This window comes from Kitasatospora sp. NPDC048407 (assembly GCF_043200475.1).
In the GTDB taxonomy this organism is placed as follows: domain Bacteria; phylum Actinomycetota; class Actinomycetes; order Streptomycetales; family Streptomycetaceae; genus Kitasatospora.
Map to the genome: position 1 here is coordinate 1 of NZ_JBICXW010000002.1, position 56559 is coordinate 56559.

50 protein-coding genes, 2 rRNA genes and 4 pseudogenes (1 of these 56 only partly in view) are annotated in these 56559 nt (G+C 70.5%); 30 read left to right on the top strand and 26 right to left on the bottom strand.

The annotated features are described in order from the left end of the window. Positions 1–1028 (top strand): 23S ribosomal RNA (locus ACGFWJ_RS05295); the annotation flags it as partial. 78 nt (positions 1029–1106) lie between these two features. Continuing rightward, positions 1107–1223, top strand: a 5S ribosomal RNA gene (gene rrf, locus ACGFWJ_RS05300). 65 nt (positions 1224–1288) lie between these two features. On the opposite strand, the gene ACGFWJ_RS05305 is transcribed toward rrf, so the two are convergent. From ACGFWJ_RS05305 to ACGFWJ_RS05330, 6 genes and pseudogenes are all read right to left on the bottom strand, one after another. Next, entirely contained in the window at positions 1289–1696 is a 408-nt protein-coding gene (locus ACGFWJ_RS05305; RefSeq protein ID WP_392945487.1) for a hypothetical protein, read from the bottom strand. Between the two features lie 56 nt (positions 1697–1752). After that, positions 1753–1917 carry a hypothetical protein gene (locus ACGFWJ_RS05310; protein ID WP_392946515.1) on the bottom strand — a complete coding sequence of 55 codons (165 nt, stop codon included), beginning with the start codon at positions 1915–1917 and terminating at the stop codon, positions 1753–1755. 25 nt (positions 1918–1942) lie between these two features. Then, positions 1943–2214: pseudogene (locus ACGFWJ_RS05315) on the bottom strand (MFS transporter); the annotation flags it as partial. Positions 2215–2344: 130 nt separating this feature from the next. Beyond that, a complete protein-coding gene (locus tag ACGFWJ_RS05320; RefSeq protein ID WP_392945488.1) occupies positions 2345–3856 on the bottom strand; it encodes a DUF2207 family protein in 1512 nt (503 codons plus the stop codon). After that, the gene (locus ACGFWJ_RS05325) at positions 3853–4419 is read right to left on the bottom strand and encodes a LemA family protein (RefSeq protein WP_392945490.1); all 567 of its coding nucleotides are present in this window, start codon (positions 4417–4419) and stop codon (positions 3853–3855) included. Before ACGFWJ_RS05325 ends, ACGFWJ_RS05320 begins: the two co-directional genes overlap by 4 nt. A gap of 179 nt (positions 4420–4598) precedes the next feature. Then, on the bottom strand, positions 4599–6719 hold the full coding sequence (locus ACGFWJ_RS05330) for an alkaline phosphatase family protein (RefSeq protein WP_392945492.1): 2121 nt from the start codon (positions 6717–6719) through the stop codon (positions 4599–4601). A gap of 347 nt (positions 6720–7066) precedes the next feature. Here ACGFWJ_RS05330 and ACGFWJ_RS05335 point away from each other — a divergent pair, with 347 nt between their 5' ends. Next, positions 7067–8296, top strand: coding sequence for a C40 family peptidase (locus tag ACGFWJ_RS05335; protein WP_392945494.1), 1230 nt, complete (start codon positions 7067–7069; stop codon positions 8294–8296). A 52-nt stretch (positions 8297–8348) separates the two neighbouring features. Here ACGFWJ_RS05335 and ACGFWJ_RS05340 read toward each other — a convergent pair whose 3' ends face one another. Genes ACGFWJ_RS05340 through ACGFWJ_RS05350 form a run of 3 tightly spaced genes read right to left on the bottom strand, consistent with a single transcriptional unit; the run spans position 8349 to position 13806 of the window. Continuing rightward, a complete protein-coding gene (locus tag ACGFWJ_RS05340) occupies positions 8349–10190 on the bottom strand; it encodes an alpha-keto acid decarboxylase family protein (protein WP_387864385.1) in 1842 nt (613 codons plus the stop codon). Further along, positions 10187–12280, bottom strand: a complete 2094-nt coding sequence (locus ACGFWJ_RS05345; RefSeq protein ID WP_392945496.1) for a flavin monoamine oxidase family protein — start codon at positions 12278–12280, stop codon at positions 10187–10189. The genes ACGFWJ_RS05340 and ACGFWJ_RS05345 overlap by 4 nt, the downstream gene beginning before the upstream one ends. 26 nt (positions 12281–12306) lie before the next feature. Beyond that, on the bottom strand, positions 12307–13806 hold the full coding sequence (locus ACGFWJ_RS05350; protein WP_392945498.1) for a Dyp-type peroxidase: 1500 nt from the start codon (positions 13804–13806) through the stop codon (positions 12307–12309). A 389-nt stretch (positions 13807–14195) separates the two neighbouring features. Between ACGFWJ_RS05350 and ACGFWJ_RS05355 the strand changes: the two are divergent. After that, positions 14196–14852, top strand: a pseudogene (locus ACGFWJ_RS05355) (histidine kinase dimerization/phospho-acceptor domain-containing protein); the annotation flags it as partial. Between the two features lie 202 nt (positions 14853–15054). Further along, positions 15055–15480: a sensor histidine kinase gene (locus tag ACGFWJ_RS05360; protein ID WP_392945500.1), complete on the top strand. Its 426-nt coding sequence runs from the start codon at positions 15055–15057 to the stop codon at positions 15478–15480. On the opposite strand, the gene ACGFWJ_RS05365 is transcribed toward ACGFWJ_RS05360, so the two are convergent. Next, a complete protein-coding gene (locus ACGFWJ_RS05365) occupies positions 15464–16633 on the bottom strand; it encodes an alpha/beta hydrolase family protein (RefSeq protein ID WP_392945502.1) in 1170 nt (389 codons plus the stop codon). The two genes, ACGFWJ_RS05360 and ACGFWJ_RS05365, sit on opposite strands and share 17 nt — an antisense overlap. A gap of 222 nt (positions 16634–16855) precedes the next feature. Here ACGFWJ_RS05365 and ACGFWJ_RS05370 point away from each other — a divergent pair, with 222 nt between their 5' ends. The 3 genes from ACGFWJ_RS05370 to ACGFWJ_RS05380 all read left to right on the top strand — a co-directional run bounded on the left by ACGFWJ_RS05370 (position 16856) and on the right by ACGFWJ_RS05380 (position 19119). After that, positions 16856–17209, top strand: a complete 354-nt coding sequence (locus tag ACGFWJ_RS05370; RefSeq protein ID WP_392945504.1) for a YciI family protein — start codon at positions 16856–16858, stop codon at positions 17207–17209. Further along, positions 17206–18465 (top strand): RNA polymerase sigma factor, encoded by a 1260-nt coding sequence (locus ACGFWJ_RS05375; protein ID WP_392945505.1) that lies wholly within the window; start codon positions 17206–17208, stop codon positions 18463–18465. The genes ACGFWJ_RS05370 and ACGFWJ_RS05375 overlap by 4 nt, the downstream gene beginning before the upstream one ends. An 87-nt stretch (positions 18466–18552) precedes the next feature. Next, a complete protein-coding gene (locus ACGFWJ_RS05380) occupies positions 18553–19119 on the top strand; it encodes a dihydrofolate reductase family protein (protein ID WP_392945507.1) in 567 nt (188 codons plus the stop codon). A gap of 10 nt (positions 19120–19129) precedes the next feature. On the opposite strand, the gene ACGFWJ_RS05385 is transcribed toward ACGFWJ_RS05380, so the two are convergent. The 4 genes from ACGFWJ_RS05385 to ACGFWJ_RS05400 form a co-directional block, all read right to left on the bottom strand. Further along, on the bottom strand, positions 19130–20266 hold the full coding sequence (locus ACGFWJ_RS05385; protein ID WP_392945509.1) for an alpha/beta hydrolase family protein: 1137 nt from the start codon (positions 20264–20266) through the stop codon (positions 19130–19132). Positions 20267–20396: 130 nt separating this feature from the next. Further along, positions 20397–20669: a hypothetical protein gene (locus ACGFWJ_RS05390; RefSeq protein ID WP_392945511.1), complete on the bottom strand. Its 273-nt coding sequence runs from the start codon at positions 20667–20669 to the stop codon at positions 20397–20399. A 147-nt stretch (positions 20670–20816) separates the two neighbouring features. Further along, the gene (locus tag ACGFWJ_RS05395) at positions 20817–22499 is read right to left on the bottom strand and encodes a hypothetical protein (RefSeq protein WP_392945512.1); all 1683 of its coding nucleotides are present in this window, start codon (positions 22497–22499) and stop codon (positions 20817–20819) included. Between the two features lie 116 nt (positions 22500–22615). Then, a complete protein-coding gene (locus ACGFWJ_RS05400) occupies positions 22616–23014 on the bottom strand; it encodes a hypothetical protein (RefSeq protein WP_392945513.1) in 399 nt (132 codons plus the stop codon). 412 nt (positions 23015–23426) lie between these two features. Here ACGFWJ_RS05400 and ACGFWJ_RS05405 point away from each other — a divergent pair, with 412 nt between their 5' ends. Together ACGFWJ_RS05405 and ACGFWJ_RS05410 are read left to right on the top strand one after the other, a co-directional pair. Then, positions 23427–23882 carry a hypothetical protein gene (locus tag ACGFWJ_RS05405; RefSeq protein WP_392945515.1) on the top strand — a complete coding sequence of 152 codons (456 nt, stop codon included), beginning with the start codon at positions 23427–23429 and terminating at the stop codon, positions 23880–23882. Continuing rightward, on the top strand, positions 23855–24124 hold the full coding sequence (locus tag ACGFWJ_RS05410) for a hypothetical protein (RefSeq protein ID WP_392945517.1): 270 nt from the start codon (positions 23855–23857) through the stop codon (positions 24122–24124). Before ACGFWJ_RS05405 ends, ACGFWJ_RS05410 begins: the two co-directional genes overlap by 28 nt. A gap of 9 nt (positions 24125–24133) precedes the next feature. Here the strand turns inward: ACGFWJ_RS05410 and ACGFWJ_RS05415 are convergent, their stop codons facing one another. Together ACGFWJ_RS05415 and ACGFWJ_RS05420 are read right to left on the bottom strand one after the other, a co-directional pair. Further along, positions 24134–25537, bottom strand: a complete 1404-nt coding sequence (locus ACGFWJ_RS05415) for an NF041680 family putative transposase (RefSeq protein ID WP_392945519.1) — start codon at positions 25535–25537, stop codon at positions 24134–24136. 226 nt (positions 25538–25763) lie between these two features. Continuing rightward, positions 25764–26111, bottom strand: a complete 348-nt coding sequence (locus ACGFWJ_RS05420) for an ArsR/SmtB family transcription factor (RefSeq protein WP_392945521.1) — start codon at positions 26109–26111, stop codon at positions 25764–25766. 141 nt (positions 26112–26252) lie between these two features. Between ACGFWJ_RS05420 and ACGFWJ_RS05425 the strand changes: the two genes are divergently transcribed. Further along, complete coding sequence (locus tag ACGFWJ_RS05425; RefSeq protein ID WP_392945523.1) at positions 26253–27833, top strand: MFS transporter; 1581 nt, start codon at positions 26253–26255, stop codon at positions 27831–27833. Between the two features lie 75 nt (positions 27834–27908). Here ACGFWJ_RS05425 and ACGFWJ_RS05430 read toward each other — a convergent pair whose 3' ends face one another. Then, a complete protein-coding gene (locus ACGFWJ_RS05430; protein ID WP_392945525.1) occupies positions 27909–28169 on the bottom strand; it encodes a hypothetical protein in 261 nt (86 codons plus the stop codon). Between the two features lie 261 nt (positions 28170–28430). Between ACGFWJ_RS05430 and ACGFWJ_RS05435 the strand changes: the two genes are divergently transcribed. The 5 genes from ACGFWJ_RS05435 (at position 28431) to ACGFWJ_RS05455 (ending at position 33988) form a co-directional block, all read left to right on the top strand. Further along, on the top strand, positions 28431–29111 hold the full coding sequence (locus ACGFWJ_RS05435) for a Crp/Fnr family transcriptional regulator (RefSeq protein WP_392945527.1): 681 nt from the start codon (positions 28431–28433) through the stop codon (positions 29109–29111). A gap of 168 nt (positions 29112–29279) precedes the next feature. Next, positions 29280–30320, top strand: a complete 1041-nt coding sequence (locus ACGFWJ_RS05440) for a hypothetical protein (protein WP_392946484.1) — start codon at positions 29280–29282, stop codon at positions 30318–30320. Further along, the gene (locus tag ACGFWJ_RS05445; RefSeq protein WP_392945528.1) at positions 30317–32476 is read left to right on the top strand and encodes a hypothetical protein; all 2160 of its coding nucleotides are present in this window, start codon (positions 30317–30319) and stop codon (positions 32474–32476) included. The genes ACGFWJ_RS05440 and ACGFWJ_RS05445 overlap by 4 nt, the downstream gene beginning before the upstream one ends. After that, a complete protein-coding gene (locus ACGFWJ_RS05450) occupies positions 32466–33422 on the top strand; it encodes a hypothetical protein (protein WP_392945530.1) in 957 nt (318 codons plus the stop codon). The genes ACGFWJ_RS05445 and ACGFWJ_RS05450 overlap by 11 nt, the downstream gene beginning before the upstream one ends. Positions 33423–33526: 104 nt before the next feature. Beyond that, complete coding sequence (locus tag ACGFWJ_RS05455) at positions 33527–33988, top strand: Pycsar system effector family protein (protein WP_392945532.1); 462 nt, start codon at positions 33527–33529, stop codon at positions 33986–33988. 54 nt (positions 33989–34042) lie between these two features. Here ACGFWJ_RS05455 and ACGFWJ_RS05460 read toward each other — a convergent pair whose 3' ends face one another. Together ACGFWJ_RS05460 and ACGFWJ_RS05465 are read right to left on the bottom strand one after the other, a co-directional pair. Next, positions 34043–34684, bottom strand: a complete 642-nt coding sequence (locus ACGFWJ_RS05460; RefSeq protein WP_392945534.1) for a carbonic anhydrase — start codon at positions 34682–34684, stop codon at positions 34043–34045. 228 nt (positions 34685–34912) lie between these two features. After that, complete coding sequence (locus tag ACGFWJ_RS05465) at positions 34913–35194, bottom strand: hypothetical protein (protein ID WP_392945536.1); 282 nt, start codon at positions 35192–35194, stop codon at positions 34913–34915. A gap of 338 nt (positions 35195–35532) precedes the next feature. Here ACGFWJ_RS05465 and ACGFWJ_RS05470 point away from each other — a divergent pair, with 338 nt between their 5' ends. Genes ACGFWJ_RS05470 through ACGFWJ_RS05485 form a run of 4 tightly spaced genes read left to right on the top strand, consistent with a single transcriptional unit; the run spans position 35533 to position 37764 of the window. Beyond that, positions 35533–36162 carry a hypothetical protein gene (locus tag ACGFWJ_RS05470; RefSeq protein WP_392946486.1) on the top strand — a complete coding sequence of 210 codons (630 nt, stop codon included), beginning with the start codon at positions 35533–35535 and terminating at the stop codon, positions 36160–36162. Beyond that, positions 36159–36809 (top strand): hypothetical protein, encoded by a 651-nt coding sequence (locus ACGFWJ_RS05475; protein WP_392945538.1) that lies wholly within the window; start codon positions 36159–36161, stop codon positions 36807–36809. The genes ACGFWJ_RS05470 and ACGFWJ_RS05475 overlap by 4 nt, the downstream gene beginning before the upstream one ends. 40 nt (positions 36810–36849) lie before the next feature. After that, the gene (locus ACGFWJ_RS05480) at positions 36850–37209 is read left to right on the top strand and encodes a hypothetical protein (protein ID WP_392945540.1); all 360 of its coding nucleotides are present in this window, start codon (positions 36850–36852) and stop codon (positions 37207–37209) included. A gap of 57 nt (positions 37210–37266) precedes the next feature. After that, positions 37267–37764: a hypothetical protein gene (locus ACGFWJ_RS05485; protein ID WP_392945542.1), complete on the top strand. Its 498-nt coding sequence runs from the start codon at positions 37267–37269 to the stop codon at positions 37762–37764. 47 nt (positions 37765–37811) lie between these two features. Here the strand turns inward: ACGFWJ_RS05485 and ACGFWJ_RS05490 are convergent, their stop codons facing one another. Further along, entirely contained in the window at positions 37812–38492 is a 681-nt protein-coding gene (locus ACGFWJ_RS05490; protein ID WP_392945544.1) for a YoaK family protein, read from the bottom strand. 473 nt (positions 38493–38965) lie between these two features. Between ACGFWJ_RS05490 and ACGFWJ_RS05495 the strand changes: the two are divergent. Continuing rightward, a pseudogene (locus ACGFWJ_RS05495) lies at positions 38966–39355 on the top strand (ATP-binding protein); the annotation flags it as partial. A 33-nt stretch (positions 39356–39388) separates the two neighbouring features. Here the strand turns inward: ACGFWJ_RS05495 and ACGFWJ_RS05500 are convergent. Together ACGFWJ_RS05500 and ACGFWJ_RS05505 are read right to left on the bottom strand one after the other, a co-directional pair. Next, positions 39389–39757 (bottom strand): hypothetical protein, encoded by a 369-nt coding sequence (locus ACGFWJ_RS05500; protein WP_392945546.1) that lies wholly within the window; start codon positions 39755–39757, stop codon positions 39389–39391. A gap of 760 nt (positions 39758–40517) precedes the next feature. Continuing rightward, positions 40518–41378 (bottom strand): universal stress protein, encoded by an 861-nt coding sequence (locus ACGFWJ_RS05505; protein WP_392945548.1) that lies wholly within the window; start codon positions 41376–41378, stop codon positions 40518–40520. A 464-nt stretch (positions 41379–41842) separates the two neighbouring features. On the opposite strand from ACGFWJ_RS05505, the pseudogene ACGFWJ_RS05510 reads away from it, so the two are divergent. From ACGFWJ_RS05510 to ACGFWJ_RS05540, 7 genes and pseudogenes are all read left to right on the top strand, one after another. Next, positions 41843–41923, top strand: a pseudogene (locus ACGFWJ_RS05510) (BBE domain-containing protein); the annotation flags it as partial. A gap of 123 nt (positions 41924–42046) precedes the next feature. Then, the gene (locus ACGFWJ_RS05515) at positions 42047–43801 is read left to right on the top strand and encodes a trypsin-like peptidase domain-containing protein (RefSeq protein WP_392945550.1); all 1755 of its coding nucleotides are present in this window, start codon (positions 42047–42049) and stop codon (positions 43799–43801) included. Then, positions 43798–46209, top strand: a complete 2412-nt coding sequence (locus tag ACGFWJ_RS05520; RefSeq protein WP_392945552.1) for a tetratricopeptide repeat protein — start codon at positions 43798–43800, stop codon at positions 46207–46209. Before ACGFWJ_RS05515 ends, ACGFWJ_RS05520 begins: the two co-directional genes overlap by 4 nt. Positions 46210–46263: 54 nt before the next feature. Further along, positions 46264–47754, top strand: a complete 1491-nt coding sequence (locus ACGFWJ_RS05525; protein WP_392945554.1) for a VWA domain-containing protein — start codon at positions 46264–46266, stop codon at positions 47752–47754. After that, positions 47751–48893 (top strand): hypothetical protein, encoded by a 1143-nt coding sequence (locus ACGFWJ_RS05530; RefSeq protein WP_392945556.1) that lies wholly within the window; start codon positions 47751–47753, stop codon positions 48891–48893. Before ACGFWJ_RS05525 ends, ACGFWJ_RS05530 begins: the two co-directional genes overlap by 4 nt. Continuing rightward, entirely contained in the window at positions 48890–50263 is a 1374-nt protein-coding gene (locus tag ACGFWJ_RS05535; RefSeq protein WP_392945558.1) for an ABC transporter substrate-binding protein, read from the top strand. Before ACGFWJ_RS05530 ends, ACGFWJ_RS05535 begins: the two co-directional genes overlap by 4 nt. Next, positions 50260–50634, top strand: a complete 375-nt coding sequence (locus tag ACGFWJ_RS05540) for a CU044_2847 family protein (RefSeq protein WP_392945560.1) — start codon at positions 50260–50262, stop codon at positions 50632–50634. Before ACGFWJ_RS05535 ends, ACGFWJ_RS05540 begins: the two co-directional genes overlap by 4 nt. Positions 50635–50916: 282 nt before the next feature. Here the strand turns inward: ACGFWJ_RS05540 and ACGFWJ_RS05545 are convergent, their stop codons facing one another. Then, positions 50917–51867 (bottom strand): helix-turn-helix transcriptional regulator, encoded by a 951-nt coding sequence (locus tag ACGFWJ_RS05545; RefSeq protein ID WP_392945562.1) that lies wholly within the window; start codon positions 51865–51867, stop codon positions 50917–50919. Between the two features lie 76 nt (positions 51868–51943). Between ACGFWJ_RS05545 and ACGFWJ_RS05550 the strand changes: the two genes are divergently transcribed. Beyond that, positions 51944–54277: an excinuclease ABC subunit UvrA gene (locus ACGFWJ_RS05550; RefSeq protein WP_392945564.1), complete on the top strand. Its 2334-nt coding sequence runs from the start codon at positions 51944–51946 to the stop codon at positions 54275–54277. Between the two features lie 47 nt (positions 54278–54324). Here ACGFWJ_RS05550 and ACGFWJ_RS05555 read toward each other — a convergent pair whose 3' ends face one another. Continuing rightward, complete coding sequence (locus ACGFWJ_RS05555; RefSeq protein WP_392945566.1) at positions 54325–55149, bottom strand: tetratricopeptide repeat protein; 825 nt, start codon at positions 55147–55149, stop codon at positions 54325–54327. Further along, positions 55133–55771, bottom strand: a complete 639-nt coding sequence (locus ACGFWJ_RS05560) for a hypothetical protein (protein WP_392945568.1) — start codon at positions 55769–55771, stop codon at positions 55133–55135. The genes ACGFWJ_RS05555 and ACGFWJ_RS05560 overlap by 17 nt, the downstream gene beginning before the upstream one ends. Positions 55772–55975: 204 nt before the next feature. Between ACGFWJ_RS05560 and ACGFWJ_RS05565 the strand changes: the two genes are divergently transcribed. Continuing rightward, positions 55976–56260, top strand: a complete 285-nt coding sequence (locus ACGFWJ_RS05565; RefSeq protein ID WP_392945570.1) for a hypothetical protein — start codon at positions 55976–55978, stop codon at positions 56258–56260. 165 nt (positions 56261–56425) lie between these two features. On the opposite strand, the gene ACGFWJ_RS05570 is transcribed toward ACGFWJ_RS05565, so the two are convergent. Next, positions 56426–56559, bottom strand: partial view of a hypothetical protein gene (locus tag ACGFWJ_RS05570; protein ID WP_392945572.1) — the 3' portion only. Its footprint extends 1267 nt past the window's final position; 134 of the gene's 1401 nt are visible here — the last part of the coding sequence; its start codon lies beyond the right edge, outside the window; its stop codon occupies positions 56426–56428.

Genomic DNA, 56559 nt, shown 5'->3' on the forward strand with positions numbered 1-56559 from the left:
GGCGAAGCTGAGAACTTAAGCGCCAGTAAACGGCGGTGGTAACTATAACCATCCTAAGGTAGCGAAATTCCTTGTCGGGTAAGTTCCGACCTGCACGAATGGCGTAACGACTTCTCGACTGTCTCAACCATAGGCCCGGTGAAATTGCATTACGAGTAAAGATGCTCGTTTCGCGCAGCAGGACGGAAAGACCCCGGGACCTTTACTATAGCTTGATATTGGTGTTCGGTTCGGCTTGTGTAGGATAGGTGGGAGACTTTGAAGCCGTGACGCCAGTCATGGTGGAGTCGCCGTTGAAATACCACTCTGGTCGTGCTGGATGTCTAACCTGGGTCCGTGATCCGGATCAGGGACAGTGTCTGGTGGGTAGTTTAACTGGGGCGGTTGCCTCCTAAAGAGTAACGGAGGCGCCCAAAGGTTCCCTCAGCCTGGTTGGCAATCAGGTGTTGAGTGTAAGTGCACAAGGGAGCTTGACTGTGAGACTGACGGGTCGAGCAGGTACGAAAGTAGGGACTAGTGATCCGGCGGTGGCTTGTGGAAGCGCCGTCGCTCAACGGATAAAAGGTACCCCGGGGATAACAGGCTGATCTTCCCCAAGAGTCCATATCGACGGGATGGTTTGGCACCTCGATGTCGGCTCGTCGCATCCTGGGGCTGGAGTAGGTCCCAAGGGTTGGGCTGTTCGCCCATTAAAGCGGTACGCGAGCTGGGTTTAGAACGTCGTGAGACAGTTCGGTCCCTATCCGCTGTGCGCGTAGGAGTGTTGAGAAGGGCTGTCCCTAGTACGAGAGGACCGGGACGGACGAACCTCTGGTGTGCCAGTTGTCCTGCCAAGGGCATGGCTGGTTGGCTACGTTCGGGAGGGATAACCGCTGAAAGCATCTAAGCGGGAAGCCTGCTTCGAGATGAGCACTCCCACCTCCTTGAGAGGGTAAGGCTCCCAGTAGACGACTGGGTTGATAGGCCGGATATGGAAGCCCTGTGAGGGGTGGAGTTGACCGGTACTAATAGGCCGAGGGCTTGTCCTCAGTTGCTCGCGTCCACTGTGTTGTTCTGAAACAACGACCCCCGCCGATACGGGTGGGTGGTGCACAGTTTCATAGTGTTTCGGTGGTCATAGCGTGAGGGAAACGCCCGGTTACATTCCGAACCCGGAAGCTAAGCCTCACAGCGCCGATGGTACTGCAGGGGGGACCCTGTGGGAGAGTAGGACGCCGCCGAACAATCATTCAGAAAAGCCCCTGTCCGGGAAACCGGGCAGGGGCTTTTCGTGTTTGGCCTCGATCTTTTAGCGCACCGACATGATGCCGGGCTGGTCCCGCAGATGCGGGGGGACCAGGAAGCGCGGCCGGTTGTACCAGACGATCGCGATTCCCGTCAGGCTGGTGGTGACGACGCCGACGAGGAGGATCAGCAGTACGACGACCAGAGCTGCGGACGGCGGAGGTGGGGTCGTGCCTCCTATGACACCCGCGGCGCTGAGGTATCCGCCCAGGCCGATCATGGCGCCGAGGAAGCACCCGCACGCCCCGAGCATCAGCAGGGCACGTTCTCCTCCGGCCAGTACGTTCGCCGCAAGTGACCGCGCCAGGAACGTGGAGGGAGTCTGGCCTCGCCAGCTCCGGATCCCCTGCCGGACGAGCGCCGTCCCGAACCAGATGAGGCACAGGGCGAGAACTGTTGTGAGGACAACCATCGTTCGGGCCTACCAATCGAAGAAGTCTGCGACGGCGTCAATGATCTCATCGGCTGTCAGATCAACGCCTCGGGAAAGCTCGAGGTTGGCGAGGGTGTTGGCAAGGCCGTGCCGACCTCGGGCGCGCGGACGGCTTCGACGGTCTCCCAGTCCTCGGCGCTGAGTTGGGCGAGGGCGGCGGAGAGGATGCCGTCCTGTTCCTTGAGGATGTGGTTGCGCAACTGGGCGAGGGCGTCGAGGAGTTGCCGCCGTGCCGCGGCGTTCCGGGGGTATCAGGCGTTGACGACGGGGGCGCCGATGGCGAAAGCGGTGTCGCCGGTGCCGAGGAGGAAGCGGCCGACGAGCAGCGCAGTGAGCGAGGAGTGGCCGATCAGGCCGAGGTAGAGCACTGGCTCGATGGTGGCGGCGGACACCAGCGGGAGCATCACCCGGCCGCGGTGCCGGTCGGTGAGCGCGCCGACCGGGATGCGGCCCAGGGAGCCGGTGATCACCGGGACCGCGGCCAGCAGCGACTGCTCGTGGAGGTGCTGGAGGTGCCTGGCCGCTGACCCCGTAACCGGTCGCCGTCGGCACACAGCGCTGCGCCCGGTGTGCGACGCGACCTGATCGCCGCACACCGGGCGCACCCGCCAAGGAAGTCGGACCCGCTCAGTCGGTGACGAGTTCCACCGACCTGATCATCCGCGTGCCGCGCGACACCGCGAGGCGGACCACGGTGCCGGGGGCGGGGGTGGGGGCGCCGGCGGGGAGGGCCCAGGCTCGGGTTTGGTCGGTGGTGCCGGTGTCGAGGGCGAGGAAGCGGGGGGACTTGGCGCGGCGGCGGGGTTCCATGCGGAGGACTTCGCCGGTGAGGGTGTGGGGGGCGCGCCGTTCCAGGGCGGCGAGGGTGAGGTAGTGGGCGGTGAGGGCGCCGAAGCAGACGATCACGACGGTTTCGGCGAGGGTCGGGCCCGGGTGGTTCAGGGCGTCGGACGCCCAGCCGCGGCGGCCGGCGAAGTTGCCGGGCATCATGCCGAGGAAGGCCAGGAACGCCGTCCAGCGGCTGAGGCGTCCGGCCACCAGGAGGGCGAGGACGGCGATGGCGACCCAGCCGGCGCTCAGCACCAGGCCGGGGCGGCGCACCGTCTCGGTCACGTCGGGGGCGGCGGCCCACTCGGGGCGGCGGAGGAGCGCGAAGACCGTCAGGCCGACGGCCACCACGGCTGCGGCGCCCGCGAGTTGGAGCAGCCGGGAGGTGCTGGCGCCGAAGCCGGGGCGGAGCCGGGGGTAGCGGATGCGGACGGGGCGCCAGGTGCCGCCGTAGGAGGACCAGACGCGGCGCTTGTCGCCGGAGTCGAAGCCGAGCAGGCGGGAGGTGCGGACGGTGACGCCGAGCGCGGCGGCGTAGGCGAGGTAGCGGTCCCAGACGGTGACGGCCGCGGGCGGCAGTTGGGCGAAGTCCTCGTGGGCGCGGAGCCAGGACCGGACTCCGGCCCAGTGGCCCGCGCGTTCGAGCCCGGACCGGGTCGCCCGTTCGCCGATCGCCAGCGCGAGCAGGAACCCGAGGGGGAAGATCGGAAGGGCGCCGAGCCCGGCTGCCGCGCGGACGCCGTGCCCGCCGGTGATGACGCCCAGCCCGAGGAGCACGCCGGGGGCGAACAGGCCGGTGAACAGCACACTGGAGAGCAGGGGGCCGAGCCGCGGCCGGGAGAGGCCGCGTCGGCGGGCCTCGGCGACGATCTCCCGGCGGAAGGCGCCGTTCCAGGCGGTCGCGCGTTCCTGCGCGCGGAAGGCGATCGCGCCGATGGGGGCGCCGGAGTCGCCGGCCTGCTCGGTGATCCGGTCGAGGACCCGCTGTTCGTAGGGGGCCAGGGCGGGGGAGGCCTTGCCGGTGAGGTGCACCGTGCTCTGCGCGGGGTCGTCGGCGGGCTGGCGGATCTCGACCAGTCCGCGCGCCGCGAGGTCCAGCAGGGTCGCGGCGGCGGCGTGGTCCACGGAACGCCAGTGGTTCGACAACAGGGCGACCACGGCCGGTCGTTCGGGCTCGTCGCCGAGTTCCTGCGTCGCGGGGCCGGGGCGGACGGTGCCGTTCCGGGTGGCGACCAGGGAGATGCCGTAGACCACGAGCCAGAGCGCGGCCACGCCGGCGCCGGCCCAGTACAGCTGGGCGTCGAGGCTCACGCGAGGTTCACCCGGGGTGCGTCCTGCGCGGTGGCCCCGGCCTCGAAGTACTCCCGTCGGGCGTGCCCGCCGCCGAACCCGGAGACGACGTTGCCGGGGAAGCTCTCCAGCGCGGTGTGGTAGGTCTGGACGGCGCTGTTGTAGAACTGCCGCGCGTAGGCGATCTTGTCCTCGGCGGTGGTCAACTCGGCCTGCAGCTTGAGGAAATGCTGGTCCGCCTTCAACTGCGGGTAGGCCTCGGCGAGGGCGAGCACCTTGCCGAGGGCGGCGGTCAGCAACTCCTCCGCGACCGCCTTGTTGGTGACGCCGAGCCCGGCCTCCTCCGCCGCCCCGCGCGCGGTGATGACGGCCTCCAGCGTGCCCCGCTCGTGCGCCGCGTACCCGCGCGCACCCTCGACCAGGTTCGGTATCAGCTCGTGCCGGCGCTTCAGCTGGACGTCGATCTGCGCCCAGGACGCCTGCGTCTGGTTGCGCAGCCGGATCAGCCGGTTGTACGTCCTGACGACCCACCACAGCAGCACCGCGACCAGCACGGCAAGGACGCCGCCCACGACGAGACCCACGTTGTTCCCCCCTGTTGTCGAGACCTCTCGCCGGGGTGTTCCGGCAGGTCGGGGGCGATCATAGGGCCGGCGACCGTTCGAATGCCCCCGATTAATCGAAAGCGGCAGCGAATCGAGACCGGGAGGGGCCTGGGCGGCGCCCGGCCGGGAGGGGCCGGGCGCCGGTGTGTGGGGCGGGGTCAGTTCCAGATGTCGTTGAGGGGGGTCGCGTACTGGTCGTTCTGGGTCAGGCGGCCAGGGAGGCGCAGGCCCTCTTCGACGGTGCGCAGGATGCTGTAGTGGTTGTAGGGGGCGGGGGAGCGGTAGCCGGGCTTGGTGAGGCCGGGGGAGCCGGTGACGATGGTGGGGATGCGCTGGCCGTGGTTGTTGTCGTCCTCGTCGAAGGTGATGACGAGCAGGGAGCGCTGCTGCGTCCAGGCGGGGGAGGCGAACAGCTTGGGGAGGTTGGTGCGCATCCAGGTGTCGCCGGTGGCGACGTCGCAGTTGTGCATGGTGTTGCAGCTGTTGGGCTCGAACCAGACGAAGTCGGGTGTGGTGGCAGGGGATTGGAGGTCGGACCAGAGCCGGGTGATCGGCTGGAGCTTGTCCTGGCAGCGGGCGGTGTCGCCGATGACGTCCTTGAAGTAGACGAACGGGATGTTGTCAGCGTCGTAGTTGCCGCTGGAGCTCAGGTTGCAGGGCGACTTCATGTCCTCGACGTAGCCGCGCCAGGACCGGCCGGCCTGCTCGACCAGGTTGCCGAGGTGCGGCGCGGTGACGGACCCGGTGAGCGCCGGGTAGGGGTTGTCGGTCCGGCCGAAGGTGGAACCGCCGGACACCGCGAGGTAGTTGGGGTCGCTGGGGTGGACGACGCCGTAGGACTGGGTGAGCGTGACGCCGCTGTTCGCCAGCTGGTTCAGATAGGGCGCGGCGGAGCTGCCGATCACCTGGTCGTAGGACCTGTTCTCCAGCATCACGAAGAACACGTGGTCCAGCGAGGGCACTTGGGACGGGACGGGGGCCGGCAGGGCGGGTGCGGGGACAGCGGCCGAGATGGTCAGCGACAGGTTGTCCGCGTAGGCGTCGTTGTACGCGGTGCCGGTGCGGCTCGCCTCGCGGGTCAGTTGCAGGGCGACGGCGATGCTGCGGGTGCCGGCGGGGAGGGTGCCGGTGGCGGTGCGCTGGAGCAGGGCGGTGGCCAGGCCGCGGTCGGTGGCGCTGACCGGCCCGATCCGGGTGGTGCCGAGGGACGCGCCGGAGCCGCCGAGGAAGGTGGCCGTGAGGGTGGCGGTGGAGTTCTCCGTGGCGTAACCGCCCAGCCAGCCCGAGAGGTTGTACGTCACGCCGCCCGCGTCGATCGGGCCGGACGCGGCCGACACGTCGGCGGTCTGGGAGAGCGTGGAGCTGCCGACCGGGCCGCCGGAGAAGAAGGCGTTGCCGCGGTTGCCCGGGCCGGAGGTGCCGTTCGACGGGAAGCCGTTCGGCGCGCCGTACGCCACGGCGGTCGGGACGCCGGTGGTCTGCCAGCCGGGGAGCGTCACGCCGTCGTAGCCGCTGACGGAGGCGTCGGCGCACTCGGCGTCCCCGTTGACGATCAGGTTGGGGCTGCCGGTGGCTCCGGGCGCGGTGACGGAGAAGCGGGCGGGCCGGGCGAGCGCCGTGTAGCCGTCGTTGGAGAGGTAGTTGGCCGTGTAGGCGCCCGGGGCGAGCGTGCCGGTGGCGAGGGAGACCGAGCCGGTGCCGTTCGGCGCGTAGGCCCAGACGGGGGCCGGACTCCCGCCCGGCTGCTGGCCGTTGTCGGGGTAGATGCCGATCCAGTTGGTCGCGGAGACCCGGCCGGTGCCGTAGGAGGCGACCACCGCCTGGCCCTGCGGGTACGAGGTCTGGCCGACGCACAGCACGCTGTTCTGGGTGTCGAGGACGGCCGAGGAGGTCACGGTGAACAGCACCGGCGCGGCCAGCGGCGTGTAGCCGTTGTTGGCGAGCAGGTAACTGAGGTAGCTGCCGGGCGCCAGCGAGCCCGCGGACAGGGTGACCGTTCCGCCGCTGTTCGGGGCGTACGCCCAGGCCAGCGAGTTCGTCCCGCTGCCGGGGCCCTTCGCGGGGTCGGTGGAGTAGATGCCGACCCAGTTGGTGGCGGAGGGCCGGTCGGTGCTGTACGTCACCGCCAGCGCCGAAGTCCGGCCCTGGACGTAGCTGGTGGTGGCCATGCCGACCGAGCTGCCCGCGGCGACGGCCGGGGTCGGCAGGAGCGGGACGAGCAGGGCCACGACGGCGAGGAGCAGTAGGTGCAGCCGTCGGTGCGCGGACGGGTTCCGCATAGGGGCACTCTCCTGAGGGTGGGAGGGCTGGGGATGGGTGCGCGCCAGGATCGCAGGCCCGGTGCTGCGGCCTCAAGAAGTACCGGCGGAACTCCTCGCGACGCCCGTGTGAAGAAGTTGTTCGGCCAACTGTCCCGCACCGAAGGTTTCGCCAGCCCCTACCGATCGGTAACGATCCGTCAATTTCCGGTTTCCACACGCGTGTTGGCGGATCGTTGATAACCTGCTTGCGCAGTCCCATGTCCTTCCGGGCTGGCGCAATGTGGCCGGCCGCCAATGTACGGTCAAGTCTTCTGTGTGCTGCGCCCATTGGGCCGGTGTCATGATCGCCGGAAGGATCCGCGGTCATGACTACGCGAGTAAACCTTCTGTCGCGATGGCTGGTGGCCCCCTTGCGGTGGGCGGCCCTGCTGTCGGTGCTGGTGTCGGTCGGAGTGTTCTTCGCCGGAGCGGGGGCGGCGCAGGCCGCGCCTGCCTGCGGGGTGCTGTCCACCGGCGGGGCGTCGCAGGCGAACGCCGCGGTGCGGGCGGCCTGCGGGCTGATCGGGACTCCGTACTCGTGGGGCGGCGGCCACGGTTCGCAGCCGGGGCCGACGTACGGGATCTGCGACTCGTCCAACGGCGCCCCGAACGACTGCAACGTCCGCGGCCTGGACTGCTCCGGGATGGTCCGCTACGCCTACTCGCTGGCGGTCGGCGCGGACGTCATCAACGGCACCACGCGGACCCAGTGGCCGACGTCGCGGGCGGTGGCCCGCTACTTGCGGGCGGACGGGACGGGGCCGCTGCTGCCCGGTGACCTGGTGTACTTCGGCAGTACCGCCTCCACCATCCACCACGTGGCGATGTATCTGGGGCAGGGCTGGATCGTCGAGGCCCCGTACTCCGGCGGGTACGTCCAGGTGGCGGCGCTGTCCTCGCACGGCGACTACTACGGCGCGATCCGGCTGTACGGCGCCGGCAACACCACCCCGGCGCCGAACCCGCCGCCGGCCGGTGGCGGGCAGTACTGGGTGAACACCTTCGCCACCGCGCCGGTGTTCGCCTCGCCGACCTCCACCAGCAGCACGGGGACGCTGTACCAGGGCACCAACTACGTGTACTGCAAGACCTGGGGCCGTGAGGTGTCGAACGGCAGCGCCTTCAACCACTGGTGGCTGAAGACCGACCCGGACGTCGGCCCGAGCAGCCAGTGGGTGTCGGCGTTCTACCTCTCCGGGTGGGGCAACGACGTGGCCAAGGACAACAACGGCGCGGTCATCCCGGACTGCGCGGGCGGCGGCGCCCCGGCCCCGACCGGCAAGTACTGGGTGGACACCTTCGCCAGCGTCCCCGTGTACGCCTCCGCGACCTCCGGCAGCGCCGGCCCCACCGGGACGCTGTACCAGGGCACCAACTACGTGTACTGCAAGGTGTGGGGCCGCGAGGTGTCCAGCGGCGGCAGCTACAACCACTGGTGGCTGAAGACCGACCCGGACGTCGGCCCGAAGGGGCAGTGGGTGTCGGCGTTCTACCTGACGCGGTGGGGCAGTGACCAGGCCAAGGACAACAACGGCGTGACCATCCCCGACTGCTGACACGACGCCGGCCCCCGTCGAAGGCGGGGGCCGGCGCGTGCGGACGGGGAGGCTACGGGGTCGGGCAGTTCTCGTCGATCTTGTACTGGAGCGCCCTCGGGTAGTCGTGCCGGCTGAGCCGGACGCGGGCCAGGATCGGCGCGTGGTTGAGCTGGTTGGTCGGGTCGGCGAGTTCGGTGAGGAGGGTGTCGAGCTCGGCATAGGTGCTGAGCTTGAAGCCGTGCATCTGGTCCTTCTCGCTGCCGAAGACCTGCGCCAGCTTCTCGTAGTGCCACGGGTGCAGCACGTTGTAGAAGTCGGCGCCGTCGGACGGCTTCTGCTGGTAGTAGCAGGGGCTGACCAGCATCTGTTCGATGCCGTAGAAGCCTTCGTTGTCGAGGACGAAGACCACCGGCCGCAGGTGGTGGCGCACCTGGGTGGACAGCTCCTGGCAGATCTCCTGGAACGAGCCGTCGCCGACGAACACCATCGGGCGCTTCAGCGGCTCCTGCCGGCCGAAGGCCACGCCGGTGGCGGCGCCGACCGAGTAGCCGATGGACAGCCAGCTGTTCTGCGCGAGGAAGCCGGCCCGCTCGTTGATCCGCAGGTTCATCGAGCCGAGCAGCGAGAACGCCGCGTCCGAGACCACGGTGAACGGCGAGGGGGCCTTCGGGTCGCCGCCGGTGGCCTCGAACTGCAGGAAGTGGTTCATCCGTTCGAAGAATCCGTCGTAGGTCAGCTCGGTCTTCTTGTGGTGCTTGGCGCTGAGCGAGCCGAGGAACTCGGCGGTGGTGGCGGGGACGTCCAGGCCCGCCTTGTGGGCCAGCGCGAAGTGGTCGGCCGGGAAGGTCTTTCCGGCCAGCGCGGTCTTCAACGCGGGGACGAAGTTGCGGAGTTGGACGTCGGGGTAGTACATGGCGCCGACGCTGACGCCGCCGCGGGCGGCCACGATCCAGTCGTCGCCGATGGACTGCTCGCCGTTCAGGTTCTTGGACGTGGACCAGGTGCCGAGGCCGATCCGGCAGCCCGCGTTCTTGAAGGTGTCGCGGATCTCCGGAAGGCTCGCCTTGCCGTTGTACACGCCGGCGAACAGCGGGTGCTGCTCGGAGACCACGGACTTCGCGCCGACGGTGGTGCAGAACTGCATCTTGGTGGCCTCGACGAACTCCACCAGTTCGTTCTCCAGCCGCTGGTGCATGAGTTCCTCGCCGGCCCACACGATCGGCGTCTTGAACTTCGTGATCAGCTCGACCGCCGCCGCCACGGCCTTGGCCAGGATGTCCTGGTTCCGCTTGGTGAACGGCCGCTCGTGCGCCCGGAGTTGACCCTGCGGGGGGTCGCAGGGCGCGTGCCAGAGGTCGTCCATGACCTCCAGGTAGACGGGCTTGCGCTCGGTCAGGCAGGCGGTGATGGCGCTGTCGATCTGCGAGGGCGCAAGACCGGGGTTGGAGAGCACCTGCGCGTCCACCGTGACCTGCCGGTAGACCTCCAGGTTGGCCTCCCGGCGCGGGCTCATGTGGGAGGTGAGCAGGCCCACCGCCTGGAAGTTGAGCCACTGTTCGTAGGACGGCGCACCGTTGATCGCGATCAGCGGCACGTCCTCGACGTACGCGCCGCCGATGGTGTTGAGCAGGCTGAACGCGCCCACGCCGTACGTCACCGCGACGGCGGCGACGCCCTGTTCGGGCTGGTCGGGGGCGGCGTCGGCGAGCCGCACCCGGGCGTAGCCGTCGGCGGCGTAGCCGGCGCCCATCTCGGTCGGGGTGCCGACCCAGCGCACCGACGTGGTGTCCTGCATGATCGACAGGAACGGGCCGAGCAGGTCGCCCGGCACACCGAACAGGTACCGGATGCCCAACTGTTCGAGCCTGGTGGCCAGGTAGCGACCCACGGTCCACTCGGTCTTGTTGCTCATCGCTGAAGTGCCTCCTCTTGGTTCTCCTGGCGGAGCTGGACTTCGGGCCGCAGCGCCCGGCGCGTCGCGGCCGGCGCCGCCGCCTCGTGCACGGCGAGCGCCGCGCGGACGGCGGTCTCCACCGCGCCCTCGATCCAGGCGTGCTTGAGCGAGATGTGCTCGCCCGCGAAGTGGACGGGGCCTTCCGCCTTGCCCGCGTCGAGGTGGAAGCTGGTCATCTGGTGCGGGGTGTACACCGCCGCCTCACCGAAGGCGTACGGGTCGCGCAGCCAGCTCTGGGTCTTGCCGTAGCCGGTGTAGAACACCTCGATCCGGCGGCCGTGCACCGACTGGAGGTTGCGCAGCGCGTAGACGTAGCGCTCGTCGTCCTCCATGGAGTCCCAGCGCGCCGCGTCGTCCGACCAGCTGTAACTGGCCAGCACCACGCCGCCGCCGTCGCCCTCGGCCACCGGGTGGGACGGGTAGTACATGAAGCGGTTCGGGTTGTCGGTGGTCGAGCCGCCGCCGAAGCAGTCGGTGGCGGGACGGACGCTCGCCCGCAGCAGCGGGGTGTGCCGGTAGACCTCCAACTGGCCTTCGCTGATCCGGCGTTCGTCCACGCTGCGGTGCGCGCCGAGCAGCGTCTCCGGCAGGTTGCGCGGCGGCCGGTGGCCGTTGTGGGCGGCGGCCACGGCAGCCTCGGCGTCGTCCTCGCCCGCCCGTTGGTAGTACTCGTACAGACCCGGTGCGATGGAGTCGAGTTCGGCCTGCCAGTCCGCCTCGGTGAACTCCCACCAGCGGCGGGAGAACTCGAGCAGCACCTTGGTGGCCTGGTCGTAGTGGGTCTCGATGATCGCCCGGCGCTTCTTGTACGAGAACGGCGGCGTCACCTGGACGAAGGTCAGCGCCGAGAACGGCACGGTGACGATCGCCAAGTCGCCCTTCCAGACGGTGGGTTCGGCGTCCGGCTGGTCCTCGGGGACGGTGTGGACGGCGACCTGCGCCCCGGTCGGGCCGACGTCCCGGGCGCCGCCGCCGTCCCGGCGCGGGTCCCAGTACTCCATGCGGATCATCCGCCGGCCCATCCGGAGTTCGTCCCGCAGCTGCTCGGCGAGGGTCTCGGGCAGCATCCGGGTGCCGCCCTCGATCTCCCAGTAGGTGACGTTCGGGTTGATGTCGCTGCGGCCCAGGAAGGAGTGGAAGAAGGCCAGGTGCAGCCGGGAGGTCATGTTCTCGATGGTGCCGATCGCCTCGATCGCCTCGTCGCTGAAGCCCGCGTACTCGCGCAGGAAGCGGCCCATCGAGTAGCCGTCGAAGTCGTGGATCACCCGGGCCCAGCCGTCCAGCCACTCGGCGAACGGCTTGTTCACCCGCTGGCCGTCCTTGAGGTCCGAGTAGTAGTCGCGCACCGGGTCCAGCGCCTGGCTGATCATCGTGGAGGTGGTGATCCGCGCCTCCTCGCCGGTGAGGTGGAAGCCCTCGTTGATGCTGGTCGGGTCGTCGGCGTACTCCTTGCGGCGGGTCTGGATCCGGTTGGTGCGGATCCAGGAGTTGTTGCGCTTGACCGGCTCGCGGAACTCGGGGCTGTCGGAGCCGTACTTCCAGACCGTGCCGTCGAAGGACTCGTAGACCACCGGCGGGACGGGCGCGTTCTGGTTGCCGGTGTCGGGGTCGATGTCGACGTTGAAGAACAGCCGCCGTTTCAGGCCGAGGCTGTCGATCAGCGCGAGGGTGAGCGGGTGGAAGCTGGGCAGCCGCATCGCCCCGGCCTCCGCGTACTGCTTCGGGTCGTGGAACGGGCCGTCGCCCTCGCCCGCGTTGTCGCCGGCGTGGAAGGTCTTGATCCGGCCGCCCACCCGGCTGGCGTTGGCCTCCAGGATGGTGACGTTGTGCCCGGCGTCCTTGAGCAGCTTGCCGGCGACCAGGCCCGCGATGCCCGCGCCGATGATCAGCACGTCCTTGCGGGCGCCGTTCGGCGGAATGCCGTCCTTGATCAGGACGTCGAGGTAGCGCAGCTTCAGGTCCTCGCCGTCCGGGCCGACCAGCAGCAGTTCGCGGGCCAACTGCTGGGCGGTGTGCCGGCGGGCGCTCTCGTCGGAGGGGTTCTTCACGGGTGTCTCCTCGGTGGGTGGGGCGGTCAGGAACCGACGGGCTTGTTGGGGAGGTCCTGGCCCCCGGCGAGCAGCCGCAGCGTGGTGATCGAAGGAGTGAAGGCGTACAGCGCGCCCGTGGTGTGGACGAAACGCTTCATGTCGACGGTGCCGTGGGTGCCGTCCGCGAGCCCGATCTCGGCCTTGCCGGCCAGGCCGACGACCTTGTCGAAGCCGTTGGGGGCGGGTGTGGAGCCGTTCGGCTTTCCGGGCGGGAAGGTGTCGCTGTTGGCCCAGAACCGCTGCACCACCTCGAACTGCTCCTCCAGCGAGGTGCCGTAGCAGACGAACATCAGCCCGCGGTCCACGCCGTCGTCGTTCGCTCCGCCCGGGAACTGCACGCCGTACGGGATGCCCCGGCGCATCAGGCGGTGGCTCTTCGGGTGGCCGTCGCCGTTGCCCGCGAAGACCCGCGGGTGGGTGCGGCGGATGTGCGCGACCCACGGGGTGTGCTCGCCGGCCGGGTCGTTGCTGTAGTCGAAGTCGTTGCGGTCGGAGCCGACGCCGGTCACGGTGCCGTTCGGCGGGGCGAGCGGCGTGCCGTCCTTGAACCGGCCGACCAGGCAGGCGCCGAGGCGGGTCGGGTCCATCGTCCCGGTGAACTTGGTGGCACCGTCGATCACCGCGGCGTTCCAGCCCGCGACGTCCTGGCGCAGGCGGCGCACCACCTGGAAGGAGCCGTTCGCCATCCACTGCGGAGCCGGCCGGTCGCCGTTCTCGCTCTTCTGGCCGAAGACGAACTCGCCCGGTTCGATCAGCTCGGTGCCGGCGTGCATGTCGCGGACGCCGGGCTGGTCCGGGCTCTCCGGGTGGAAGTCCTTCACGCCGGGCTGGGAGATGCCGTCCTTGTAACCGAAGTGCTCGTGGCCCTTCAACAGGCCCGTCAGGGTGCGGCCCTCGTCCACGTGGACGCGGACGATCTGGTTGGCGTTCTCGACCGCGTCGAGGTTCTTCAGCTTCTCCTGCAGCATCTCGTCGGTGTCCGCGGCGACGATCAGCACCGCGTGCACGACCTGGTTGCCGGTTCCGGCGCCGAACAGCCACTGCTTGGGGTCGCTCTCGTCGGTGTCGCCGAGGTCGGCGGCCCGGGCGGCCGCGCCCGCGAGGAAGGACTGCATCTTGTTGTCCTCGAGGTCCTTCCGGACCTGATCGGGCTTGTTGGCGACCGCCATCAGGCCGTCGAAGGTGAGCGACACCCCGCAGCGGACGGTGACCAGGTTGGGGTCGCGGCCGAACGCCCGGCGGGCCAGCGAGAACTGCTCGTTGAAGTCCTCGGTCTCACTGGTCGTCGAGACGGTGTTGAGGATCGCGGAGAGCCAGCCGCGACCTCTGGCGGCGTCCGGGAAGTGCAGGTAGCGGAAGTCCATGAAGTCCTTGTTGAACGCCGCCAGGATGTTGCCCTGAATGTCGGTGCTCGTCCGCAGCGGCGGCTGGGGCAACTGCTCGATGGCGGGCACGCCGGCGGGACGGGCGGAGGTGGTGGTCACGGTCGGGCTCCTCGAGTGCAGGCAGGACTGATCGCACAGCGCGATCGGGTCAGCACTCAACGTAGCTGCCGTGCGGAGAGTCCTGCCAACCGAACGTCGGCTTCCGGACGCAACGAAGGCCTCTTGCATACCTCTGCCGTCGCTCTGCCGGGCGGCTGACAGGCACTCGGCAGAGTCGTGCCCACACCGACCGCAGGACGTACGGAGGGCACGGCGATGACGATCAGCACGAACGTGAGCACCAGCACGAACGGAGCGGCGAGGCGCGGCACCCTGGCGGCCGCGGAGCCGGCCGTACTGGCGGCCGCGCTGCCGCTCACCGCCGTCCCGGCCGCGCAGGCCGTGCCCGCCGCGCAGGCCTCCGCCGCCACCCAGGGCCGGCCCGCGTGGTGCCCGGACGTCCCGGGGCACCAGGTCGACTGCACGACCATGCGCCGCCCGCTGGTCACGGACGAGCCGCGCCTCGGCGGCATCGACGTGAGCTACGCCGTGGTGCGCCACAGCAACCCCGGCCCGGCACTGGGCACCGTCGCGATCAACCCCGGCGGCCCCGGCGAGACCCTGATCGACCGGGCCGAGCAGGTGGCCGGCGTGCTGCAGGGAGTGCTGGACGACTACGACGTGCTGCTGCTGGACCCGCGCGGCACCGGCCGCTCCGACCGGCTGCCCTGCGACGTCACCGAGGCCGAGTACCGCTGGCCCCGCGGGCCGGCCAGCGCGAGGCCGTCGCCGAGTGCGCGGAGGAACTCGGCCCGCGCGCCCGCGGCTACACCAGCGCCGCCACCGCCGACGACATCGACGCCGCCCGCGAACGCCTCGCCACCCCGCTGCCCGCCGCCGGACGCGACGAGGTCGGCGGCCTCACCCGGGCCTTCGAATCGATGGTCGGCGCGCTGCGCCGCTCCCGCGAGCAGCAGCAGCGCCTGGTCCAGGACGCCGGCCACGAACTCCGCACACCGCTGACCTCGGTGCGCGGCTGCGCCGAACTCCTCCAGCGCGCCCGCGGCCGGCTCGCCCCCGAGGACGAGGAGCAGATCCTCGCCACCCTGGTCAACGAGACCGTCGCACTCGACGAAATCGTGCGCGAGCTGGTCGAGTTGGCCACCGACCGGCAGACCGCGGAGGACCGGGAGCCGCTCGACCTGCCGGCCGCCGCCGAGGGCCCCGAGCCGCTCGACCTGCCGGCCGCCGCCGAGGGCCCCGAGCCGCTCGACCTGCCGGCCGCCGCCGAGGGCCCCGAGCCGCTCGGTGCCGGCCGCCGCCGAGGACAGCGCCCGGCGGTTCCAGCGCCGCACCGGCCGCGAGATCGCCGTCACCGCCGAGGCCCCCGTGCCGGTGCTGGCCCGTCCGCGCGCCCTGCAACGCTGCGTGGACAACCTGGTGGGCAACGCCGTCAAGTTCAGCCCCGACGACACCCCGGTGGAGATCCGGATCACCGGCACCCGGCTGTCTGTGCGCGACCACGGACCCGGCATCGCCCCCAGCGAGCGGCAGGCCGTCTTCGAACGCTTCTTCCGCGCCGCCGGCACCCAGGCCACCCCCGGCTCCGGGCTGGGCCTGGCCATCGTCCACGACCTGGTCGCCGCCGACGGCGGCACCGTCTTCGCCACCGCGGCCCCCGGCGGCGGCGCCGAGGTCGGCTTCCGGCTGCCGCCGGCTACGAGTGAAAGCTGATTTCCGGGTTGCCGGGGGTCGGGCCGTCGAGCAGCGGCTGCGGGATGCCCTTCAGCTGGAGGTCGAAGAACGCCGCGACGTACTGCCGGGTCAGCTCGATGCCGCGCTCGGGGGCGATCGTGGTGGTGGGCGGGTGCGGGAGGCCGAGCTGGCCGGCGAGCAGCGGGATGTCGGTGAAGGAGTGGTGCTCGGCGCCGGCCAGGGTCAGCCAGCGCTTCCAGCCGTCGAGGTTCCTCCAGGCATCCGTCCAGCTGGCGTCCTTCCCGCCGTCCATCTGGTGCTCGATCATCAGGAACGGCTTGCCCTTGAGGCCGGTGGCGGGCACGCCGTAGTCCATGCTGCCGTCGAGGTTGACCCCGGCCCGGACCCGGTCGTCGCTCAGCAGGGTCGGGACGGTCGCCGCGCCGCCGACCGAGTGCCCGGCCATGCCGATCCGGTCGTGGTCGATCAGGCGGGCGTAGCGCCAGGCCGGGTGCGGGCGGGTGGTGAGCTGGTCGAGGACGAAGGCGACGTCCTTCGCCCGGCTCGCGTCCAGGTTCGCCCAGTCCTCCCTGGGGCCGAACTTGCCGCACATGACGCAGGTGGTGGTGTGCCCGTCGGGGAACGTCGTCCCGCTGTTCTCGTAGGTGTGGTCGATCAGCGCGACGACGTAGCCGCGGCTGCTCAAGTCCTCGGCGAGCGCGGTCAGTTCGGTGCGCGGCATGGTGAAGCCGGGGGAGAGCACGACCAGCGGGAACCGGCCGTGCTGCGGCAGCGCGTCCGTCCTGGACCACGTCCGGGTGTCCGCGACCAGCTCGGCGGGGATGGTGTTGCCGGGCACCTTCGCGTCCAGCAGCAGCCGCGCCGCCTCGGGCGTCATGTACGGGGCCGGCCCGCCGGTGCCCGGCTTCGCGGGGTAGTACATGGAGACCATGAGTTGGCGGGGGCCGGCGGACGGGACCCAGGGGTCGGTCCGGTCCTGGTCGGTCAGGTGCAGGAGCTGCCGGCCGACCCCGAACGGCCCCGTGGGTCGCGGGAGTTCGAGCTGGACGCTGGCCTGGATGGTGGCGGTGGCAGATGCGGGTGCGGCCAGCGCGGGCGCGGCGGTAGCGACTGCCAGCGGGAGAGCGAGCAGGAGGGCGGTTGCCGCGGCGGCGCGACGGATTCGGGTCATGGACCTCAACGTAGGTCGGCGGTGGGCGAGTTGGCGTCACGTCGGAGGCGTAAGGGATCCCACTGAGAACGCGGCGGGGTGCGGGCCGCGGCCCCTAAGGGCCGTGTTTCGAAGGCGTCCGGGATTCGCGGCAAGATTTCCCCGGACGTGGTGTCGATTCTCGCTACGGTCGTTCGTCATACCTGCGCAACCAGCCCGATCCGACGCACGAGGAGCGCACCCTTGAAGTACCTGCTGCTGATCAACACCGTCGCACCCGACTCCACCGAGGAGCAGCCGGCCGACGGGCCGACCGTCGAGGAGTTCATGGCGTTCGACAAGGCCATCTGCGACGCCGGCGTCAAGCTCGACGGCAACGCGCTCGACACCTCGAACGCGACCAGCGTGCACGTCCGCGTGAACGGCGAACGCGTCGTCACCGACGGGCCGTTCGCCGAAACCCGGGAGATCGTCGGCGGCTACCTGCTGATCGACGTCCCCGACCTCGACGCCGCGCTCGACTGGGCCGCCCGCTGCCCCGGGTCCAAGTACGGCAACGTCGAGGTCCGCACCGTCTGGGAGCACCACCAGTCGTGAACGAGCAGCGAGCGGCCCGCTCCGTGGAGGCGGTGTTCCGCGAAGACCGGAGCAGGCTGCTCGCTCTGCTCGCCGCCAGATTCGGCGACCTCGACCTGGCCGAGGAGACCGCGTCCGAGGCCATCGAGGCCGCACTCCAGCGGTGGCCGATCGACGGCGTGCCGGACAAGCCACTGGCCTGGCTGCTCACCACCGCACGCCGCAAGGCCATCGACCGGATCCGGCGCGACCGCACGTACGCGCAGCGGCTGGCGGAACTTCAGGTGGAGAGCGACCGGGCGGTCGTTCCCGCTGCCGGGCCGGGGTTCGACGACATCCCCGACGAGCGGCTGCAACTGTTCTTCACCTGCTGCCACCCCGCGCTCTCGCCCGAGGCCCGCACCGCGCTCACACTGCGCTTCCTCGCGGGCCTCACCACCGCCGAGGTCGCCCGCGCCTTCCTGGTCCCCACCGCGACCATGGCCCAGCGCATCGTCCGCGCGAAGAGCAAGATCCGCAGCACCCGCATCCCGTTCCGCGTCCCCGGCCCGGACGAACTGCCCGCCCGGCTCCCCAGCGTCCTGCGGGTCGTCTACCTCGTCTTCACCGAGGGCTACGCCGCCAGCTCCGGCACCGACCTGCTCCGCCCCGACCTCGCCGACGAAGCCATCCGACTCGCCCGCATCCTGCACCAACTGCTGCCCCGCGAACGCGAAGTGACCGGCCTGCTCGCGCTGCTCCTGCTCACCGACGCCCGCCGCGCGGCCCGCACCGACGCGGCGGGCAACCAGGTACTCCTGGACGAGCAGGACCGTGCCCTATGGGACACCGGCCTGATTGCCGAGGGACAGCGGCTCCTGGTCCCCGCTCTCACCGGACCGGGCGTCGGACCGTACGCCGTGCAGGCGGCGATCGCGGCGCTGCACGACGAGGCGGGCGACTTCGAGACCACCGACTGGCCGCAGATCGTCGCGCTCTACGACGTGCTGCTCGAGCTCGAACCGTCGCCTCTGGTCGCACTCAACCGGGCCGTCGCCATCGCCATGTGCGACGGCTACGAGGCCGGACTCACCCTGCTGGACGACCTCACCGAGAGCGGTCAACTCCCCGGCTACCACCTGCTCCCCGCCGCCCGCGCCGACCTCCTGCGCAGGCTCGGCCGCACCACCGAAGCAGCCGCCGCCTATCGGGCCGCCCTCGCCCTCGCCGACGCCGGCAACGAACCGGAGCGGGCCACGCTCGCCCGCAGACTCGCGGAACTCACCGGTGGAAGCTGACCTCCGGGCCCGCGCGACGCAGGTGGTGGTGTGCCCGTCGGCGCGAGACCCTGCACACGAGTACGAGTACGGACGGAAGGCCGGGCTGTGCGGAAACTGATCTACGCCATGAACCTGACCCTGGACGGCTACATCGCCGCGGCGCACGACGACATCGGCTGGAGCGGACCGCCGAGCCGCGAACTGTTCGAGTGGTGGCTCGACCATGAGCGGGCGAGCGGCCTGACGCTGTACGGCCGCAAACTGTGGCAGACGATGAGCTCCTTCTGGCCGACCGGCGACCAGCGGCCGGGCGCCACCCCGGCGGAGATCGAGTTCGCGCGGAACTGGCGGGACACGCCGAAGGTGGTGTTCTCCTCGACCATCCACGAGGTCGACTGGAACACCCGCCTGGTCACCGGCGACGCGATCGCCGAGATCACCCGCCTCAAGGCCGAGGACGGCCGCCCCATGAACATCGGCGGCGCCACGCTCGCCGGCGCGGCCATGCGCGCCGGCCTGATCGACGAGTACGTGATCGCCACCCACCCGGTCCTGGTGGGAGGCGGCACGCCGTTCTTCACCGCGCTGGACAGCTGGGTGAACCTGAACCTGCTGGAGACGCGGACGTTTCCCGGCGGCGTGGTCCTGACCAGGTACGGGACGAGGCGCTGAGCTCTTGCCGTTACGGGTGGAAGGTGACCTCCGGGGCGGCGGTGGCCGGGCCGTCGAGGGCCGGTTGGGGGATGCCCTTCAGGTGGAGGTCGAAGAACGCTGCGACGTACTGCCGGGTGAGCTGGATGCCGCGCGCCGCCGTCATGGTGGTGCCGGGAGGCTGGGGGATGCCGAGCTCTTCGAAGAACAGCGGGTTGTCGGTGAAGGTCATGTGACTGGCGCCGGTGACCGTCAACCAGCGCTTCCAGCCGTCGAGATGGGCCCAGGTGTTGGTCCAGGTGGAGTCGTCCCCGGCCGCGTTCGCGCGGCCGACCATCAGGAACGGCTTGCCCTTGAGGCCGGTCGCCGGGACAGGGACGTCCATGCTGCCGTCGAGGTCGACGCCGGCCCGGATCCGGTCGTCGGACAGCAGGGCGGGCACGGCCGCGGCGCCGCCCGCGGAGTGACCGGCCATGCCGATCCGGGTGCGGTCGATCAGGTGGGCGTAGCGGGGGTGCGTGGTGAGTTGGTCGATGACGAAGGAGACGTCCTTCGCCCGGCCGTTCTCGATGGCTTCCCGGACGGCATCGGTGAGCGGTATCTCGCAGGCGACGCAGGTGGTGGTGTGGCCGTCGGGAAAGGTGGTGCCGGTGTTCTCGTAGGTGTGGTCGACCAGTGCGACGACGTAGCCGTGGCTGGTCAAGTCCTCGGCGAGCGCCGTCAGTTCGCTGCGCGGCATGGTGAAACCGGGAGAGAGGACGACGAGTGGGTGTCGTCCGTGCCGGGGGAGGGCGTCGCTCCTGGACCAGGTGCGGGCGTCGGTGACGACCTCGGTGGGGATGGTGGTGCCGTGCAGCCTCCCGTCCAGCAGGAGCCGGGCGGCCTCGGGAGTCATGTACGGGGCCGGACCGCCGATGCCCGGCTTGGCGGGGTAGTACATCGAGACCATGAGTTGGCGCGGGCCGGTCGACGGCACCCACGGGTCGGTCCGGCTCTGGTCGGTCAGGTGCAGGATCTGCCGCCCGACCGCGAATTCTCCCGTGGGGCGCGGGAGTTCGACATGCACGTCCGCCGCGGGTGCGGCCGGCGCGGGTGCGGCGGCGACGACGGGGAGCGGCATGGCGAGCAGGAGCGCGGCTGCGGCGGCGGTGCGACGGATTCGGATCATGGGCCGTACCGTAGTTGGCCGGTCAGGGAGTTGACGTCCCGTCAGAGGCTAGGGGAATCCACTGAGATGGCGCGAAGACACGGGCTCCGAGCCCCTAAGGGCCCGGGCGCGCGTTGTCGGCCTGCCCGCCTCAGCCGAGATGTGTGCGCAGGTGCGTCAGTGCCGCCTCCAGCGCGTCCTCGGCGGCGACGGGCAGGTCGGGGGCGACGCCGACGCCTTCCCAGTTGGCGCCGGTGACCGGGTTGATCGAGCGGGCGGTGGGGACGGTCGCGGTGATGTGTGGGGCGACCGGAATGCGAGCAGTTGTTTGAGCGGCCGAGTTGGCCTGTGAGCGTCGGGGTTGGCCCGCCTGAGTGTCGCAGTTGGCCTGGCTCAGCCCTCGGCGGGCCGTGTTCCCGGCCATACGGCGAATCGCACCGCACCTGATGGACCAGAGCGGCCACAGGGCCAGACCGAGGCCGTGCAGCGCCGCCTCAGTGCGGGTGTCTTGGCCAAGTTCATTCCGCCATCTGCCCGGCAGCCGACAGCTGGCCGCCGGGCACGAACCAGATCAGGTCTTCGTATTGGTGAGGTGTGACCCGATGTAGCCCACGATCACCTGGCCGGTGGCGCCCTTTGTGTCGTCCAGGAAGTAGACCCTCGGAGAGGTGCTTCCCTTTGAATCGATTTTCAGGTGGGCCTGCATCTCCTTGCGCCCGGAGGGATCAACCTCCTTGGGGACGGCGAAGACGCGTTCTGCACCCCACTTGTTCATGGTTGTCTCGGACTCGGCCGGAGCGTATTGCTTGTGCGGCCAGTTCACCGTCCCAGGGCGATCCGATGTGCAATGCTGGTAGAAGCTGCCGTTGAAACCCTCCTGGGCCGCTTGCACATAGGACTCCAACGCTCGAAGCGCGTTCCACGCCTTCGCTGCCCATACGCGCGCCCTATCGGATTCGTCCAGTTCGAGCGCCCTACTCTTGTCGGCCGTGACGCGGATCCCCTCGAATGCGCTGAGCCTCTCCCACAACTCTTCAAAGGAGTCCGGCACACCCAAGGGCTGTTCAACGACAACTGTGTCTTCGTAACGCCCGGCGTCACGAAGCCGACGTCGCAGGACGTCTGCCTCAGCTCGCGCCCGCTCCACATCGTCCAGCGCACGGAGCGCCTCCTCCATGTCCCCGTCCGCCCGAGTAGTGGCCTCGTGGAGTTGCTGCTCCAGAGAGGCCGCCGTTCGCGCCGACAGCTCTGCGGTGCGCTCAGCCTCCTTCAACTCCTCGTCTGCCTGGGCCAGGAGCGCCTTGAGATCCTCGACATCCTTGCGTATCCCCGTCAGTTCGTCGGAGCGACGCACGGTCGTCAGAGCGGCCTGCCGCTCCTCTCGGTGGCGCTGGCCTACACCGTCCATGAAGGACAAGCTCCGCAGAGCATCCGGCAGCGGGGCTTCGGTCGAGAGCCGCTGAACACTACGGGCAAGACCGAACCAGGCGCGGTCCTGAGGGTCACTCATCCGGGCTATGGTCAAGAACCGGTGGCGCGATGCGTCCTTCGGCCATGCTGGATCGACCTCGGTCAGGAATGTCCGTATCGAGCCAGGGGCGACGCGGTGGTGCTCGCCGATCGCCGCACGGAACGCATCGACGGCATTGGTGTCCTCAAGCAGGTACAGCGAGGCCGCGCCAGCACATTGCGGCATCGCCTGGCTCATGCGCTGCGACCACAGCGGATCGGATCGGAGTGGCCGGGCCGCCACAATCGCCGGCAGGCACCGCGCAGGGTCGCAGAGCACGTCGATCAGGCGGTCGACACCGCCGACCCCCACCACCTGGGCGCCGAGGGTCAACGCCGCTGGCCCATCTGCGGGCTTCAACTCGCGGACGAGGTCGCGTACCAGACCCGGCCGGCCAGGAGACAGTGGCGCTTCGCCACTGGGAAACGCCTCCAGGCTGACCGATAGCACCGATGAGGAGCTATCGACCGCAACGGCGGTAATGGTGGTTCGCCACGTTGCCTCGGGCTTGTCCTCGCGCAGTTGGAGGCGTATTGCATGTTCTGCACCGTCGGCGAGATAGGCCGCCTGGTTGGTCAGGACCGACACATCGTCGAGGTGGTGATGGCCGGAGGCGAGGGGTGCCGTGCCGAACTTGCCAGTCAGCCAACGCGCACTGATCCGACGGACAGTCTGGAAGGGGCTTTCAGCATGCGGAACAGTGAGGACCGTTCTGTGCGCAAGCGGGTTGCTGGTGAGGTTCACGATGGCTATCAGCCCTTCGCAACGGAGATGCTGGTGAAGTGATACTCAGACCGATTAAGGTCACGTGGACGCTGGATACCTTGGCCCGGTATGCGCTCGCCGGTTCCGTGACGCGTCTACTCCCGCACCAGATCGCGGATTCGCGCGAGCTTCTGCTCAGGCGTCAACGCCTCGTTGCGCCCACCAGCAAGCCCGTCCAGGACGGCTCGGACGTCATGCTGGTCCGGATGGAGAACAGCGTCGATCACTTGTGCACGCGGACTACTATCCCTGTCGTAGATCCACACCGTCTGCCACTGTCGGGGCTCGATGTTGAGCTGGGGATCGAGCATGTTGGGTGGGAAGTGGCCGAGCTTGGCCTTGCTGAGCGCCTCCGCTACCTCGACAAGGACCCACTTCCCCAGCTTCTTGTATCCGAGCTCTTCACGAAGATCCCCCAGGGTGACCTCGACGAGCCCACCCTCCTGGCGGCACCGTTCCCCGATGCTGGCGCTGTCGCCTTCCTTCGAAGCCATCTTCCTTGGCACGCTCCTCACAGATTGTTTCAGCTGTTCACATATAATGATGGCTATGTGAGGAATATCATGTCAAGAGCGCGATGAACAAAATATCGAGGCATCGGCGAATATGATTGAGGCTGGACGGCCAGGCCGACCGTGAGCGCGGCGGTTGGCCCGCCTGAGCGTCGCAGTTGGCCCGCAGGATAGCGGCCCCACCTCCTACCTGCCGGGCTTTCCCGAGAAGTCGTGTGGGAGGCCGTACGGGCGGGCTGTGCTGGGGGCATGGAGGCATCAATCTGTACGGCGGGGGTCGAGTCCCGGCCGGTCTGGTCGCACAGAGTTGCACCTTGGATGATCTCGTCACGCCGTACGGCATCGATCCGGCTGCGAGGGAACGGCTGAAGACGGGTGCGGGGCGGGCCCGGCGGTGGACGGCGACGTGGCAGACGGCCGGGAGGATGTGATCTGCCCGGTTCAGGATCTCTCCGGCGTTCCGGCGCTCGCGTCGGTGCCGGTGCGCGGGTTCACCTGGCGAGCGCGGCAGCGGCACCGCGCTGGGCTGCAGTATCTGCTGGCCACGGGCCGGATGCACGGTTTCGAGAGCCTGGCTGAGCGTCGCCTGCTGCTGGCCTTGGACTTCACGGGCGGCGTCGAAGAGGTGCTGTCCCAGCCGTTCAGGCTGCGGTTCACCACGGCGGACGGCGCTGATGACCATACACCGGACTTCCTGGTGCTCCTGCCTGGGACGGCCGTGCTGATGGACGTCCGGCCCGCTCATCTGGTCAAGGAGAAGGACTCGGTCAGTTCGCCGCCGCAGAGAGGGCGGCATCTGCGGCCGGATGGCGTTACACGGTGGTGGCGGGCTGGCAGCGCCGGGTGCTGACCGGGCTTGATGCGCTCTCCGCCCGGCGGCGCCAGATGACCGACCAACTCGGGCTGCAAAGCGAGTTGATGGAGCTGGTCGGCGAACGCCCTCGGCGGTTAGGCGACCTGGTGGAGGCCACCTCGCTGCCGGCGGCGGCCCGCGCCTATGCCGTTCACCTGCCCTGGCATCGCCGGCTGGCGGTCGACCTGGCTCGGCCGCTGGGCGACGACTCGTGGATCTACCCGGTGGGGAGGCTCTGAGCTTGCCGTTTAACGTTGGTGGGCTTGGTGTTTCTGGATCGTCTTGGCGCGTTTGACGGTTTTGCCGACGTCGTGGCGTGTAGCGCGTTGCTTGTTCTTCGAGCCGGGCGGTCGTCCGGGGCCGGGCCGGGAGGGTTTTGGTGCGGCTGCCGGACGGACCGCTGTCGGGTGGAGGTTGCGAAATCCCCGTCGGACGCGGGCGGGGGTGAGGCGGCGGGGTTCGGCGGGCTTCTCCCAGGGGCGGCGGAGGTCTTCGGCGAGTGAGCGGGCGAGGCGGAGCTGGGTGTGGGCGGCGATGATCAGCCAGGTCCAGAGGTCGGCGGTGTCGGCGTGGCGGAACCTGGGGCAGGTCCAGCCGAGGGTCTGCTTCATGAAGCGGAAGGTGTGTTCCAGGTCGAAGCGGCGGAGGAATGACTGCCACCAGCGGTTCACGTCGGCGGGTGTCGCTCCGGTGGCCGAGCACCACAGCCAGACGGGCTTCGGGCTGCGGTCGCCGGGCAGGCGATCGACGTTCAGACGGATCAACGTGCCGTGCAGGACGGGGAGTTCGTCCTGTGCGTGTTCCAGCCAGGGGCCGCGGTGGGAGAGTCGGGGATGCATGCGGTCCCAGGCGACCGTTTCGGCGGTCCCGTAGCGGGTGGTGGCCGTGGTGGTGGTGATGTCGGGCGTGTGCCAGGTGTCGGGCCGGGAGAGGCCGAGGACACCGCCGTGCTTGCGGGGCCGGCCCGGACAGGTGCGGGCGGGGCCCGGGTTGCGGCGCATGACACGGTCCGAGCGCAGGCGTCCGACGAGCACGACGGGCAGGTCCGTCAGGGAGTGGGCGAGGTAGGCGGTGTCGTAGCCGGAGTCCATGACGATCAGGATCTCCGGGTCGCCCTCGCTCCAGTGCCCGGCATCGATCAACCGGACGACAACGTCGCGTAGTTGGGCGGTGGTGGCGAGCGTGACGTCGTCCGCCGGCCCGAGGCGCACAGCGTCCAGCAGCGCGGTCCAGGAGGTCCGACCTGTCTCCAGCGCGGCGACGAACGAGTACGGCCAGCCGGGCACGAGTTGGTCCCTGCTGCGGTCTCCGCGCCCGTAGACGTGGCAGAACAGTCTCTCGTCGCTGGTCGGAGCATCGGGGCGGAGCCAGTGAGACACATCGACGGCGAGCGCGATCCGCCCGTCCGCCGCCTTCGGCAGTGGCAGGCCCGCCAGGGTGCGGCGCAGGCGGGCGGGCTCGCACCAGCCCCGGTCCAGGGCCGCGTACATCGCTCCGTGCCCGCGCCGGTGCTCGGCCGCCAGCGACAACTCGACCAGCGTCCTCACCGGCCCCTCCGCACACAGCACCGCATCGGCGAGTTCGAACAGCGCGTCAGCACGGGCGTACAGACACTCGTAGAACTCGACCCGAAAGCGGGACAACACGTCCAACACCCCACCAGCGGGCGTACCGACCGGGAGACTCACAAGTAGCGGCCGTTCTCTCGCACTTCGTTACTCGACATCTCGAAGCGTGAAGAACGGCCGCATCCGCTGTCCCCAGAAGGCCCGCAGATCAGCAGGTCGGGTGACGTGCGAGGTTAAACGGCAAGCTTAGGGGAGGGTGAGCCGGCAGGGGGAGGCCGAAGTGGCCTGGTCATCCCCTTCGGTAACTGCGTCAGCCGCGGTGGCGGTCGCCGGGGTCCGCACCGGGCGGCGGGTTCTGGCCGATCAGGGTGAGCAGCCCGGGGAAGCGTGCCTCCAGGTCCTTCCGGCGCAGCTGCGCCTTCCTGCTGTTCCCCCGGTCGATCTGCTGGACCAGCCCTGATTCGCGCAGGACGCGGAAGTGGTGGCTGAGCGTGGACTTCGAGACCCCGAGCCCGAAGGACAGGCAGGTCCGCTCGGTGCCCTCCGGCAGTTCCGCGAACTCCTGGACGACCCGGTACCGCAAGGGATCCGACAGGGCGTTCAGGATCGCCGCGAGCTCCATCTCGTCGCGGCCCGGGTGGCCTTCCGCGTCGACCATCTCTCTGTCTCTCCGTCGCTCGCCGGGCATCGCCGTGGGGCAGGTTCGATTTGCATAGTACCTCTGCTCCCTGAAAGCCTCAGGTTCGATAGAAACCGAACCTTGGGTTCGGAGTCCTCCGGAACGGGAGCTTCCCCAGCCATGGCTGCACAGACCGAATCCCCCCTCGTCGGGGAAGACGCCGGCCCCCGGGCCCCGGGGCACCAGCGGCGGACACTGATCCTGGTCGCCGTCCTGCTGGCCGTCTTCGTCGTCCCCACGTCCATCTCCGGCACCGGCGTGGCGCTGCCGTACATCGGCTCCGACCTCGACGCCGGCCTGGTGCCCCTGCAATGGGTCGTCAACGCCTTCAACGTGGCGTTCGCGTGCTCCACCCTCGCCTGGGGGTCCATCGCCGACATCATCGGCCGGGTCCGCGCCTTCGCCCTCGGCGCCACGATCTACGCGGCCGCCTCGCTGGTCAGCGTCCTCGCCGGCAACGTGATCCTGCTGGACGTCGCCCGTGCCCTGGCCGGCATCGGCGGCGCCGCGATCTTCTCCGGTGGCACGGCGCTGCTCTCCACTGTCTTCGAAGGTCCCGCCCGCGGCCGGGTGTTCGCGCTCTTCGGCACCGTCGCCGGCATCGGCGTCTCCTTCGGCCCGTCGCTGTCCGGCGCGCTGATCGAGAGCGCCGGCTGGCGCTGGGTGTTCGCCGTGCACGTGATCGTGCTCGCCGTGGTCCTGCTCGCCGTCCCGACCATGCGACGCGCCGTTCAGGAGACCCGTACCCAGGGCGCGCGCATCGACATCCTCGGCTCCGCCCTGTTCGTTCTCGCCATGCTGCTGCTCACCACCGGCATCGCGCAGGGCCCGCAGTGGGGCTGGACCGGCCCGGGCGTGCTCGGCCTGTTCGCGGGCACGGTCGTCGTGCTCGCGATCTTCGCGGCCGTGGAGAAGCGCAAGGAGCACCCGATGCTCGACCTGAGCATCGTGACCAACCGCCGGTTCATGGCGATCTGCCTGGTCCCGGTGGCCGGATCCTTCGGCTTCGTCACCATGCTGACCTACCTGCCCAGTTACCTCACCGCCGCCGGCGGCTACCCCAGCGGCGCGGCCGGTGCGATCATGCTGATGCTGACCGCCCCGATGCTGGTCCTCCCGCTGGTCACCGCCAAGCTCGTCGCCAAGGGCGTCTCCGCGATCGGCATCATCCACCTGAGCCTGGCCCTCCTGGTGGTCGGCGCCGTCGGCCTCGAACTCTTCGAACCCGACATCAACCTCGGCCTGGTCGCCCTGCCCATGGTGATCACCGGCACCGGCTACGCCCTCGCGGCCGGCCTCGTCGACGGCCAGGCCCTGGCACTCGTCGCCCCGGAACGGGCCGGCATGGCCGCGGGCTTCCTCAACACCATGCGCCTCGGCAGCGAGGCCGTCGCCGTGGCCGTCTACGGCTCGCTGCTCGCGACCGTCATCAACGGCAGGACCCGGGACGGCATCGCCGGCTATCCCGGCGCCGGTGACCCGGCCACCGTCGTCGGGACCGTCGCGAGCGGCAACATCTCCGGCCCCGCAGGACAGGTCGCCGAGACGCAGCGCGCCGGCTTCACCGACCTCCTGGTCCACGCCTATGACGGCGCCTTCCACGCCGTCCTGTGGGTGCTCGGCGGCATCTGCCTGGTGCTGCTCGTGCTCGTCGTGGCGCTGCTGAGCGGCCGCAAGGCCGGGCGCGCAGCGGCCAGTTGACCCTGCGGCCACTCCGGGGCGGAAACCGCCGCTCTCGCCTGCCTGGACGTCCCGGGCGGGCGGTGAGCCCGGGGACTACCGCTGGGCGTCGAGCAGCGGCTGGATGTGGTCGGGCGCCTTCTGGATGGGGTGCACGACGACGCGCCCGTCCTCCGGCAACCACTCGGCCGAAGCGCCGAGTTCGAGCGCGACGGCGAAGACCTTCGCCGCGTCGAGGTGCTGCGACCCGTCTGCGTCCGGCTCGTCCTGCATCACCGCGTCGGTGACCGGAACGGAGACGTACGCCTCCTCCACCGTCGTGCGCCGCAGGCGAACCGAGATCGAGTAACTCGTCATGTCTCCCCCTTGACCGATCGCCGCCGCTGTCGGCGGCCGAGGCGTCAACCCTAGTGGCTCGGGTGCTGAGCGGGCCGAGGCCCAGGGAGGACCTGCTGGGGAGGGCGGAGGGCGGCGGGCGGTGGTCGCACCGCACTGGAGGACAGGACGACCACACCGTGACGGTGCTGCGTGCCCTCACCGTCGGACCGCGTGCATGACCTCACCCGCCGGGGGGAGAACGCCCACGCCGAGTGTGGGCCCGGCAATAAGGTCGTTTCCGTGACCGAGACCGCCGCGCCACCCCCGCCCGACACCCAGAGCCAGACGCTCCGCCAGCTGGTGGGCGAACCCGCCTGGGCGGCGATGCTCGACGGCGCACTGGTGCGGCGCCACCCCATCGGCTCCACGCTGCTCAGGCAGGGCGAAGCGGGGCAGCACGTCCTGGCGCTGCTCGGCGGCGTCGCGAAGGTGCTGCGGCGCGAACACAGCGGCGAACTCACCCTGTTGGCGTTCCGCGGGCCCGGTGAACTGCTCGGCGAAGTGGCCGTCCTCGACGGCGGTACCCGGTCGGCGAACGTGCTCTCGATCACCGACTGCACGGTCGCCGTCCTCGCCAAACCGACGTTCCTGCACATCGTCGCCGCCCAGAACCTGTACCCCGTCCTGGTCCGCTACGCCCTCGCCCGCCTGCGCGAGTCCGACCTCGCCCGGGCCGGCGGCGACATACTGCCCCGCCTCGCCGCCGCCCTGCTCACCCTCGCCGACCTCTCCGCCGCACCGCCCGGCGGACCCGTCGAACTCGCCCTCACTCGCGAGGAGTTGGCCCAGCACCTCGGCGTCTCCCGGAACACCGTCAGCACCGGCCTGGGTGAACTCGCCCCGCTCGGCGTGCAGAGCGCCCGGAAGCGCGTCCTGCTCACCGACCTGTCCGCGCTGCGCCGTGCGGCTCCACGGCATTGACCAGCCGTCAGCCGTGCTGTGACGCCCGTCACTCTCCTTTCGCACCGCGCGAGCACACCGCCTCGCGCGAACTCGGGAAGCTGGAGGCACTTCGTCCGCACAAGAAGATTCCGAGGTGCCGCCATGACCCAGTACGACCAGTGCGACCAGTACGACGAGCACGAGCCGATGCGCCGCCCGTACGACCGGCCGCTGCCGCAGGCCAGTGCCCTGCCGCACAGTCGCAGCCGTCAACTGCCGCCCTACCGGGGGCTCGTGGCCGTCGACGCCAAGGACTTCACCGGGTACCCCGCGATCGAGCACGGGGTGATCAGCCGGGCCGTGCCGGAACTGCTGGAGCGCTCCTTCGAACGGGCCGGCCTGGCCCACGTCTGGGACGACCGGCGGTTCCCCGCGTCCACCGGCGACGGCTACATCTTCGGCTTCGACCCGGCCTGGATGCCGTTCCTGATCCACCCCTGGCTGCACACCCTGCAGGACGTGCTGACCGAGTTCAACGTCCACTCGGCCGGCGCCGTCCGCACCCGGCTCCGGGTCAGCCTGCACATCGGCCCGCTGCCCGACACCGGCGACGAGTTCGACGGCAACGGCACCCCGCGCAACGACACCCACCGGCTGCTCGACTCCCGCCCCGTCAAGGCGATGCTGGCCGCGTCCAGCGAAAGCATCACCCACGTCGCCGCGATCCTCTCCGACCGCTGCTACCAGGACGCCGTCGCCTCCGGCTACACCGGCCGCCACCCCGACCACTTCGTCGAGGTCCCCGCCACCGTCGAGGGCAAGCGCTTCGACCAGCGCGCCTGGCTGTACGTCCCGATGCCCTCCGGCAACCTCTACGACCGCCGCATCCTCGGCGACCGCGTCGTCGACGAACACGAATCCGCGAAGTCCACCGCGGACACCGACGAGCGGGGCGTCGGTCGGCCCGCGCGGTCCTACGTCACCCAGCGGGCGGACCGGGGCATCATCAACTCCGGTACCGTGCACGGCGGTCAGAGCGTCACCAACACCGGCCGCGACAGCATCGGCGGGGACCGGTTCGGCGGGGACCGGTTCCGCGGGGACAAGATCGGCGGCGACCGCCTCGGCATCGCCGGTGACTACGTCGGCGGTAACAAGTCCGGCACCGTGAACGGCAACCAGGCCGGTTCGGTCCACGGCAACCAGGGTGACACCGTGCGCGGCAACAAGAAGGAGAAGCGCCGGTGACCGCGCCCGACGCCGGACCCCCCGAACAAGCGGCGGAGTCCTTCGCGGACGACCCCGACGAGGAGATGTACGACGACGAGTTCGCCGACCGGTTCGCGGAGCACCTCGCGGGCGGGCAGCCGTTCATCTACGCCCCCAACGGCAGCATCAACACCGGCTCCGTGTACGGCGGCCAGCGGGTGAAGAACGTCGGCGCATCGGTCGGCGGCCCCGGGCCGCGCCGCGTCGAGGCCTTCGAAGGGCCGATCACGGAGGCGGAGATCCTCGACGCGCGGTTCGGATTCGCCGAACCCGACTGGTTCCGGCAGGCGCTGTCCGAACTCTCCACCCGGATCCTGTTCCTGACCGGCGAGCCCGGCAGCGGACGCCGCACCGCCGCGCTCAACCTGCTGTACCGGCACAGCGGCCACAGCCTGGACCTGCGCGCTCTCGACAGCGGCGTGGACCTGTCCTCCTGGCGGCCCACCCACACCAAGGTGCGGGGCTACCTGGTGAACGGCCTACTGCCTCAACAGGCCTTCGGGCCCGCGGTGTTGGCGAACCTGCGCGCCAAGCTCAAGGACGCCGGCGCCTGCATGGTGATCGTCCTGCCCAACGAGCCGGGCAGGCTCCGCGGCCTCACCCGCGACCTGCACGTCGAGCCGATCCGCTGCACCCCGCCCGCACCCCGCGCGGTCTTCGACGCCCGCCTGGCGGCCACCGTCCCGTCCGAGCAGCGCCGCAACCGGTTGGAGGGCGCGCTCAAGCCGTTGCTGGCCGACGATCTGACGCCAAGTCAGGTCGCTGAACTGGTCGCCGAAGTGGCCGCCGGCGGGGACGACGACCCCGACCCGGACGTGCTGCGCGAGCGCCTCAGCTACCTTGCCGAGGACGAGGTGCCGGAACTGCTCGACCGGCTCCGCGACGACCCCGACGGCCTGGCCTTCCTGCTGGCCATCAGCGTCTTCGAAGGGCTCGACCACCGGATCGTCCAGGACGAGGCCAGACGGCTCGTCGCCCTGGCCGACGGGCGGCTCGACGCCGTCCTGACCGGCGAGGACGAAGGCGCCAAGCGCAGCACCCGTCCCAACCCGAAGTTCGTGCTGCGCCGCCCGCTCGAAGAACTGCTCCGGATGGTCCGCGCCGAGTGCCGGCCGCCGGAGATCCGCAACACCTCCGGCTTCAACTACACCGTCGAACCCGTGCACTTCACCCGGCACCGGCAGAGCGAGACCGTGCTGCGCCACCTGTGGCGGCAGTACGGCGGGTCGTCCGAACTGCTCACCGAGTGGATGGACACCATCCCCGGCAGGGACAGCGATCTCGCCGAGCGGGTCGGCCGGGTGATGGGCCTGGCCGCCAGTTGGGGCGGCGGCCGGCGGGCGCTGCGGCACATCGAGAAATTGGCCGACTCGGACCGGGCCCGCAGCCGGAGCGCCGCCGCCTACGCGCTCGGCATCGCCGCGCAGGAACCGGTGCTCGCCAGTGAGGTCAAGTACCGTCTGGATCAGTGGAGTTACCAGGCCGGCAAGTACCGGCGCTGGACGGTCGCCCGAGCCTGCGGAACGGACTTCGGTCTCGCCCGGCCGGAGGTGGCGCTCACCCTGCTGCACCGCTGCTACCGGGGCCGGGACGGCGACGAGGCGGGTGTGGCCGGCGAGGTGGACAGGGCGCTGTCCGCGCTCTTCGCGGCTGGCAACGAGGAACTCGTGTTCCGCGCCCTCACCACTTGGGCCGAGCGGCCCGGTGGTGACGCGGATCTCCTCCTGTGGGTCTTCCCCAGCCTGATGTACTGCGACGATTCCTGGTTCCAGCGGCATCTGACCACCGTCACCGAGCACACCGCCACTGTCCTCGCCCTGGTCCGCCAACTCCTCGATGACGAGCGCCACTTCCGCACCATCTGCTTCGCCCTGCTCTACTGGTGTCGCACCGCTGTTTGGGACGAGGAGTTCCGGCCGGCGGTCGAGACCCTGCTGTCCGCCCTGGCCCAGGACATGCGGCACGGCGTCTTCGCCCTGTTCGTCGAGATCGACCGCTACGACGGCGACCTGGCCGGCCGTCACATCGCCCGCCAGGCCCTGGAGGACTGGCGCCGCGGAACTCCGCGTACCAACCGCCAAGCGGCCAACGGCAGTTATCCCGCATCACCGGACGGAGGATCCGATGTCCACTGAGAACGACGCACCGCTGTACGTCCGGGCCCCGCGCGCCCTGTGGCGGGAGGTGCTGCGCCACCGCTGGTCCGCGCCGCGCAACCGGGCGCTGGTCCTGCGCGACCGCAGCGGCGGCTTCCACCGGGCCGGGGCCGACCCGAGCGGCCCGGCGCTCGGCAAGTTCCCGGCCGCCCGGCTGCGCCTGCGCGACTACGACCAGGCGTTCCACGTCGACCTCGACCAGCGCGTCGGCTCCCGCACCGTCGGTCTGCCGACCGGTCGCGGCACCAAGTCGACCGAGGTCCGGGTGCTGTGGTGGGCGGACGATGCCGCGCAGGTGGTGCGCAGTGGCACGCTGTACGGCTGGCATCCGGTGCGCAAGGAGCTGGAACGGTGCCTGGGCCACATCGGTGACGAGTACGCCGCCCTCGGGAGGCGGGTCACCGCCGATGTCCTGCTGCAGTACCTGGGCGGGCCGCGCCGCCTGCCCGATCACGGCCTGGTGTACCGCGTCACGGACGTCTCCACCCGTGAGGACGCGGAGGAACTGCGGCTCGGCGAACCGGTGGAGGCGGGTGCGCCGTACCCGTGGACCGACAGCCGGGAGGAGTACGAGTTCTGCAAGCAGGCCGTCCAGGAGGGCCCCGTCTCGCTCGCCGCGCTCTGGCTGGTGCGCCATCCGGAGCAGGTCAGTCAGGTGCTGGACTGGGCGGTCGGTCACGCCGACCTGATTCGCGGCGAGACGACCTGGCAGGACCAACTGGCGGGCCTGCTCGGCAAACTGCCGCAGCAGGAGCAGGACGAGCTCTCCCTGCTGCTGCACGACCGGCTGTCCGCACTCGGCCGCCGCGTCCCCGGCCCGACGCCGCCGCCCGCTCCGCAGACGCCGCCACCCGGCCACGACTGGACCGGCGGCGGCCTGAACGGCCGGGTGGCGGGCGACCGGCTGAACGGGGTGGCGCGGTGATGCGGTTACCTGTCCGGCATCGCACGACCGCGGCGGCGTTGCGTCGGCGGCGGGATGGCGCGCACGTGGGGCCGGCGTCGCGCAGCGCACGGGCGGTGGCGGCCATGGAACGGCTGGCGGCGGCCAACAGCGCCGAGCTCGGCCGGGCCGACGCGAAGGCCGCGGTGCTGCTGGGCTTCACGGGCGCGGCGTTCGGGGCGTTCCTCCCGCTGAGCCGCGACGGCGGTGGCGGGTCCTCGGCCGCGCACCTGCTGTGGTGGACGACGGCGATGAGTGCGCTGCTGGCCGTCGCGTGCTTTGTCGCCGCGATCGTGCCGCGCCGCCGCCGGGGGCGGCGCAGGGCGACCGGCGCGCCCGGCTACTTCGAGCACATCACCGCGGCGGACGGCGCCGAGCGGCTGGGCGGCGAGTTCGAGGCGTCCGGGCGGGATCCGGGGCGGGCATTGCTGTCCTCGCTGATCGGGACCAGTGCGATCATCCGTTCGAAGTACCGCTGGATCGAGGCGGGCACGACGCTGCTGCTGCTCGCCCTGATGCAGTTCGGCGCGGTGCTGCGGCCGGTCTGACACGCCGCAGCCCCGGCCTGGTCGGGCCGGGGCTGCGGGTGGGTGCCGGGGTGGTCAGGCGGCGGCGGGGGCCGGGAGGTCGAGGCCGCGGGTGGTGACCAGGTGGGCGGTGCCGTCCACCAGGCGGTAGGAGAGGCCGACGACGGCGGTGCGTCCGGCGTCGACCGCGTCGGAGAGGATGCGCGAGCGCTCCATCAGCAGGGCGACGGTGTGCCTTATGTGCTCGTTGATGAAGTGGGAGTTGTCGGTGTGTCCGGCGGCGTTCGCGGCGAGCACGCTCGGGGTGACCCGTTCGATCACGTCGCGGACGAAGCCCTCGCCGGTGGCGCCGGCGGCGACCGCCTCGCGGGTGGCGGCGACGGCGCCGCAGGAGTCGTGCCCGAGGACCACGACCAGCGGGGTGCCCAGCAGGCTCACGCCGTATTCGATGCTGCCGAGCACCTCGGGACCGAGCACGTGGCCGGCGGTGCGGACCACGAACAGGTCACCGAGGCCCTGGTCGAAGATGATCTCGGCGGCGAGTCGGGAGTCGGAGCAGCCGAACAGCACCGCGAACGGTGCCTGCGCCGGCGCCGTCTGGGTGCGGCGGGCCGCATCCTGGTTCGGGTGGTGGGGGCTACCGGCGACGAACCTGCCATTGCCCGCCAGCAGCATCTCGAAGGCTTCCCGGGGAGTGAGGTTCGCGGCGTCTGTCATGCCCGCAGACTACGTCCCCCGGCTAGGGGCAGGCTCGTCCGGGCCACCTCCTGGACGCGCCGGAGCCGCTCACGGAACGGGACGAACCAGTCGAAAATGGCCGGAATCGTTCGAATATCGGTGTGGCGGCGGCGATAATTATGCAGGAACTGCGCCGTTGGTGCGGACACCATCGATCCCGCCGGCCGGCCCCGCGAGCGCGTTGACGATGCGCCGGGCCGGCGCCGCTCAGTAGCAGCGGTACTCGCGGTAGCCCTCGTTGGTCTCGCCGTAGTTGTTGCGGAACACCACGTTGTAGTGGCCGTACCGGGCCCCGTTGCCGCCGGTGAACGTGTACGCCAGGGTCTGCACGAACCCGCCGTTGCCGTAGTAGTTGGTGTAGTAGTCCGGGCAGCCCATGCCCGTCAGGTCGGCGATCCCCGCGGCGGAGGCGGTGCCGGTCATTCCGACCACCAGCGCACCCCCGAGGGCGAGAACGGACATGGCCTTGGCGGCGCGGCGGATGGGCACGGGGGCTCCTCTGGGTAGCGAGGTTCGGGGCGGCCGTGGGTGGGCCGGGAGGGATCCTGCCGGGGTTGAGTTGAGCGCGTCAATGGTATGTACCAATTGGCGCCGGAGGATGGCCGGAATCGGACTCGCGGCGCGGTGGCGTGCCCTCGGCAGCGCGGGAGGGCCGCTCGGGATGCCGGGTCGAGCTGCGCCAACTCCTCGGCGAGGCCGCCCCGTCGGGCCGCTTCGCCGTCGGGCCGCTTCGCCGTCCGGCGGCCGAGCGCCGAGCGTCGAGCGTCGAGCGCGGAACTCCGTGGCGAGGTGGCAATCGGGTCCGGCATCATCCCCGTGTGATCATCATGCAGCCCGTTCTGGAGATCTTCGCCGACGACGACTTCACGCTCTGGCCGGTCGGCAACCACGAGCCGTACGGAGTCCTGGCACTGAACGGGAAGTTGACGCCGGCGGAGGTCGGCACGGCAGTCAAGCGGATCGCCGACTGCAACGACTTCGAGCCGGAGGAAGAGCACGGGCCGTGCCCGACCGATCCGCTCGGTATGTTCCTGCACGGGCTGCTCACCATGCCGGACCTGTTCGCCGCCGGCGGCCTCCGGTTGACCGACACCGCGACCGGCACCGTTTTCGAGCCCGGCTGCTGCAACGGGCTGGAGACCTGGCGGGACTGGCTGGACGCGCTGGAGGTCGGGGGCAGCGCCACCTTCGGCCACGACCCGTCCCCGCTGGCCGAACGCGTCGGCGGCACCGTCCGGCTGACGCTCGACGCCGAGGCCGAGAGCGCCGGCCCGGTGATCGAACTGCCGGTGGACGAGGTACGCGCACTCGTCGCCGGCGCCGAGCAGGACCTGCGGGACTTCCTCGGGCTTGCCGCAGCCTGGGCCGAGCAGCACCTGTCGACCCACGCCGCCGCTGTCACCGCCGCCCTGTCCCGAGCGCTGGACCTGGACCAGGACCTGGAGCTCGCTGAATGACCAGCTTCCGGACCCACCGGGCCCGCGTGCACGACGACCGGCTCCCCGTCCACCGGCGGCACAGCGCGCTGCGCACCTGCGTCACCGAATTCGCCCCCTACGGCTTCCGTGCGACCTACCACCACCTCACCCTCAGCGCCCGCATCCCCCGGCGCCTGGAGGCGGACCCGGACTCGCTGCTGCGGGCAGTGGAGGAACTGCACGAGGCCCGGCTGCTGCTGCGCGCGCAAGTGGAGAAGTTCGAGGAGCGACGCCGGACGGAGAAGCGGGCCGGGCGCCGAGCCGTACCGAACCCCCAGCCGTGGTGGCTGCAGGGCCGGGGCAGCGAGCTGAGCATCTGGTACGACGATCCGTTCCGCCACCCGCCGCTGCGCCTGGCCGCGTACGTCCGGCGGCAGAACGCCCTGATGGACGGCGCCGAACTGCCCGGCTGTCGGGCCTGCGGATACGAGGGAGCGCCGAGGTCGCGCTCGACGGGGCACGGCTGGATCGACCAGTGCGGCCAGTGCTCAGCGGTGCTGGCACCATGCCCGTGCGAGCGCCGGCACCCGCTCGTACCCACGGTCGCGAACGGCTGGCCCGCGATCTGGCGGCGGGCGCACATGGGCGATGATGGCAGGCCCAACCCGCACTGGCCCGCGAGCTGACGCACGCGCCTCCCGCACCCCGAGCAACAGGAACCGGCCCATGACCCTTCTCGTGCACACCTTCCTCCCCGCCGCCGACGGCGAACGCGAGTTCCTGGAGGATCCCGCGTACGGCCAAACCCTGGCCGGCTTCGAGAGCACCCGAACCCGCCTGTGGGGATCCGAAGCGATCCGGGCCTTGGGCGCCCGGTTCTTCCCGCGGCTCGACGGCCACGACCTCTACGTGGTGCCGGAGGAGATCGACGACTTCCTCGCGGAGTGTGACCTCGTCCGTCCGCACCTCGACCAGCTGGCCGAGCAGGGTGGTTATGAAGCCGACTACGTCGCCGAGCGGTTCGACAACATCCTTGTCGCCGCGCGCCGGGCCAAGTCGGTGGGCGGCGGGATCGTCGTCTGGTAGCCATGCCGGGTACATGGCCGGGGTGGGTGTCGGCGGGCGGGGTTACGGTCTCGGCCCATGGGGTTCTCGGGATCTTTTGTCGTGGCGCGGGTCGACCGGCCGTTGAACGAGTTGGCATCGGTACGGGCAGCGGGTGCGCCGCTCTACTGGTTGGCCACGGACGGGGCGTGGCAGATCCTTCAGATGCACACGGACGACAAGACCCCGGACGCGATCCTCGCGGGGACGGGGGGTCCGGTGCTTGAGATGCACGTCCACGACAGCGACCTCGCCTGGGTGGAGGCCAAGGGTCTGGCCGACCTGGGTTGGCGCGGTGTGCTGTCTCCGGAAATGGCGCGGGATCACCAGGTCCCCGAGTGGTGGATCGGCGAGCCCGACGAGGTCGGCCGCAAGGCCGTGGCCTGGGCGGAGGAGGCCGGGCTGCGGCCCGATCCGGCCGCCGTTCGGGTTGCCCTGGTCGCGGAGAGCGACCCGTTTGCTGAGGACTTGATATTCGCCCTGGTCAAGGCCATGGGCCTCAGGTTCGGTCCTGGCGAGAACCTGATACTCAGCTAGGGCATGCCTGAACGGCCGTGCGGGGACGGCCCGTTGGGCTTCCGCCGTCAGGGCGCTTGGCGGTAGAGGACGGCCGTCGCCGCCGTGATGCTGGCCGCGAGGAGAAGCGCCCAGGGGAGGTGGTGGTGCAGGACGAGGAGGGCGCCCGGGGCGGTGCCGGCGGTCATGGTGAGGGCGGCGAGGATGCGGCGGCGCTGGTGGGGGGAGTGGCGGCCGGCCAGGCGGGTGTCGGCGGCGAGGCCGGTGAGGGTCATGGTCAGGACGGTGGTGGTGAGATCGGGGACGCCGAGGCTGCGGACGGTGGCGTTGCGCAGTCCCATGGCGACGGCGAGCAGGGCGATCACGCCGTACTGGACGGCGCCACCGGTGCCCACGGCGAAGGCCACGACGGCGGCGGCGAGGTGGAGCAGGGTCTCGGCGGCGAGGGCCGGTCGGAGACGGCCGGTGGTGAGGCGTCCGCCGAGGGCCGCGCCGAGCAGGAACGCCCCGAGCGAGGTGAGTGAGCCGAGGGTCGAGAATCCGGGCGCGCCGGCCAGCGCGAAGCCGATGACGACCACGTTGCCGGTCATGTTGGCGGCGAACACGTGGTCGAGCCCGAGGTAGCTGACGGCGTCGATCAGTCCGCTCACCGCCGTGAGCCCGAACAGTGCGAGGGCCAGCGGGTCGCCGTCCTCGGTGGCCGCGCCGATCGGCCGGGACGGTGACGGGGGTGCGGCGGACGCGGGCACGGCTCCTCCGGGGCGGACGGACTGTCGGCTGGTCAGTAGCCTGCCAGGGCGCCGCCGCACACCGACGGACCCCGCAGCCCGCCGACACGTCCGGTCGAACGCCGGGCGCGGGCCGTACCGGCGGGAATGCTGGTGCCCATCGACGCAACCGGCCTTCGGCGTACGGGGAATGACGATGAACCAGCGAGAATCGTCCGGCGCGCAGCTGAACCGTCGCGGCCTGCTGACCGCCGCCGCCGGAACCCTGGCGGCCGCGGCCGTCGCGCCACCCGCGGCCGCGGCCGTCACGCCACCCGCCGGCGCCGCCGGTGCGGCGTCCGGGCGGGATCCGGAGAGGTTTGGGCCGGCGGCGGTGCGGCCGGGGGATCCGCGGTACGAGAGCCTGCTGCGGGGCGACAACCACCGGTTCTGCGGGAGACCTGGCGGAACCAGCCGGCCGCATGCGCGTCCGTGACCCGGGACCACGGGTCTTCCGGGCCGGGTACTCGATCTACTTCACCACCCTCGATGACATGGTCAGCCACCTCAAGGCCGCCGAAGCCTCTGGACGCCTGGCCGGCAAACTCCGCACCTACCTGCGGCCCAGCGTTCTCGTGGTCGACGAGGTGGGCTACGAGCCCCTGGAACGCGCCGAGGCGAACCTGGTCCTCCAGGTAATCTCCAAGCGCTACGAGAAGGGCTCGATCATCCTGACCTCGAGCAAGACCTTCAGTGAGTGGGGCCAGGTCTTCGGCGACGACGTCCTCGCGACCGCGATCCTCGATCGGCTCCTGCACCACTGCGACGTAATCTCCATCAACGGCCCCAGCTACCGGCTGAAGAACCGGCTCGCCGCCATCGAGCGGGACAGCGACGCGGCCTGATCATCTGAGCCTCTGCAGCCAGCAAGGGCGGCTCTATTCGTCGAGGTACTGATACTCCCCGCTTGCGCCTCCGATCACCACACCCCCATCGCGGACCTGCCACTCACTCATGCCCTCGGTCTCATGGCTGACGAGGAAGAGGCCGGTGACCAGGTCGTTGTCATCGTCGGAGGCAGGGATCTGCGCTACGAGACGTAGTTGTTCCCGGAACCAGTCGACGGACTGCTCGCGCATGTCAGCACCGAAGAAGACCCAGTTGGTGAAGTTGTACTGCCGCTCGGGGAAGCCCCAGCCGCCGCTATAGGTCCGATCGGGGTCCTCGGAGCCGACGATCTCCTTGACTCGGACAAGCTGCTGGTCGTCGCACTCCAGCCAGCCCCTGATGCGGACAAAGACACCCACGACAATCGCTCCTTCGTGTCCCGGGCACCTTCTGCTGAGTGTCCACGGTGACGCCAAAACGAACGATAGGCGGAACGAGCTCGGCCCTGCAAAGGACTTGATCAGCTCAAACAGGACGTCAGACGGAGCTTCCGACAACTGAGCACGTTCGTCCGTACCTGGCTGAGCGCTTCAAGGAGTACGCCGGCAGGGACAAGGGCCCGGACACCGAAGCGCCCGGAACCCCATCCGTTCCCACGACGCCACGCCCCCCGTTCCCCGAAGACGTCAACCGTCCGACCGGCGGCTCGACGTCGTCCCGACGCCGAGCGGGATTGCCCCGGGCCGGCCTCGGCGGCGACGTGCTCCACGTCGGACATCAGCATCAGCGCCATGCGCGACACGACGGCATCGCACGAGCCTCTGGGAAAGGGGTTGCTGCACGCGGGTCACATGCGGGTCGGCACTGGCCATGGCGGGGCCGGCGAGCCATGTCGAGCTCCCGCTGCGACGGATCGGTGCCTGCGAGAGCCTGTGCGCCACGCCCCGGCGAGCAGGTTCACCAGCACATGGCTGGGCATGGCTTGATGTATCCCGACACCGATCGTTGGAGTCGATCAGAATCGCGACCTTACTGTCTTCACCGCGGAGGCCTTCCGCGTCCTGCGCCCCCGGCGGCCGGGCCGCCACCCGCGTCCGGCCCGAGTCAGTCAGCGGCTGCCGGGTTGCCGGCATGTCGGCCGGAGAGGACGAAGGCTGCGCCCACGGGAAGGCGGCGATCTCAGTCGTGCGGGACGACGGCGACCGGGGCGGTGCAGTGGTGGATCGCCGCGTGGGCGACAGCGCCGAGCCGGGTGCCGAGGCGGTGCTGCCGGCGGCCCACCACGACCAGGTCGGCCTGGGCCGAGGCGGCGACCAGCGCGTGCGCGGCACCGCCGGTCCTGGTCTCGGCGACGGCCTCGACGCCGGGATGTGCCGCCCGGACCGGCGCGAGCGCCTTGGCCAGCACGTCCATGAGCTCGGCGCCCCGGAGTTCCACGTCCTCCTGCGGCGGCATCCAGCCTGCCGCGGTCCAGAACGGGACCGCCTCCCATCCGTGCACTGCCCGCACTCGCGCCCCCCGGCGCTCGGCCTCGGCGAACGCGAACTCCAGCACCGCCGCGGAGGACTCACCGGCCACGCCCACGACGATCTCGGGGCGGTCGGCGGCGTCGGCAGGAGCTGCGGGCGCGCCGTCGCGGACCAGCACCACCGGGGTGGTGCTGCGGGCGGCCACGGCCAGGCCGACGGAGCCCACCACCAGGCCGGCGAAACCGCCGAGGCCGCGTGAGCCCAGCACGACGAGCCGGTGCTCCGCGGCACGGGCGAGCAGGGCGTCGGCGGGGTCGTCGGCCACCGCCTCGGTGACGACGTCCAGCGCGGGGTGAACGCCGCGCAGCCGGTCAGCGACCTCTTCCAACTCCAGCAGGGCGCCGCGGTGGGGAGCCGCCGCGGGCCCGTCGCTCCAGGCCGAGCCGAGCCAGGGCCAGGCGTGCACGATCCGCAGCGGTTCGCCCTGCCGGGCCGCCTCGGCGGCGGCCCAGCCGACTGCGGTTTCGGACCGCGCCGATCCGTCGAACCCGGTGACGATTCCGTGGGCCATGGCCGTTCCCTTCTGTCGGGCGGTGACCCGGTGTCCCGCCTCCGGGATCCATGCTGCTGCTCGCGGCGACCGCCCCGACAGGACCCGACGGTCCCTCGCGCGGACCCAAGGTCCTTCTTCGCAGCAGGACTTGGCATGGGGCCGGGTGGCGTCGGCGGGTTGCTCAGCGCAGCCAGCGGCGGGACCGGACCACCGGCAGGGTGGCCCACCAGCGGCCCAGGCCTCAGCGGTCACCGGCCTGCGCGGCCGCGAGGACGATCGACAGGAGGGCATAGACCATGTGGTGGTCGACGACCGGGTTGGTCGATCCGCGGGGTGCCCCGCCCGCGAGGTGTTGGGCGGGAGGCCATTCGGCCGCCCAGTGGAACCTCCGGAATCTTGCTGACCTTTTGCTGACCCCGGATGTTGGATCACGCCCCTGAGCTGGGGAGAGACGTCGATCTCGTGATAACAAGCAGAACTACCCGCGCCTGCAACGCGTCAAGGCCCGCTGGGACGCGAACAACATCTTCCGGCATGCTCTCTCGATCGAACTGCCGCACTGACCTGGCATGCAGGCCGGAATCGAGTATCCGGAGCCGCAGCCGAATCCTTCGGTGTGTCCACAAATGATGTGATCATGTGAAGTGAGTGTTCGTCAGATCACTTAGACGGTAACGTCTTTCGCCATGGGGCGGGAGGATCCTTGGCTCGCGCGCATCGAGGACACCCAGGGGCGCGTGCATGGTGCCGGGACGATGCTCGACGGCGAGTATGTGCTGACGTGTGCGCATGTGGTCGAGGAGGCGATCGGCGCTGTGCGCGGGGCCGATCGCGAGGTCCGGGTCCGTATTGCCGGACGTCCCGACGAGGCCCATCCGGCGACCGTTGTCGAGAGTTGCTGGCAGCCGCCGCTGCCGGATCAGCGTGGGGATGTGGCGATTCTCGCCCTTCGGTCCGTGGTGCCGGGCGCGCCGCGGGCGAGGATCCGGCGGACCTGGCAGCACGACGAGATCGTGCGGATCTTCGGATTTCCGGCGGGTACCGACAACGGTCAGCTGGCCAGGGCGAAGATCGCCTCGTACGACTTCACGGGGGAGCGGGTGCAGCTCGACGCGGTGCTGGAGCAGCGCGTCGATCGCGGGTTCAGCGGCGCGGCGGCGCTCGCCGCGAGTGGTGAGATCCTCGGCGTGATCGCGGTGGTCCGGGCGCCGCTCGCCGAGAGCAGCTGGATGATCGCGGTCCGGACGCTGTACAAGTACGCGAGCGCGGTGCTCGACGGGCATCTGGCGAGCCGGCCCTCGCAGGTGGCGCCGAGCGACTGGTCGTCGCCGCGGGTCCCGGAGGTCCTGGACGACCCGGTGCAGCTCGCGCTGACCCGGCACCTGGTCGGCTGGCTGGCGTCCGGTGGGCCGGGCGGGGTCTGTGCGATCGGCGGTGGCGGCGCGGTCGCGCTGACGTCCCGTCTGGTGGGCCTGACGGTGCCGGGCTACCGTCGGGCGGCCCCTGACGAAACCGTCACCGGCGCCCCGCCCGGCACCGTTCCCCAGCTGGGTGAGGTGGACGCCGCCGTCGACGCGACCGGGCGGACGACGGAGCAGGTCGCCGAGCAGCTCGCGGAGAGTCTGAGCCTGCTGACCGACCGCGTCACGGATGAACTCTTCCACCAGCTGGAGGAGTTGGGCTCACCGATCGTCGTCGTGGTGAACGCGGTCGACCTGGCGGCCGACCCGGGTGAGCTGTACTACCGGCTGCTCGAACCGATCGCCGCGCGGGCGCCGAGCATCGGCGTGCGCCTGCTGCTCGCCTACCACGGCGACCCTCCGCGTTACGTCCGCAGCGCGGTCGCGGCGAGCCTCGGGCGGCCCGCCGCGACCGCCCCGCCGGGCGGTCAGCGGGGCGGTGGGCACGGCGGGGCGACGCGGTTCGGCCAGCGACTCGAGCGGCTCGACCGGTTGGCGGAGGAGGTCGAGGCGGCCGAGCGCGACGCCCGGGTGTGCCGCGACCACGTCGCACCGCGGATCCTCGGCACGCCGCCGCCGCAGGTCGCCGGCGCCGCCGCGCTCGCGGTCCGCCTGCGGGTGCTGCGGGACACCCAGCACCACGATGGTGCCGGACCGGCCAACGCCGGATCCGCCCTCCGGGGACGGCTGCTGGGCGAACTCCATGCCTGCGAGGAGGCGGCCGCCCGGTTGCTGGCGCGGGCCCGGCGCCTGCACGCCGCGTGCACGGCCCTGCTCGCCCGGCGCGACCGGGCCCGGGGGCGGCTGGACGCCTACCGCTCGGAGGCCGCGGGGCGCGGCCTGATCGAGGAACTGGGCGAGCCGTACGAGGCGGCCCGGCGGCTGCTCTACAGCGGTGAATGCGATCTGCCCCTCGCCGAGCTCCGGGTCGAGGAGTACCACCAGGCCGTTCGACGCGTGATCGACGGGAGACAGGCATGAACCGGTGCAACCGTCCTGGCTGCGGTGGCGAACTCGACGCGACCGGCTACTGCCGGCGCTGCCTGCTCCCGCCACTGGTGGCCCCGCCGGCGGGCGCCGGCCGGCCGCCGGCCGGGGAACAGGCCCCGGTGCGCTCGGTGCGCTCGGCGCCGGTGGGCACAGGTCGCGGCATGGTGCCGGTGGGCACGGAGCGCGGCGTGGCCCCCGTGCGGTCGGTGCGGTCGGTGCCGGTGGGCACAGGCTTCGGCGTGGTGCCGGTGGGCACGGAGCGCGGCGTGGTGCCGTCCGGGCGCCGCGCAGAACTCGTCCAGCCGCCGCGCCAGTTCGGCGACGACCCCTGGTGGGGGCTGGGCCTCGTCACGCTGCCGACCATCGACGGACCGGAGCCGGGCCAGGCGGTCAAGGCCGTGCCGCAGATCCCGGAGGAGCGGAGGGTCTGCCCCAACCCCGCCTGCGGCCGCCCGGTGGGCACCGGCCTCGACGGCCAGCCGAGCCTGTTGGAGGGGCGCTGCCCGTACGACGGAACGGCCTACTCGTTCGTGCCGAGACTCAGCCCGGGCGAGCTGCTGTCGGACCGCTACCGGGTCGCGGGCTGCATCGGGCACGGCGGCTTCGGCTGGGTCTACCTCGCCCACGACGAGCGCCTGAACAACCGTCCGGTGGCGCTCAAAGGCCTGATCGACGCGGAGGACCCCGTACATGTCGAGGACGCCGCCGAGGAGAAGCGGTTCCTGATCGAGCTCAGGCACGCCGACATCGTCGACATCTACGACTTCGTCACGCACGAGCCGGCGGGCGGGTCCCGGCACGGCTACCACGGCTACCTGGTGATGGAGTACCTGCCCGGCTACTCCCTGGAGCGCCCGGACCTGTTCGGCAAGCTGGAGACCGAGCAGATCATCGGCTACGTCCTGTGCGTGCTCCGGGCGTTCCAGTACCTGCACGACCGCCAGTACCTGTTCTGCGACCTGAAGCCGAGCAACCTGATGGTGTACGGCTCCCGGATCAAGCTGATCGACCTCGGCGCGGTGCGCGAGGCCGGGAGGCCGGGCAGGTGGGCGTACTCGGAGGACTACCGGGCCCCGGAGCTGCTGGACACCGGGCCCACCGTAGCCACCGACCTCCACACGGTGGGCCGGACCCTGGAGTCGCTCCTCGGGTGGTACACCGCCGACCCGGACCATGCCCGCTTCACCTCACTGCGTCAGCTCATCAGCCGCGCCACCAACGCCGATCCGCAGCTGCGGTTCGGTTCGGCGGCCGAGATGGCGGGCCAACTGAGCGGCGTGCTGCGCGAGTTGGTCTCCAGGCGCGACGGCACCCAGTACACCGCGCCGTCGCTGCTCTTCGCCCGCTCCACCACGCTGCTCGACCCCGGACTCGGGACGGTGCCGCCGCTCGACCGGTGGACGAGCACCGCGGCGCTGCGGGCGGCCGCCGAGGGCAGCTGCCGTCCGCTCGTCACCGCCCCGCCCGCGCCGGTCATGGCGGCGGCCGGGCTGCCCGAGCCGCTGGTCGACGCCCGCGATCCCGCCGCCGGGTTCCTCCGGGCCTCGGTCAGCGCCGATCCGGCCGTCGCCCTCTCCCAGCTCGCCTCCTACACCGACGCGGCCCCGGCCGCCGCCCGCGTCCCCTCGCCCGAGGTCGAGTTGCTGCGCTGCCGGCTCCACCTGCGGCTCGACGACCTCGAAGCGGCCCGCGCCGCGCTGGACCGGGCGAGGGGCCTGCTGCGGCCCGGCTGGCGGCTCAACTGGCACGAGGGGCTGACAGCCCTGGCCGAGCGGCAGTTCGGCGGCGCGGAGAAGATGTTCACCGCCTGCCACCGGATGCTGCCGGGTGAGCTCGCGCCGAAGCTCGCGCTGGCCCTGTGCGCCGAGTACCGGGCGGCGACCGACGAGGAACTCGACGCCGCAGCGGCCGCCTACCTGTCGGTGTGGCGGACCGACAGCTGGCACGAGAACGCCGCCTTCGGCCACGCTCGGACCAGGCTCCGCCGCGGCGACCGGGCCGGCGCGGTCTCGGCGCTGCGGGAGATACCCGACACCTCGCCGCACCACCGGGCGGCCCGGATCGCCGCGCTGCGGATCCACACCGGGCGGCTCGGCGCCGGCCCCGAGGGCCTGCCCGGCCGCACGGACCTCGCCGAAGCCGAACAGGCGCTGGCCACACTGCCGTTGGACGAACCCGAACGGCGCCGGCTCGCCGCCCTGATCATGGAGGCCAGGCTCGACCGTCGGCGCAGCGCGCGACCGGACCGCACCGCGTCCGAGGACGAAGCCACCGAGCACGAACTCCGGTCGTGGCTGGAGAAGGAATACCGGGCGTTCGCCCAGTGGGCACCGGACGAGATGCGCCACACCGTGCTCGTCGACCTGGCCAACGCCGTAAGACCGGTCACCACGCAGTGAACCCGCACGCTCCGACGGATCGTCAATCTTTCTCTAAGGACGGGGAATTGGCACATGAGCGAAGCGCCGAGAGTCACCCTCGAGGCCAACTACGACAGGTACCGCTCCCTGGCCGAACGTGAGGTGCACGTCTACCTCAGCGTGGCCGCGAGCACCCCGGACGGCCGGTCGGCGGGCCCGCGGAGCCAGGCGCAGTTCGCCGAGGTCGTCCTGCTGGACCAATCGGGGTCGATGAGTCATCCGCGCACCAAGCTCCAACGGGCCAAGGAAGCGAGCTGCGCCGCCATCGACACCCTGCGCGAGGGAACCCGCTTCGCCGTGGTCGCCGGCACCCACGAGGCCACCATGATCTACCCCCGGGAGTCCTTCCTCGCCCCGGCGAACGCCACCACCCGCGCGGAGGCCAAGCAGGCCGTCAACCGGATCGCCCCCGGCGCCCAGGGCACCGTCATCGGCGCCTGGCTCGACAAGGCCCGCGAACTGCTCGAACCGCACCGCGACCGGATCTGCCACGCGCTCCTGCTCACCGACGGACGCAACGAACACCAGGACCGCTCGGCACGGTCGATGGAGACCGTACTCGCCGACTGCCGTTCCGTGTTCACCTGCGACGCCCGCGGCATCGGCGCGGACTGGGAGCCCGCCGAGCTGAGACGGATCGCCGAGGAACTCCGGGGAACGGCGGACGCGGTACCCGACCTGGCCGACCTGGCACCCGACTTCCGCACACTGGTCCGCACCGCCATGGGCCGCACACTGTCCGACCTGGCGCTGCGGGTGCGCTGCGCACCGGGAGTGTCCGTGTCGGTCCTCGAACAGGCCCACCCGGCGGTGGCCGACCTGCTCCGCCACCGCCTGCCACTGGCCGGAACAGCGGTGACCGACTACCCGACCGGCCCCTGGAGCAGCGAGACCCGCGGGTTCGTCGCGACCTTCACCGTGACCGGCGACCGGACGGCCGGCGCCGGCGCGGAGACCCTGGCCTCCATCGAGGTGGTCATCGGCGCCATCGGCACCGAACGGGCCACACCCGTCAGCCCGGTCGAGGTGGTCACCGCGCGCTGGCTCGACCAGCCGGCCCCGGAAACCGTCCTCGGGGCCGACCGGCACCGCCACGAGCAGGAGAAGGAGCTGTACGCGCTCAGATGGCGCGGCGGCGCGCTGTTCCGCCAAGGGGATCGCCAAGGCGCGTGCGACGCCTGGGGCCGGGCCGTGGCGCTGGCCACCGAACTGCGCAACGAGGACGCGCTCCGGCGACTGGGCCAGGTCGTCCAGGTCGAGGACGCCGTACGCGGCGTGGTCAGCCTGCTGCCGGAATTGGATCCCGACTACGTCCTGCAGGCCATGATGGGCACGGTCACCAGCAGCTCCTACAGCCACTCGCGCAACCCGGCGCCACGCGCCGACCCCGCGCCCGCGCACCCGTCCGGCCCTGGGCCCGTCTGTCCGAGATGCCACCGGATCGCCGTGGCCGGCGCACGGTACTGCGAGAACCTCGCATGCGACCACGAATTCACCGACCACGCACCGGCGGTGGGCGGATGACGGCCCCCGGCACGGTGACGCCCGAACCGGCGACGGACGAACCGGCGGCACCCTCCACCACCGCACGCACCCTGCGCCGGCTCCGCGCGGCCTTGGTGGCCGGCAGCCTGCTGACCGGCGCGCTGTGCCTGCTGGTGTCCAGCCAGGCCCACACCGGAACCTACGCCGCCGGCGGACGGGCCGCCCCCGCGCTGCTCCGGGCCGAGGCCGCGAACAGCGCGCTCGCGGACGCCCACCGGGTGGCGGTGCACGGCTTCCTCCAAGGCACCGTGGGACTCGGCGGCCTCGGCGACCAGTACCAGAACGACATCGCCGCGATCAGCCAGAACCTCGCGGAACTGGCCAGGTACAACGTGGCGGGCCCGGAGAGCACCAGCGATCTGCAACTCGTCGAGGGCCTCGTCGTCGCCTACAACGCCGAGATCGAGCAGGCCGCCGCCGACTACCAGCGGACCCACGACATCAACCGCGCCCTGCCGGCCCTCTGGTACGCCACCCTGCAGTACCGGGAGATCTCGGCCACGCTGGACCGGCTGCGGACGGACGGCCGCACGGCACTGGCCGACCGGCGCAGCTCGGCGTGGCTGGCGGGCACCACAGAGCTGCTGTTCCTGCTGCCGTTCGCCCTGGTACTGGCGCTGTTCGCGCGGACCCAGTTCGTGCTGCGCCGCCGGTTCCGGCGCCGGCTGAGCATCTGGCTGACGACCGCTGCGCTCGCCCTCACCGCGGCGGTGCTGTGGTGCGGTCAGTCGCTCGGTGCCTCGGAGGGACACCTGCGCTCGGCCCTGGACGGTCCGTTCGGCGAAGCGGTCACCCTGACGCAGCAGCAGGCGAGCCGGTCCGCCGCCGAGGCCGGCGAGGACCTGTTCGCCATCGTCACCGACGAGAAGGCCTGCCCGGACGCTCCCGGGTACTGCGGGACCGGCCTGACACCGCCGGCGCCCGCGACCGGCGGGACGAGCGAAGACGGTCACCAACTGGGCCGGGCCGAGGCCGAGTTCACGAACGGGGTCGGCAGGGCGGACGCCTCCTCCACCGAACGCCTGACAGTCGTCCTGCTGCTGACCCTGACCGCGGCGGGGGCGGCCGCCCGCGCGCTGAATCCGCGCATCGACGAGTACCGGTTCGGAGGCCGATGATGCGGCACAAGCGCCAGGCAGCCCTCCGGCTCCTACTGGCCCTCACCCTGCTGGCCGGGTCCGCCTCCTGCCTCAGCGGCTCGTCCACGTCCGACCGGCGAGTCCTGACCATCCTGACGCCCTGGACCGGCGGCGACGAGAAGGACTCCTTCCAAGCGGTGATCGATGCCTTCGAGGCCGACAACCACGACATCACCGTCCACGCCTCGCCCACCCGGGCGCTCGACCAGGTGCTGCGGGCCGGTGTGCAGAAGGGCGAGGAGCCGGACCTGGCCGTGGTCGCGAACCCCGGGGCGCTGCGCTCCTACGCGCAGCAGAACGCCCTGGTCCCGCTGGACGGCTTTCAGAACAAGGCACTCGGCGATGAACTCGTCGCGCAGCTGAAGTCCGACTACGACCCCCTGTGGTACCGGCTCGGGGAGGCCGGGACGAAGCATCAGTACGCGGTCGTCGTCAAAGCCTCCGTCAAGAGCCTGATCTGGTACAACCGTGAGCTCGCCATCCGACCGGACAGCAGCTGGGCCGACGTGGTCGCCGCCGGCCGGTCGAAAGCCCACCAGGGCGGGACGCCCTGGTGCTTGGCCATGGCCGACCCCCCCAACTCGGGGTGGCCCGGCACCGACTGGATCGAGGACATCCTGCTGCACCAGTCGGGCGTCGGCACCTACACGGACTGGGTCGACGGCAAGCTCGAATGGAAATCTCCAGAGGTCATCGCGGCCTGGCAGACCTGGGGCCAGACCGTCGCTGCCCCGGACGCGATTCGTGGCGGCCCGCTGACCGCGCTGCTGACCAGCTACGGCGAAGGGTCCTATCCGTTCTTCACCGCAACGCCCGGCTGCTACCTCGAGCACGGCGCCCTCGTCACCCCGGACCCCGAGACACCGACCACACTCGTCTCGGGAAAGGACTACGACTTCCTCGCGTTCCCCGACTCCCAGTCGACGTCGACGTACGAGGTGTCGGGAGATCTCGTTGCGATGTTCCGCGACTCGCCCGAGGCGGAGAGGTTCATGGCCTTCCTCGCGAGCCGGAAGGCCCAGCAGATCTGGCCGGAACGCCAGCCGGAGGCGGCCTTCTCCGCCAACCGCACCGTCACGAAGACGCTGGCCCAGGGCGCGACCAACCTCATCGCCCGCCGGATCAACCAGCTGCTGGACTCGGGCGCCACCCTGTGCTTCGACGCCTCGGACACCATGCCCAGCGCCATGTCGGCCGCGTTCAACCACGCGGTGCTCGAGTACCTGAACGACCCGACCCGACTGGACGCGATTCTCGCCGATCTGGAAAAGGTCCGGGTCGACGCCTACCCGCAGCCGATACAGAGCTCCGTCTGCCCGCCCCCATCCTCAGGCCAGGAGGCCAAGTGACAACACGTACCGAATTCACCCTCGCGTCCGGCGGCACGCTGGTGGTCGAGAGCGAGGGCACCGGCACCGGGGTGGCGCCGGCCGGCCGGGGAAGTCTGGAGCGAGCCAGCGCCACGGTGCGGGACTCGCTGCACACTATGGTCAACACGGCGTCCGACGTGATCGACGCGTTCCGCGCCCTGCCACGCCGACCCGACGAGATCGAGGTCAAGTTCGGCGTCAAACTGGACGGCAGCGTCGGCGTGATCCTGGCGGGCGGCTCCGCCGGCGTCCACTTCGATGTGACGCTCCGCTGGTCCCCCGACCATGCTGCTGAAGCCGAGGACGAGGACGAGGACGAGGCCGAAGCCCAGGCCCAGGCCCAGGAGTGAACGCAACTGCCAGGTGCGAGCCGCCTGTCGCGACTCGCACCTGGCAGGACCGTTGCCGTGCTAGAGGCGGAAGGGGTTGCCTCCTGTCCGGCGAGCAGGTACCAGGCGGTGGCCCCGGTGTGCAGGGACGCGTAGTAGCGGTCGCATGAGCCCTGCCGGCCTTCCAGTGTGATCATTTTCCACAATGGGGGCGCCCAGCAAGGCCAGTGACGAGTTGTTGCAGGTCAGGAGGTTGTTGACGAAATGAAGTGCTGATCGACGGTTTGCTCTTTGGTGTCGACGTCAGACTGCGCGCAGTAGGCGTTGTGCAGTCAGATTGAGGAAGTATCGGTATTCGGTGGGCTCGTCGATGGTGAATTCGATGTCGGTGGCTGCCAGGACGACGGTGATCCATTCGAAGGAGTCGACGTAGGCGGTGTAGCGGCAGTGGTGGTCATCGATCGGTTCGAGTTCACCGTCGATCCGGTGAAGCCTGCCGGCAGCGTCACGAGCGTCGGCGTTGAGCGTGAGGACGATGCGGACGGTTCTGGGGCCGCGGAAGCGGTGTTGGAGGTGGCGTGCGAGATCGTCCGTCGGTAGGGCGCGCGGGGTGAATCTCTCCGCCTCGACGTGTGGCGTACCGACCCGGTCGACGCGGAAGTTCCTCCAGTCGTGGCGGTCTCGGTCCCACGCGTAGAGGTACCAGCGGCCGCGGATCTGGACCATTCGCATCGGCTCGACCGTGCGCCGCGAGGAGCCCGCCTTTCCCTGGTAGTCGAAGGTGGCGGGGGCGTGCTCGGAGATCGCTGTCGCCAGTGAGCGGAGGACGGCGTTGTCAGTCTGCGGGGGCGCGGTGTGAGCGAATTCGACGGCGGCGAGGACTTGTTCGGTGCGGTGCCGCAGGGCCGATGGCAGGACCCGTCGGAGCTTGTCCCCGGCGCGTTGAGCGGACTCGGTGACGGTCTCGACTCCAGTGCCTCCCGCCGCTGCCCAACGCAGCCCGAGGGCGATGGCGATGGCTTCGTCGTCGTCGAGCATGAGCGGCGGCAGCGCAGCGCCCGCGACGAGCTGATAGTAGCCACCGGGTCCACGGGTGCTCCGGACGGGGTACCCGATCTCGCGCAACAGGTCGAGATCACGTCGGAGCGTGCGGCCGGGCACCTCCAACGCTCGGGCGAGATCCTCACCGGTCCACCGCCGGCCGGACTGCAGCAGCGACAGCAACCTCAGCGCCCGCTGGACCGGTGTCGCCACGGCGTCCTCCCGGCCAGGTCGCTCATCCCCATAGTTGTGGCAATGATATGGCCACAACTGCTTGTAGCGTCCGTCCATGGCCCACAAACGAGTCCCCGACCGCGCGAGTTGGATCACGGTCGAGAAAGCGCGCACGCACAACCTCCGAGATGTCACTGTGCGGGTGCCCAAGCATCGACTGACGGTGTTCACCGGAGTTTCGGGGTCGGGGAAGTCGTCGCTGGCCTTCGACACCATCGCCGCCGAGGCCGACCGCCTGGTGACCGGTTCCTATCCGGTGTTCGTGCGCAACCGGCTGCCGCAGCATCCGGCGGCGAACGTCGACCGAATCGACGGGCTGACCTTCACCACGATCATCGATCAGCGGCGGTTCACCGGCAGCGCACGGTCGACCGTAGGCACGGCCAGTGACATCGCTCCGATGCTGCGGCTGTTGTTCTCGCGGGTCGGACGCCCCAGCGCGGGCTTCTCCCCGGCCTACTCGTTCAACGACCCGACCGGGATGTGTCCGCATTGCGAGGGGCTCGGCGTCGTCGATGACATTGACCTCGACCGGCTACTCGATCGGTCGCTCAGCCTGCGGGAGGGCGCCATCCGGTTTCCCACGTTCGAGCCGGGCACGTACCGGTGGAAGCGACTGGTGGACTCGGGGCTGGCCGACGTGGACGTGTCTCTGCGTAACCTGCCGGGAAGCGTCGTCGACACGCTGTTGTACGCCGAAGAGATCAAGCTGACGAACCCGCTGCCGGGCTACCCCAAGCATGGGACGTTCGACGGCGTCATCCCGCGACTGCGGAACTCCTATCTGCGCAAGGCGCCGTCGCGGTTGTCCGACGAGGTCGAATCGGCGCTCTCCCGCATCGTTTTCCGCCGAGCCTGCCCTGACTGCGGTGGAACTCGGCTCAACGAGGCGGCAAGAGGCAGCCTGATCGGCGGCAGGTCGATCGCCGACTGGTCGAACCTTCCGATCACAGAACTGCACAACACCGCAGCCTCGGTGAATGATCCGACCGTGGCGCCACTGGTCACAACGATCCTTGAACGGCTCCACGCCTTCGAGCTCGTCGGGCTGGGGTACTTGTCCCTCGACCGGGAGTCCTCCACTCTGTCCGGTGGCGAGGCGCAGCGGGTCAAGATCGTTCGGCATCTCGGCAGCCCGCTCAGCGACGTGTGCTACGTCTTCGACGAACCCAGCGCCGGACTGCATCCCCACGACGTGCAGCGACTCCTCGACCTCATCGCACGACTCCGCGACGCGCACAACACGGTCCTCGTCGTCGAACATCACCCGGCCGTCATCAACGCGGCCGACCACATCATCGACCTCGGGCCCGGCGGCGGAACCCTCGGCGGGATCGTGACCTTCGAAGGAACACCGAAAGACCTGACCGCCACCGACACCGCAACGGGGCGGTTCCTCCGGCAGGCCGTCCCGCTGAACACCACACCGCGCGCACCGACCGGGAAGGTGCGGATCAGCAACGCCCGCCGGCACAACCTCCGCGACATCACCATCGACGTTCCCCTCGGCGTCCTGGTCGCGGTCAGCGGTGTCGCCGGCTCGGGGAAGAGCACCCTGTTCGCCGGCGAACTACCGCGCCAGCATCCGGACTTCGTCACCGTCGACCAGACACCGTTGCGTGGCGGCACCCGGTCCACCCCGGCGACCGTGCTCGGCATCGCCGAGGCGATCCGGACCGTGTTCGCCGCCGCCAGCGGCCTGCCTGCACCGTGGTTCAGCGCGAACGCCCGTGGCGCCTGCCCCGTTTGCAAGGGCAAGGGAGTCGTCATCACGGACCTCTCCTTCCTCGACGACGTGCGCACCGAATGCGACGCCTGCGAAGGCACGCGCTTCAACCCCGAAGCCCTCGCGGCCCGATATCACGGTCACACCATCGCTGACGTCCTCACGATGAACCCCGAGGACGCGGTCGAGCTGTTCTCCGAACACCATTCGATCCGCCGGCGCCTGCCGTGGATGAGCCGCGCCGGCCTCGACTACCTCACCATCGGACAGAGCGTCGACACCCTCTCCGGCGGCGAACGTCAACGGCTGCTCCTCGCCAGACACCTCGCCGACACCACCACAGAGGCTCTCCGACTCGTCCTGGACGAACCCACCACCGGCCTGCACGGCGCCGACGTCGACCGCCTCCTCACACTCTTCGACGACCTCATCGACCACGGCGCGACCATCATCGCGATCGAACACAACCAACGAGTCATCGCCCGAGCCGACTACGTGGTCGACGTCGGTCCAGGCGCCGGCCACCAAGGCGGGACCATCCTCTACCAAGGCACACCGCAGGGACTCCTCGACGCCCCTGACTCGATGACCGGCCAGTACCTCCGAGGGCAAGTTGCGTCGGCACGACCTTCGGCCCGAGTACGGAATGGGCAATCCGGGTGAACCACGGTGCGGGTTGGCGGACAACCGCCTGCCGCCATGCTCGATCCTCAGCGCGGTTCTTCGCCAGCGGGCCGCTCGGCAAGGCGTTCCGCCGCGCGGGTACTCCCGAGGTCCGCTGCTTTTCGGTACCAGTCCACGGATTCGGCGTGCTTTCCTTGCTGCTCGAGAATCCACCCGACCGACTCCGCGGCCCTTGCGTTGCCCATTGCCGCGCAGATCAGAAACCAGTGTTTCGCCTCGCGCAGTGCGCCACGCTCTGCCAGCCTGACGGCGAGCCGGAACATCGCCTCGGGATCGCCGTTCTCGGCATCAGGCCGGTAGCCGGCTTCGGCTGCGGCGGCGATTTCCGGTCGGTCGGGTTGCGGGTGAAGGTTGAATCCGGGGGTTCGGCTGCCGTCCTTTCGGAACGTCACCATGGACGTTTCGGCTGTGGTGCGGACGTTGCAGCTGGTCCACGCTTTTTTCTCCCCGCAGCTCCACTCGATGCCGAGTTCCCACTCGACGTCGTGCTCCTGGGTGTGCGCGGTCAGCAGGAACCACTCGCTCTGCCCGCGCGGAATGGTGGTGGGAAGTGTGATGGGAACGGGCCCGTCCGCCATTTGCGCCGGTTCGTCCAGCCACACCCGAACCTGCGGGTCCGGGATGCTGCCCCAGGGGTCGATTTCCAACGGTGCGGTTCGAGTGGGATGGCGGGATTTCACCCGGAAGCCCAGGGTGTGCACGACCACCGGCTCCGCCTCGGGTGCGCTCACTCGCACCGCGATCCCGTGTCCGCTGACCTGGGCGGTAATCGGGCGCGGACCGGTTGCCGAGCTGGGCGGATAAATCAGCTGAAGACGGCTGATGAATCGAACTTCAACGACGGGTTCCAAAGGGCCATCTCCGTGCTCCTGGCTTGGCCGTGAACTCGAAAGGATGCCCACCGAGATCGATGACGCTCGTGCCCGACCGGCTTGCGCAGGTCCAGTCGAGTTCCAGGCGCCATTCGACGTAGTGGCGGGTGGAGGTGACTGTCAGCTCGAATACTTCCGGGTCGCCCGGAGAGACCGTGTACAGGAATTTCGGGCCTTTCAGGCGCGGCGGGTTTTTGTCGAGATCAAGGGAATACTTGCGCACTTGCGGGATTCCCAGATGCGTGGTCTCGGTTCCGTCGAGCGGAGGGCGGCGCGCCACCACAATGGGGCGCAAGGCGCGTAGCAGGACGGCCCGGTCCTCGACGGCCTCCACAAAGATCCGGACCAGCCCACCGCTGAGGGGAACTCCGTCGGACCAGTCGCGCTGGATCACGTAGTCGGACTCCACCTCGCAGGTAATGGCGACCGGAATTTCGGCAGGAGGCCGCTGCGGGGGAGAGTGGTAGATGTTCACCGCGCCGACCGATCCGGCCTGTACGACCGACTCGGCCCTGCCCGAGAAATCGTTGTGCGTCCGTGGTTCCGACGTCCCGCCGCTGTCCGAGCGTTCGGGATCCCTGGTGCCACCGTGATCACTCATGCTTCCCCCACGCTGAGATCGTGCGATCGGCGCCGCGGCCGCCGGCGTGCGTCTCAGCCATCGTCCTCCGTCCGGGTGCCGGAAGGACCCGGTTCGCCGGAGATTCCAGGGTCGGGCCGAGAAAGGTGGGAAGCCCGTGGCGGTGTCGCGGACGAGCGAGTAGCGTCCGGGCTCGATGACCGACTCCTGGGACACCCTCGCCGATTGGTACACAGCCCTGCTGCGGGCCGGCTCCGCGATGAACGACTTCGCACCGCCCGCCGGGTCGTCGGCGCCTACCTCGCCGAAGGATTCTGGCGCTCGACCAACCCCGAGGCCGTCCGCCGAGTCGGCAACCAACACCTGTCGACGTACCTGACGGCCCTTGTCCGCCACGGTTTCGTCCTGGACGCCATCACCGAGCCGGCCCCGGGCTCCCAACTCGCGGCCGCACAGCCACAGCGAGCCGGGCTGCCGCCACTCCTCGCCGCCCGCGCGCACCGCGGTTGAGCGCGGACCAGTACCAACCGCGCGCCCTCGGCCCCGACGTTCACGAGGGCAGTGGAGTTGGGCCTGTCCAAGGCCGCTCCACCCGCACGCCGTGCCGGCCGGCCGACGGGGCGTCGGTCGGCCAGTGGCGGAGGAGGCTTTCGGCCGTTGTCGGTCGGCGCGTGGTCAGTGGTCGCAGCCTCCGCAGGGGGAGCAGGTGGGGGCGGGTTCGACGCAGATGGTGACGGTGTCGGTGTTGTTCTCGGGGTGGAGGTCGGTCTCGTTGCCGTGGGTGGTGGCGGTGTTGGTGACCGGGCCGG

Bases quoted from the DNA above. Each gene is read 5' to 3' on its own strand.
- ACGFWJ_RS05535 (WP_392945558.1), top strand. From the start codon at position 48,890: ATGATGCGGCACAAGCGCCAGGCAGCCCTCCGGCTCCTACTGGCCCTC.
- ACGFWJ_RS05450 (WP_392945530.1), top strand. From the start codon at position 32,466: ATGTCCACTGAGAACGACGCACCGCTGTACGTCCGGGCCCCGCGCGCC.
- ACGFWJ_RS05530 (WP_392945556.1), top strand. From the start codon at position 47,751: ATGACGGCCCCCGGCACGGTGACGCCCGAACCGGCGACGGACGAACCG.
- ACGFWJ_RS05485 (WP_392945542.1), top strand. From the start codon at position 37,267: ATGGGGTTCTCGGGATCTTTTGTCGTGGCGCGGGTCGACCGGCCGTTG.
- ACGFWJ_RS05390 (WP_392945511.1), bottom strand. From the start codon at position 20,669: ATGGCCGGGAACACGGCCCGCCGAGGGCTGAGCCAGGCCAACTGCGAC.
- ACGFWJ_RS05525 (WP_392945554.1), top strand. From the start codon at position 46,264: ATGAGCGAAGCGCCGAGAGTCACCCTCGAGGCCAACTACGACAGGTAC.
- ACGFWJ_RS05425 (WP_392945523.1), top strand. From the start codon at position 26,253: ATGGCTGCACAGACCGAATCCCCCCTCGTCGGGGAAGACGCCGGCCCC.
- ACGFWJ_RS05365 (WP_392945502.1), bottom strand. From the start codon at position 16,633: ATGACCCGAATCCGTCGCGCCGCCGCGGCAACCGCCCTCCTGCTCGCT.
- ACGFWJ_RS05420 (WP_392945521.1), bottom strand. From the start codon at position 26,111: ATGGTCGACGCGGAAGGCCACCCGGGCCGCGACGAGATGGAGCTCGCG.
- ACGFWJ_RS05520 (WP_392945552.1), top strand. From the start codon at position 43,798: ATGAACCGGTGCAACCGTCCTGGCTGCGGTGGCGAACTCGACGCGACC.
- ACGFWJ_RS05400 (WP_392945513.1), bottom strand. From the start codon at position 23,014: ATGGCTTCGAAGGAAGGCGACAGCGCCAGCATCGGGGAACGGTGCCGC.
- ACGFWJ_RS05335 (WP_392945494.1), top strand. From the start codon at position 7,067: ATGACTACGCGAGTAAACCTTCTGTCGCGATGGCTGGTGGCCCCCTTG.
- ACGFWJ_RS05330 (WP_392945492.1), bottom strand. From the start codon at position 6,719: ATGCGGAACCCGTCCGCGCACCGACGGCTGCACCTACTGCTCCTCGCC.
- ACGFWJ_RS05480 (WP_392945540.1), top strand. From the start codon at position 36,850: ATGACCCTTCTCGTGCACACCTTCCTCCCCGCCGCCGACGGCGAACGC.
- ACGFWJ_RS05550 (WP_392945564.1), top strand. From the start codon at position 51,944: ATGGCCCACAAACGAGTCCCCGACCGCGCGAGTTGGATCACGGTCGAG.
- ACGFWJ_RS05440 (WP_392946484.1), top strand. From the start codon at position 29,280: ATGCGCCGCCCGTACGACCGGCCGCTGCCGCAGGCCAGTGCCCTGCCG.
- ACGFWJ_RS05430 (WP_392945525.1), bottom strand. From the start codon at position 28,169: ATGACGAGTTACTCGATCTCGGTTCGCCTGCGGCGCACGACGGTGGAG.
- ACGFWJ_RS05385 (WP_392945509.1), bottom strand. From the start codon at position 20,266: ATGATCCGAATCCGTCGCACCGCCGCCGCAGCCGCGCTCCTGCTCGCC.
- ACGFWJ_RS05460 (WP_392945534.1), bottom strand. From the start codon at position 34,684: ATGACAGACGCCGCGAACCTCACTCCCCGGGAAGCCTTCGAGATGCTG.
- ACGFWJ_RS05560 (WP_392945568.1), bottom strand. From the start codon at position 55,771: ATGAGTGATCACGGTGGCACCAGGGATCCCGAACGCTCGGACAGCGGC.
- ACGFWJ_RS05475 (WP_392945538.1), top strand. From the start codon at position 36,159: ATGACCAGCTTCCGGACCCACCGGGCCCGCGTGCACGACGACCGGCTC.
- ACGFWJ_RS05470 (WP_392946486.1), top strand. From the start codon at position 35,533: ATGCAGCCCGTTCTGGAGATCTTCGCCGACGACGACTTCACGCTCTGG.
- ACGFWJ_RS05515 (WP_392945550.1), top strand. From the start codon at position 42,047: ATGGGGCGGGAGGATCCTTGGCTCGCGCGCATCGAGGACACCCAGGGG.
- ACGFWJ_RS05505 (WP_392945548.1), bottom strand. From the start codon at position 41,378: ATGGCCCACGGAATCGTCACCGGGTTCGACGGATCGGCGCGGTCCGAA.
- ACGFWJ_RS05455 (WP_392945532.1), top strand. From the start codon at position 33,527: ATGGAACGGCTGGCGGCGGCCAACAGCGCCGAGCTCGGCCGGGCCGAC.
- ACGFWJ_RS05305 (WP_392945487.1), bottom strand. From the start codon at position 1,696: ATGGTTGTCCTCACAACAGTTCTCGCCCTGTGCCTCATCTGGTTCGGG.
- ACGFWJ_RS05340 (WP_387864385.1), bottom strand. From the start codon at position 10,190: ATGAGCAACAAGACCGAGTGGACCGTGGGTCGCTACCTGGCCACCAGG.